At 57.8% G+C, this 57,671-nt stretch carries 48 protein-coding genes (1 of these 48 running past the window's edge); 24 read left to right on the plus strand and 24 right to left on the minus strand.

Annotated elements, in window-relative coordinates:
* Positions 1-735: 735 nt before the first annotated feature.
* From Q1A00_RS01660 to Q1A00_RS01670, 3 genes are all read left to right on the plus strand, one after another.
* The gene (locus Q1A00_RS01660; protein WP_298490482.1) at positions 736-1,605 is read left to right on the plus strand and encodes a phosphate regulon sensor protein PhoR; all 870 of its coding nucleotides are present in this window, start codon (positions 736-738) and stop codon (positions 1,603-1,605) included.
* A gap of 108 nt (positions 1,606-1,713) precedes the next feature.
* Complete coding sequence (gene rpsA / locus Q1A00_RS01665) at positions 1,714-2,919, plus strand: 30S ribosomal protein S1 (RefSeq protein ID WP_298404250.1); 1,206 nt, start codon at positions 1,714-1,716, stop codon at positions 2,917-2,919.
* Positions 2,920-3,046: 127 nt separating this feature from the next.
* Positions 3,047-5,554 (plus strand): ATP-dependent Clp protease ATP-binding subunit, encoded by a 2,508-nt coding sequence (locus Q1A00_RS01670; protein ID WP_298404248.1) that lies wholly within the window; start codon positions 3,047-3,049, stop codon positions 5,552-5,554.
* Positions 5,555-5,600: 46 nt separating this feature from the next.
* On the opposite strand, the gene Q1A00_RS01675 is transcribed toward Q1A00_RS01670, so the two are convergent.
* The 6 genes from Q1A00_RS01675 to Q1A00_RS01700 all read right to left on the minus strand — a co-directional run bounded on the left by Q1A00_RS01675 (position 5,601) and on the right by Q1A00_RS01700 (position 11,479).
* The gene (locus Q1A00_RS01675) at positions 5,601-6,884 is read right to left on the minus strand and encodes a DUF190 domain-containing protein (protein WP_298404246.1); all 1,284 of its coding nucleotides are present in this window, start codon (positions 6,882-6,884) and stop codon (positions 5,601-5,603) included.
* Between the two features lie 72 nt (positions 6,885-6,956).
* Positions 6,957-7,337 carry a fluoride efflux transporter CrcB gene (gene crcB / locus Q1A00_RS01680; protein ID WP_298404245.1) on the minus strand — a complete coding sequence of 127 codons (381 nt, stop codon included), beginning with the start codon at positions 7,335-7,337 and terminating at the stop codon, positions 6,957-6,959.
* 148 nt (positions 7,338-7,485) lie between these two features.
* Positions 7,486-8,472, minus strand: a complete 987-nt coding sequence (locus Q1A00_RS01685) for an ABC transporter permease (protein WP_298404243.1) — start codon at positions 8,470-8,472, stop codon at positions 7,486-7,488.
* Positions 8,456-9,403, minus strand: a complete 948-nt coding sequence (locus Q1A00_RS01690) for an ABC transporter ATP-binding protein (protein ID WP_298404241.1) — start codon at positions 9,401-9,403, stop codon at positions 8,456-8,458. The genes Q1A00_RS01685 and Q1A00_RS01690 overlap by 17 nt, the downstream gene beginning before the upstream one ends.
* A 50-nt stretch (positions 9,404-9,453) precedes the next feature.
* A complete protein-coding gene (locus Q1A00_RS01695) occupies positions 9,454-10,626 on the minus strand; it encodes an NEW3 domain-containing protein (protein WP_299754954.1) in 1,173 nt (390 codons plus the stop codon).
* Between the two features lie 124 nt (positions 10,627-10,750).
* Entirely contained in the window at positions 10,751-11,479 is a 729-nt protein-coding gene (locus Q1A00_RS01700; protein WP_299754957.1) for a class I SAM-dependent methyltransferase, read from the minus strand.
* Between the two features lie 307 nt (positions 11,480-11,786).
* On the opposite strand from Q1A00_RS01700, the gene Q1A00_RS01705 reads away from it, so the two are divergent.
* From Q1A00_RS01705 to Q1A00_RS01730, 6 genes are all read left to right on the plus strand, one after another.
* Positions 11,787-12,278 (plus strand): NUDIX domain-containing protein, encoded by a 492-nt coding sequence (locus Q1A00_RS01705; protein WP_298404236.1) that lies wholly within the window; start codon positions 11,787-11,789, stop codon positions 12,276-12,278.
* A gap of 177 nt (positions 12,279-12,455) precedes the next feature.
* Positions 12,456-12,950, plus strand: coding sequence for an 8-oxo-dGTP diphosphatase (locus tag Q1A00_RS01710; protein ID WP_298404234.1), 495 nt, complete (start codon positions 12,456-12,458; stop codon positions 12,948-12,950).
* A gap of 108 nt (positions 12,951-13,058) precedes the next feature.
* Positions 13,059-14,330 (plus strand): serine--tRNA ligase, encoded by a 1,272-nt coding sequence (serS, locus tag Q1A00_RS01715; RefSeq protein ID WP_298404233.1) that lies wholly within the window; start codon positions 13,059-13,061, stop codon positions 14,328-14,330.
* 18 nt (positions 14,331-14,348) lie between these two features.
* Complete coding sequence (locus tag Q1A00_RS01720) at positions 14,349-14,705, plus strand: hypothetical protein (protein WP_298404231.1); 357 nt, start codon at positions 14,349-14,351, stop codon at positions 14,703-14,705.
* 164 nt (positions 14,706-14,869) lie between these two features.
* The gene (locus tag Q1A00_RS01725) at positions 14,870-15,664 is read left to right on the plus strand and encodes an alpha/beta hydrolase (RefSeq protein ID WP_299754962.1); all 795 of its coding nucleotides are present in this window, start codon (positions 14,870-14,872) and stop codon (positions 15,662-15,664) included.
* Between the two features lie 815 nt (positions 15,665-16,479).
* Positions 16,480-18,876 (plus strand): transglycosylase domain-containing protein, encoded by a 2,397-nt coding sequence (locus Q1A00_RS01730; RefSeq protein ID WP_298482521.1) that lies wholly within the window; start codon positions 16,480-16,482, stop codon positions 18,874-18,876.
* Here the strand turns inward: Q1A00_RS01730 and coaE are convergent.
* On the minus strand, positions 18,864-19,520 hold the full coding sequence (gene coaE, locus Q1A00_RS01735; RefSeq protein WP_298404225.1) for a dephospho-CoA kinase: 657 nt from the start codon (positions 19,518-19,520) through the stop codon (positions 18,864-18,866). The two genes, Q1A00_RS01730 and coaE, sit on opposite strands and share 13 nt — an antisense overlap.
* Positions 19,517-21,487 carry an amidohydrolase family protein gene (locus tag Q1A00_RS01740; protein ID WP_298404222.1) on the minus strand — a complete coding sequence of 657 codons (1,971 nt, stop codon included), beginning with the start codon at positions 21,485-21,487 and terminating at the stop codon, positions 19,517-19,519. Before Q1A00_RS01740 ends, coaE begins: the two co-directional genes overlap by 4 nt.
* Before the next feature lie 694 nt (positions 21,488-22,181).
* Between Q1A00_RS01740 and Q1A00_RS01745 the strand changes: the two genes are divergently transcribed.
* The 4 genes from Q1A00_RS01745 to Q1A00_RS01760 all read left to right on the plus strand — a co-directional run bounded on the left by Q1A00_RS01745 (position 22,182) and on the right by Q1A00_RS01760 (position 27,971).
* The gene (locus tag Q1A00_RS01745; RefSeq protein WP_298404220.1) at positions 22,182-23,627 is read left to right on the plus strand and encodes an MATE family efflux transporter; all 1,446 of its coding nucleotides are present in this window, start codon (positions 22,182-22,184) and stop codon (positions 23,625-23,627) included.
* 139 nt (positions 23,628-23,766) lie between these two features.
* Complete coding sequence (locus Q1A00_RS01750) at positions 23,767-24,507, plus strand: SIMPL domain-containing protein (protein WP_299754967.1); 741 nt, start codon at positions 23,767-23,769, stop codon at positions 24,505-24,507.
* A gap of 197 nt (positions 24,508-24,704) precedes the next feature.
* Complete coding sequence (gene uvrB, locus Q1A00_RS01755; protein WP_298404216.1) at positions 24,705-26,699, plus strand: excinuclease ABC subunit UvrB; 1,995 nt, start codon at positions 24,705-24,707, stop codon at positions 26,697-26,699.
* A 3-nt stretch (positions 26,700-26,702) separates the two neighbouring features.
* Positions 26,703-27,971 (plus strand): nuclease-related domain-containing protein, encoded by a 1,269-nt coding sequence (locus Q1A00_RS01760; protein WP_298404213.1) that lies wholly within the window; start codon positions 26,703-26,705, stop codon positions 27,969-27,971.
* Positions 27,972-28,172: 201 nt separating this feature from the next.
* Here the strand turns inward: Q1A00_RS01760 and Q1A00_RS01765 are convergent, their stop codons facing one another.
* The 7 genes from Q1A00_RS01765 to Q1A00_RS01795 form a co-directional block, all read right to left on the minus strand.
* On the minus strand, positions 28,173-29,345 hold the full coding sequence (locus tag Q1A00_RS01765) for a phospholipase D-like domain-containing protein (protein WP_299754971.1): 1,173 nt from the start codon (positions 29,343-29,345) through the stop codon (positions 28,173-28,175).
* Between the two features lie 371 nt (positions 29,346-29,716).
* Complete coding sequence (locus Q1A00_RS01770) at positions 29,717-30,202, minus strand: hypothetical protein (protein ID WP_298404209.1); 486 nt, start codon at positions 30,200-30,202, stop codon at positions 29,717-29,719.
* Positions 30,203-30,251: 49 nt separating this feature from the next.
* Positions 30,252-31,280: an ABC transporter permease gene (locus Q1A00_RS01775; RefSeq protein WP_298404207.1), complete on the minus strand. Its 1,029-nt coding sequence runs from the start codon at positions 31,278-31,280 to the stop codon at positions 30,252-30,254.
* A 51-nt stretch (positions 31,281-31,331) separates the two neighbouring features.
* The gene (locus Q1A00_RS01780) at positions 31,332-32,291 is read right to left on the minus strand and encodes an ABC transporter permease (RefSeq protein WP_298404205.1); all 960 of its coding nucleotides are present in this window, start codon (positions 32,289-32,291) and stop codon (positions 31,332-31,334) included.
* Between the two features lie 106 nt (positions 32,292-32,397).
* Positions 32,398-34,203: a peptide ABC transporter substrate-binding protein gene (locus Q1A00_RS01785; RefSeq protein WP_298404257.1), complete on the minus strand. Its 1,806-nt coding sequence runs from the start codon at positions 34,201-34,203 to the stop codon at positions 32,398-32,400.
* 527 nt (positions 34,204-34,730) lie between these two features.
* Complete coding sequence (locus Q1A00_RS01790; RefSeq protein WP_298404203.1) at positions 34,731-35,222, minus strand: hypothetical protein; 492 nt, start codon at positions 35,220-35,222, stop codon at positions 34,731-34,733.
* Positions 35,223-35,391: 169 nt separating this feature from the next.
* Positions 35,392-36,840 carry a peptidoglycan-binding protein gene (locus tag Q1A00_RS01795; protein ID WP_298404201.1) on the minus strand — a complete coding sequence of 483 codons (1,449 nt, stop codon included), beginning with the start codon at positions 36,838-36,840 and terminating at the stop codon, positions 35,392-35,394.
* A gap of 122 nt (positions 36,841-36,962) precedes the next feature.
* Here Q1A00_RS01795 and nth point away from each other — a divergent pair, with 122 nt between their 5' ends.
* Complete coding sequence (nth, locus tag Q1A00_RS01800; RefSeq protein WP_298404199.1) at positions 36,963-37,625, plus strand: endonuclease III; 663 nt, start codon at positions 36,963-36,965, stop codon at positions 37,623-37,625.
* Positions 37,626-37,888: 263 nt separating this feature from the next.
* Here nth and Q1A00_RS01805 read toward each other — a convergent pair whose 3' ends face one another.
* Positions 37,889-39,307 (minus strand): MFS transporter, encoded by a 1,419-nt coding sequence (locus Q1A00_RS01805; RefSeq protein WP_298404197.1) that lies wholly within the window; start codon positions 39,305-39,307, stop codon positions 37,889-37,891.
* A 241-nt stretch (positions 39,308-39,548) separates the two neighbouring features.
* On the opposite strand from Q1A00_RS01805, the gene Q1A00_RS01810 reads away from it, so the two are divergent.
* Entirely contained in the window at positions 39,549-40,523 is a 975-nt protein-coding gene (locus Q1A00_RS01810; protein ID WP_298404195.1) for a sodium-dependent bicarbonate transport family permease, read from the plus strand.
* A gap of 16 nt (positions 40,524-40,539) precedes the next feature.
* The gene (locus tag Q1A00_RS01815; RefSeq protein ID WP_298404193.1) at positions 40,540-40,848 is read left to right on the plus strand and encodes a transcriptional regulator; all 309 of its coding nucleotides are present in this window, start codon (positions 40,540-40,542) and stop codon (positions 40,846-40,848) included.
* Positions 40,849-40,875: 27 nt separating this feature from the next.
* Here Q1A00_RS01815 and Q1A00_RS01820 read toward each other — a convergent pair whose 3' ends face one another.
* Entirely contained in the window at positions 40,876-41,901 is a 1,026-nt protein-coding gene (locus Q1A00_RS01820) for a gluconeogenesis factor YvcK family protein (RefSeq protein WP_298404190.1), read from the minus strand.
* 90 nt (positions 41,902-41,991) lie between these two features.
* Here Q1A00_RS01820 and dcm point away from each other — a divergent pair, with 90 nt between their 5' ends.
* The 3 genes from dcm to Q1A00_RS01835 all read left to right on the plus strand — a co-directional run bounded on the left by dcm (position 41,992) and on the right by Q1A00_RS01835 (position 44,725).
* The gene (gene dcm / locus Q1A00_RS01825; protein WP_298404187.1) at positions 41,992-42,996 is read left to right on the plus strand and encodes a DNA (cytosine-5-)-methyltransferase; all 1,005 of its coding nucleotides are present in this window, start codon (positions 41,992-41,994) and stop codon (positions 42,994-42,996) included.
* Between the two features lie 30 nt (positions 42,997-43,026).
* Positions 43,027-43,956: a hypothetical protein gene (locus Q1A00_RS01830; protein ID WP_299754979.1), complete on the plus strand. Its 930-nt coding sequence runs from the start codon at positions 43,027-43,029 to the stop codon at positions 43,954-43,956.
* 217 nt (positions 43,957-44,173) lie between these two features.
* The gene (locus tag Q1A00_RS01835) at positions 44,174-44,725 is read left to right on the plus strand and encodes a DUF3267 domain-containing protein (RefSeq protein ID WP_298404184.1); all 552 of its coding nucleotides are present in this window, start codon (positions 44,174-44,176) and stop codon (positions 44,723-44,725) included.
* Here the strand turns inward: Q1A00_RS01835 and Q1A00_RS01840 are convergent.
* The 3 genes from Q1A00_RS01840 to Q1A00_RS01850 form a co-directional block, all read right to left on the minus strand.
* Positions 44,674-45,954: a glycosyltransferase family 4 protein gene (locus Q1A00_RS01840; RefSeq protein WP_298404182.1), complete on the minus strand. Its 1,281-nt coding sequence runs from the start codon at positions 45,952-45,954 to the stop codon at positions 44,674-44,676. The two genes, Q1A00_RS01835 and Q1A00_RS01840, sit on opposite strands and share 52 nt — an antisense overlap.
* 224 nt (positions 45,955-46,178) lie before the next feature.
* On the minus strand, positions 46,179-47,696 hold the full coding sequence (locus Q1A00_RS01845) for a tetratricopeptide repeat protein (RefSeq protein WP_298404180.1): 1,518 nt from the start codon (positions 47,694-47,696) through the stop codon (positions 46,179-46,181).
* A 3-nt stretch (positions 47,697-47,699) separates the two neighbouring features.
* Positions 47,700-48,698, minus strand: a complete 999-nt coding sequence (locus tag Q1A00_RS01850; protein ID WP_298404178.1) for a molybdopterin-binding protein — start codon at positions 48,696-48,698, stop codon at positions 47,700-47,702.
* A gap of 112 nt (positions 48,699-48,810) precedes the next feature.
* Here Q1A00_RS01850 and Q1A00_RS01855 point away from each other — a divergent pair, with 112 nt between their 5' ends.
* Positions 48,811-49,635: a DUF3352 domain-containing protein gene (locus tag Q1A00_RS01855; protein ID WP_298490490.1), complete on the plus strand. Its 825-nt coding sequence runs from the start codon at positions 48,811-48,813 to the stop codon at positions 49,633-49,635.
* Here the strand turns inward: Q1A00_RS01855 and Q1A00_RS01860 are convergent.
* Positions 49,613-50,005 carry a hypothetical protein gene (locus Q1A00_RS01860; RefSeq protein WP_298404172.1) on the minus strand — a complete coding sequence of 131 codons (393 nt, stop codon included), beginning with the start codon at positions 50,003-50,005 and terminating at the stop codon, positions 49,613-49,615. The genes Q1A00_RS01855 and Q1A00_RS01860 overlap by 23 nt on opposite strands.
* Positions 50,006-50,132: 127 nt before the next feature.
* Between Q1A00_RS01860 and Q1A00_RS01865 the strand changes: the two genes are divergently transcribed.
* Entirely contained in the window at positions 50,133-51,338 is a 1,206-nt protein-coding gene (locus Q1A00_RS01865) for a methionine aminotransferase (protein WP_298482513.1), read from the plus strand.
* Between the two features lie 62 nt (positions 51,339-51,400).
* Positions 51,401-52,912, plus strand: a complete 1,512-nt coding sequence (locus Q1A00_RS01870; protein WP_298404166.1) for a carboxypeptidase M32 — start codon at positions 51,401-51,403, stop codon at positions 52,910-52,912.
* 386 nt (positions 52,913-53,298) lie between these two features.
* Here the strand turns inward: Q1A00_RS01870 and Q1A00_RS01875 are convergent, their stop codons facing one another.
* The 3 genes from Q1A00_RS01875 to Q1A00_RS01885 all read right to left on the minus strand — a co-directional run bounded on the left by Q1A00_RS01875 (position 53,299) and on the right by Q1A00_RS01885 (position 56,138).
* The gene (locus tag Q1A00_RS01875; protein WP_298404164.1) at positions 53,299-54,363 is read right to left on the minus strand and encodes a hypothetical protein; all 1,065 of its coding nucleotides are present in this window, start codon (positions 54,361-54,363) and stop codon (positions 53,299-53,301) included.
* A gap of 141 nt (positions 54,364-54,504) precedes the next feature.
* Complete coding sequence (locus Q1A00_RS01880) at positions 54,505-55,737, minus strand: glycosyl hydrolase family 18 protein (protein WP_298404161.1); 1,233 nt, start codon at positions 55,735-55,737, stop codon at positions 54,505-54,507.
* 47 nt (positions 55,738-55,784) lie between these two features.
* Positions 55,785-56,138: a metallopeptidase family protein gene (locus Q1A00_RS01885; RefSeq protein WP_299643603.1), complete on the minus strand. Its 354-nt coding sequence runs from the start codon at positions 56,136-56,138 to the stop codon at positions 55,785-55,787.
* A gap of 209 nt (positions 56,139-56,347) precedes the next feature.
* Between Q1A00_RS01885 and Q1A00_RS01890 the strand changes: the two genes are divergently transcribed.
* Entirely contained in the window at positions 56,348-57,412 is a 1,065-nt protein-coding gene (locus Q1A00_RS01890) for a M42 family metallopeptidase (RefSeq protein WP_298404155.1), read from the plus strand.
* Positions 57,413-57,522: 110 nt separating this feature from the next.
* Positions 57,523-57,671, plus strand: partial view of a Glu/Leu/Phe/Val dehydrogenase gene (locus Q1A00_RS01895; RefSeq protein WP_298404152.1) — the beginning only. The gene runs 1,135 nt beyond the window's last position; the window shows 149 of its 1,284 coding nt (coding positions 1-149); its start codon is at positions 57,523-57,525; its stop codon lies off the right edge, out of view.

The raw sequence follows: 57,671 nt of genomic DNA on the forward strand, positions 1-57,671 counted from the left end.
ATCGCTGGCGCGCGCGCCGCATTCTAGGGTCGATGGCATCGTGCGCGCGGCACCGGCGCGCGCCCTGCGATGGCGCGCACCGGCGCGTGTAGGTTATGGCCGAGCGGCGCACCGACCCCGGCCTTCAGTAGAGACGGTGCAATGCACCGTCTCTACTGCGAGATGGTGGAGCACGGCGGCAGATCGGTGAGTTGGAGAGACGTTGCAATGCAACGTCTCTCCTCCCGTGCGGACGATCCAGCGCCATCCGTTCACGACCTCGCGCAGCGCGTGGTTGCGCTACGGGGCGTCGTTGGTCTGCTGGTCAGGGAGAGAGCGACGAGGGCCCACTCCTCATCGCTCCCATCGCGTGGAGAGGGGTTACGTGTCATGCTGAACGCATCCCACGTTTATCTCTGAAGTGCATAACAGGCTCTAGCCTGTCAGCTTCCTCGTCGCTTCACGCTCCGCCGAACATTGCGCCGGCGCATGCCAATGTCATGGCGAGAAAGTGGCGCTACCCAGCGCAGCAGGGTGGTGCCCGACCGAAGCAATCTTCCGCTTCAGCGGCACCTGTGCCTGAGCGAGCAGCTTCCGTACTCGCCGGGGATTGCGTCGCCGCGCTCCGCCCGGCTCGCTATGCCACGTTAGGAACGAGCAAGCATTCGCCAATCTGTAATCTACGCACAATCTGCATACTTCAGCCTCTATGGTACCCTGCACCCAACGCTAGTCAAGGCGGGGAAAACGGGGTAAATGATGGGCCGCTGGATGTATGCGCCAACTACATCGCTGATCGTGATACTCGGCATATGTGCGTTAACCAGTGCGTTTGTTGCGCCTGCGCTTGCACTCATCGCCTTAGCCGGCTGCGTGCTCGCGCTACTCTGGGAACGCTACCGGCTCGCGCGCGCGATGCGCGCCCTAGCCCATCGTCTCCACCACACACCCCTTGACACCAAACTCGAAGTTGGAACTGGCGCATGGGGTGAAGTTTGCCATGCGGTCAACCGGCTTTTGCAACAATCGCGCACTGAGCATCACCTGCAACGCCTCCAGCCGGCCCAACCGGCGCTGCGCCAGATCAATCCACTCGACCTGCACCCGCCAGTCAGTGGACGCGACGCGGCCATCGCCGTCTTGGCAGTCGGCCAGCTTTATATTGCCGACGAACTTGACGAACTGCGAGCACGGACCCATCTGATCAGCGAGCCGGTCGAGCGCCAACAGGCCTTACTCCAGTGGTGCGACAGCTATGTTCTGCTTATCTTCGGTGCTCTTACTATCGAAGCCGATCCGTTACGGAACGCCGTTACAGCGGCAACCAGCATCATTGCCCGCGCTGAAGCCGCCGGCTTGCCTGTACCGCCGATGGCCCTGAGCAGTGGTCGTGGGCGGGTAGCAGTGGTGCCGCTAATCGGGCTGCACACGATCGGCGAACCGCTTGAACAAGCCGCGATCCTCATCCATCAAACCACGCCCGGCACCCTCATTTGTGCCGAAGAGGCCTATTTTTCCCTCCGCAGCGCCGGCCTACTCCCGCTTAGCGCGGTGCGCTTCACCACGCCAGCGCGCAGTTACGCCCTCACACTCGACGATACCTACCTGCATCAGAAAGCGGAATAGTATCATGATCCTTGCGTTTTAAATCTGCCCGGCGTATAATATTGCTACGTATCGCTCCGACCAAGCCCCGTCGAATGGCGCGCCGCCGCTTCTGCGCAGGGATCTTTCATGGAAGAGTTGAATCATGTCGGCAATAATTCAAACGATCACGACGAAGCTCGCCAACCTGATCTAAACGATCTGCTCGATCGCGGCGATCAGGCGCTTATGGAGGAGATTCTGCGCGATCCCGCTCATTCTTATCGCAACCTCAAACACGGCGATACAGTTGATGGGCGGATTATGCGGATCGACCGCGACGAAATCCTCGTCGATATTGGCGCCAAAGCCGAAGGCGTCATCCCTAGCCGCGAGATGCAGACGCTCAGTGAAGAGGATCGCGCTGCGCTGAAGGTGGGTGATCCGGTCCTTGTCTTCGTCGTCCAATCGGAAGACAAAGAAGGCCGCGCGATCCTGTCGATCGACAAAGCTCGGCAAGAGAAGAGCTGGCGCGCGTTGCAAGAATGTTACGAGCGGGGTGAGATCATATACGCCCGCGTCAAGAACTACAACAAGGGCGGCCTGCTGGTCGATCTCGACGGCGTGCGCGGGTTTGTGCCTGCGTCACAAGTGTCGAGCATCAGCCGCAGCTCGGAAACGCAGAAGCAATCCGAAATGGCCCGGCTGGTTAATGTCGAATTGCCGCTGAAGGTCATCGAGATTAATCGTAACCGCAACCGCCTGATCTTGTCGGAACGGCAGGCGCTCGCTGAAACCCGCGAGTCGAAGAAGGATGAGTTGCTGTCGTCACTGCGCGAGGGCGATGTACGCGAAGGCATCGTCTCGTCGGTGTGCGATTTTGGTGCCTTCGTTGATATTGGCGGCGCCGATGGCCTCGTTCACCTCTCCGAGATTTCGTGGTCGCGGGTGAAACACCCCGCCGAGGTGCTTAAGGTCGGCAGCAAGGTGAAGGTGTCGATCCTGAGCATCGATCACGAGCGCAAGCGGATCGCGTTGTCGATCAAGCGCACGCAGAGCGAGCCATGGACGAAGGTAGCCGAGCGGTATCAGTTAGGCCAGATCGTCGAAGGGACGATCACTCAACTCACCTCGTTCGGTGCTTTTGCCCGCATCGAGGATGGGGTGGAGGGTCTCATCCACATTTCGGAGATGGGTGACGAGCGGATCCAACACCCTCGCGAGGTGTTGAGTGAAGGGCAAGTGGTGCAGGCCCGGATTATCCGGATCGATCCGGCGCGGAAGCGGATGGGATTGAGTCTGCGGCTCCAACACGAGCCGTCCGAGAGCGGCGCAGAAGCGGAGGATGATGGCTAGCTCCTGCCGTTGCTTGGTCGAGATGGCGCTCTCAACCAGCAACAATGGCAAGAGAGGGCAATATTCGTATTCCCCGGTCTGTCAGGCCCAATAGTCGTTTCCTCCAGTCTAGCAGGTGGAGAAGAGTATGTCTGATCTGTACAGCAAATTTACCAAGCGTGCCAAGCAGGTGCTGCAATTAGCCGCCGAAGAGGCGCGCGCGTTTAACCATCCATACATCGGCACCGAGCATATTTTGCTAGGGCTGATCCGCGAGAGCGAAGGAATCGCGGCCCGCGTGCTTGATGAGCTGGGAGTGAAGCTGCCACAGGCGCGCAGCGCAGTTGAATTTATTGTTGGCCCCGGCGAGAGCACGATGGTCACTGACCAAGAGCTGACGGCCCGCGCCCAGAAGGTGATTAAGTACGCGATTGAAGAGGCTAATCGCCTCAACCATCACTATATTGGAACTGAGCATTTGTTGCTAGGGTTGGTGCGCAATGGCGAAGGCGTCGCCACCGGCGTGCTCGATATTCTGGGTGTGTCGCTCGAGCAGGTGCGCAATCAGGTGATGCGCACGCTGCGCCACGGCACCGCCGGCGCCAGCAGTGAAACGCGCGCTGCGGCTGCGCCCGGCACGCCGCCGGCTCAGCGCCAGTCGAAGACGCCATACCTCGATGCACTCGGCACCGATCTGACCGAGATGGCCGAACAGGGCCGGCTCGATCCAATTATTGGCCGCCAGCACGAGATCGAGCGCGTGATCCAGATTCTCTCGCGCCGAACCAAGAATAATCCGGCCCTGATCGGTGAACCCGGTGTCGGTAAGACGGCAATCGTCGAGGGGTTGGCGCAGCGGATTGTCCAAGGCGATGTGCCCGATAGTATCAAGGGCAAGCGGGTGGTAACCCTCGATATGGGTGCTTTGGTTGCCGGCACAAAATACCGCGGCCAGTTTGAAGAGCGGCTAAAGAGGGTGATCGACGAGATCAAAGAGTCGCGCTGCATCCTCTTTATCGATGAGTTCCATACCATTATCGGCGCCGGCGGCGCCGAAGGGACGCTCGACGCGGCTAATATTCTCAAGCCGGCCCTTTCGCGCGGCGAGTTGCAGACAATCGGCGCCACCACGCTCGATGAGTATCGCAAGTATATCGAGCGCGACGCCGCCCTCGAACGGCGCTTCCAGCCGGTCATGGTCGATGAGCCGTCGATTGAGGATACGATCCAGATTTTGCGCGGGATCAAGTCGCGCTATGAGGATTTTCACCAGTTGCAAATCAGCGACGAGGCGATCCGTGCTGCGGCGGTGTTGTCGGCCCGGTACGTACCTGATCGGCAATTGCCCGATAAGGCCATTGACTTGATTGACGAGGCGGCTTCACGCGTGCGTATGTATCGCTCGGCGACCCCGCCGCGCCTACGTGATGCGCTGCGCGGCCTTGAAGCCCTGCGCAAAGAGCGCGAGGCGGCACTAGAGGATCAGCAGCTTGAGCTGGCCGACAATCTGCGCGAGCGCGAAGAGCGTATGCTCCAGCGCATCCAAGAGATTGAAGCCGAACTTGGCACCCGCAGCGATGAACGCTACGACCGACCTTACGTGACCGAAGAGGACATCGCAGAAGTGGTCGGGATGTGGACGGGTGTACCGGTGACGCGCTTGACCGGCAACGAAACCCAGCGCCTCATGCATATGGAGGAGTTTCTCCATAGCCGGATCGTTGGCCAGCACGAGGCGATTGTCACCATCTCGAAGGCGGTGCGCCGCGCGCGCGCCGGTCTCAAAGACCCCAAGCGCCCGATTGGGAGCTTTATCTTCCTTGGCCCCACCGGCGTCGGCAAGACCGAGCTGGCCAAGGCGCTGGCCGAGTTTATGTTCGGCACCGAAGAGGCGCTCATCAAGATCGATATGTCCGAGTTCCAAGAGCGCCACACCACCTCACGGCTGGTCGGCTCGCCGCCCGGCTATATCGGCTATGGCGAAGGTGGCCAACTGACCGACGCTGTCCGCCGCAAGCCGTACAGTGTGGTGCTGTTTGACGAGATCGAGAAGGCGCACCCCGATGCCTTCAACCTCTTGCTACAAGTGCTCGAAGACGGCCACCTGACCGATGGCAAGGGCCGACGGGTTGACTTCCGCAACACGATCATCATCATGACCAGCAACGTCGGCACCGAGCACATCCGCCGTGCGTCACGGATTGGCTTCGGCGGCAATGCTAACGAGATCGACCAGATGGATATGCGGCGTAAGGTTGATGAGGCGCTCAGAATGCTTTTCCGGCCTGAGTTCCTCAACCGCATCGACGCGACGATCATCTTCCATCCGCTGACCAGCGAGGAGATTCAGTCGATCACCCAACTGATGCTCAAGCGCGTGCAGACGCAGCTCGATGAGCACCAGATCAAGCTAGTCGTGCAGCCTGACGCGCTTGAGTTCCTTGCCCGCCGCGGCTACGACCCAGCCTTCGGCGCGCGACCGCTCCGGCGGGTGATCACTAGTCTGATCGAAGACCCGTTGGCCGAGGGGTTGCTCTCTGGGCAGTTCCAAGATGGCGATACCGTGATCGTCGATACGTGCGAGGATCAACTGCGGTTGCGCTCACAGCGCGAAATCGATCAAGAGAAGGTTGAAGAAAGCCCCGCATTGGCATAGAGAACACCAAGAGGGGTGCAGCAATGCTGCACCCCTCCCGTTTCCCTTACTGGCTGCTGCCTAATAATGCCCCCAACAATGCAGCTCGCCCAACCATCCCTACCAACCGGCCTTCATTATCAACCACCGGCAAGCGTTTGATCCGGTGCGTGATCGTCTGCTCAACCGCAGTTGTAATTGGGGTATCTGGTGTCACTGTTATCACAGGGCTTGTCATCACATCAGCCGCGGTGTGATTCTTGAGCGCCAGCTCTAACTCAGGCGGGCGAGCGCCGCCTCCGATCCAGATGGCGAAGCGTTGCAACAAGCCCGGCGCCACCGGTCGCATTGCCCGGCGCAGAATGTCGCCATCGCTGATGATGCCAATGACGCGCCGTTCATTGTCGATCACCACTGCGCGTCGGCGCGGCGTCGATAAAACCCGATCGAGCGTCTCGATCAACGATGTTTCAGGAGTAACGGTTGGCACGTCACGCACCATCACTTCACCAACCGTCTTGGCGGCATTCAAGCCGGTAGGTGCCGTTTCAGGACTCACCGCAAAGTTATTCGCTACTGTCTGCAAGATGTCTGACCTACTGACAATCCCTACCAACTGCCCCTCGCCATTAACGACCGGCAACCGTTTGTGATCATGCTCGGCCATGAGCAATGCCGCTTGTGTTAACGAAGCAGTCGCCGCGATAGTACGGGGGTTCGGCGTCATCACGTCGACCGCCCGTTCAGGACGGGTTGCAATTGCGGCCAATTGCGCCGCTCGTTCATCACCCGGCAGCAACTGCTGCAAGTGCAGCGGCAACTGGCTCACCCCGCGTTGCAACAAATCGGCATCGGTAACAATCCCTACTACCTTGCGCTGCCCATCCACGACTGGCATCGCTCGCAAGCCGCGTTCGAGCAGCAGCCGCACCAACTCGCCGACCGGCGTATCAACCGTCACTGAGACCACATCGTGATTCATCACATCGGCGACAGTCAGGTGAGAAGGAAAAATCCCGCCGGCGCGCCGGCCCACTTTCACAACGAGCACCGGCGAGAGCACGATCAACCCCTCTTGCACCAACTCGCTCAGCTTAGGCAATACTCGTTGCAAGCGATCGCTGCGGTCGATGCAGGTGATGATCAGCGGCAGCCGGCTAGGAATATCGACCAGCAAGTCGCTATGGAAAACGCCATGGGTGCCATAACCTCCTACACCGCGTAAGACCGTCACTCCCGGCGCACCAGCGGCCCGCAGCGTATCGACAATCCGTGAGGCGATCGTGCGACCTTGCTGACTATCGCCTTCATCAATATAGATCCAGAGCTGCTGCGTCACGGCCTGCTCCATTGGAGACCTCCTCTCAAGGAGGCAAGGGCGACACTAGGCGTTGCCCTCACCGACTATCCTACACCAAACCATTTACCCGCCGATCCATCGCCCAAGCCCGACTCCAACGACCACGGCGATCAGACCGCCCACCACACTCCCGCCGACATACCCCAATGCCGCCAGCCAATTGCCGGCATTGAATAGCGTAAAGCTCTCGTAGCCAAACGTCGAGAAGGTAGTGAACCCGCCAAGCAAACCCGTCACCAACATCAATCGTACCGGTTCGCTGAGGGTCAGCCGGTTAGCGGTGAGGGTCAGCAACACGCCAATCAGCAGACAACCGAGCAGGTTGATGATGAGGGTGCCGTATGGCCACGCCGTGCCGAAGCGTTGGGCTGCCCACAACCCAATGCCGTAGCGGAGGTTGGCGCCAATCGCCGCCCCCAGCGCAATCGCCAATACATTGTTCATCGCTGCCTATCTCTCCTTGTGCAAGGCAGAACCCGACAATAGCTATCTGTATTGTACGACGATTGGGGAAATTGTGGGGAATATCAGTGTGGGGAGAGTAGGGGGCGAAGGATGGGAGGGGCGAATAATAATTCGCCCCTACCGGCAATTACGCCCGCACCTCTTGGCGTTGAAAGAGGATATAGCCGATAGCGAACAGCACGATTGTCGCCGCGATCAGGCCGGTGGCGTGCGGCCACGTCAGCAAGATGCTCTGCCCAGCCGGCAATGGTGTGCCGGGGATGGCGTTGTGCAACTGGATGGGCAGAACAATCCCCAAGGCGCGCACTGCCGGGTTGAGCATCGCCAGCGCCACCTCCGAGAAGAGAGTATTTGGCGATAGCCGAGTGAGCAGCAGTTCCAGTTGAATTTGGTTGATCAACGCTTGAGTATCACCCGGTGGCACCGGTTGCAAGGTACGAGCCAACAGGCTGGCGATAATGCCCCAGAAGACGGTAAAGAAGAGCCAGACGGCAATCGCGGCTAGCGCCGCCGTGGCCGGCTGGCGAAAGATGATCGAGAAGAGCATCGCCAGTGCCAACCAAATTCCGCCGTAGAAGATGGTGATCAGCAAGAACCACAGCATGCGCACCGTCTCTTCGCTGCTCGGCGGCACCCCCAGTTGCAGCAAGCCCATGCCGATGATCAGGAGCCAGATCGCGGTCAGGGCCAAAGCCAGCGTGCCCAAACCGGCCAAGAATTTACCCAACAGCAGGGCATCGCGGTAGATCGGCTGCGCCAGCACCTTCGAGAGCGTGCGCTGGTTGAACTCGCCATTGATCGAGTCGAACGCCAGCGCAATCGCTAGCAACGGTACCAGCAAGCCAAGGAAACCGACAAAGGCCGGCAGCGGCTCGCGGGCCGTGGTAAAAAGGCGCAAGAAGAGGAAATCATCGCTAGTGCCAGCGCCAGCGCGCAGATTCTGTGACGCGGCATAGACGGTGCCAAAAGCGGTGAGCAAGATCAGCGCTTCAAGGATCATCATGCGGGCGCTGGTCAGATAATCGGCCATCTCTTTGGCCACCACCGCCCACAACCCCGTCCACGGCGAACCTTCGCGCTGGCGCGCGGGTGCTATGCTACGCGCGTGCTGCATAGGCCGCTCCTTTCTGGAAGTAGCGCGCGTACACCTCATCGAGGCTGGGCGTGTCTACGCTCAGACCCAGCAACTTACCACCTGCCTCGATCACCTTGCGGGCAATCTCGGCGCGCAGATCGGCACGCGCTTCGACGTTGTATTGGGAGCCGTTCGCTGACACTTTTACCACATCGGGCAAGGCGTGCAACGCCGCCGCCACCGCATCGCCACCCTCAGCCTCAACGTGGATGCGGTAGGCGCCACCAAGCACGCGCTGGGCCAACTCGCCGACTGTGCCTTCCAGCACCATGCGCCCTTGGTGGAAGAGACCGACCCGATCGCAAACCGCCTGCACCTGTTGTAATAGGTGCGACGAGAGCAAGATGGTAATGCCGCTCGCCTTGAGCTGGCGGATGAGATCGAGAAATTCGCGCACCGCTTCCGGGTCAAGCGCCAGCGTCGGCTCGTCCATGATGATTAGCTGCGGCTGCTTGATCAAAATCTCGGCCACCCCCAACCGCTGGCGCATACCGCGCGAGAAGGTCTTAACCCGCCGATCGGCCACGTTGCTCAACCCAACCTGAGCAAGCGCCTCGTTGATGCGCTTGCTCATCTCTGGCTCGCGCATACCATTAAGCTTGGCGATGTAATTGAGATTCTCGCGCGCGGTCAAGTTGTCGTAGAAACCGACTTGGTCGGGCAGATAACCAACCCGCGCCTTGACGCTAAGCGGCTGGCGGGCCGGGTCAAGGCCTAACACCCGCACACTCCCGCCGGTCGGCTCGGTCAAGCCCAGCAGCATCAGAATGGTAGTGGTCTTGCCAGCGCCATTCGGCCCCAACAGGCCGAAAATTTCGCCCTTGCGCACGGTCAGGTTGAGGTGATCGACGGCGATAAACGTGCCGTATTGTTTGGTCAAATCACGGCATTCAATCACCACGTCGGTCATAATCGTTTCCCCTGTTATCGTGGTAGAAACACACGACGTGCGGCTTTACATTACCGGCGGCCAAACCGCATCACCGCCACGCCAACGCCAACCACCGCCACCGCAATCAGGGCAATCCCAACTAACCCCCAAATCGTTGAGGTCAACACCGTAAACCGGAATTCGCTGGTGGCAACCGCTGCATCAGCCGGGCGGGCCGTGAAGGTAACGAGGTAATCACCGGCAATTGCCTGATTCGACGGCTGTACCTTCGCAGTGACTTCGACCAGTTGGCCATTGGCTAGCTCAGGGATCTGCTTCGGCTCAAATTCGACCGTCCAGCCAATCGGTGGTGAGGCGCTCAGTTCGATATTACGCGCCGGTGCAGAGCCGGTGTTGCGTATCACCAACTTCACATCAGTCTTTTCGCCAATACGTGCTTCACCAGAAAGCCGGCCATCGGGGGTTGTCAGCACCAATTGCGGTTGACCGGTAATATCGGCCACGAGACGGGTCGTCGCTTGCACATCACCGCCACGCGCCAGAATACCGATTTCGTAGGTGCCAGCGGGTACGTCAGGATTCAACGCACGCACTTCCACACTAAGGCTCTTTGACTCGTTGGGGCCAAACGGCACGCTGGTAATGCTTTGGCCCGACAACTTGAAATCAACTTGGAAACCGCGCGGCACTTCAGCCAGCAAGCTTACTGGCACCTCTTCACTGCTCTCGTTCTTAAGTGTAACGTTGTAGCGGAAGGTGGTTGAAGGCGAACCGCGCAATGTCGGTAGATCGACCTTGAAGGTAAGACCAGCGGGGTTCACCGTCTTGGCCTTCAGCGTCAACTCGATCGGCAACGTCACCTCTTGGTTCACCCCAGTCGCTACCGCCACCATCCGATACGAACCGGCCTTCACATCTGATGGCGGCTCGATGCGCAGATCAAAAGTCGCGTTGTTATTCGGCTCAATGTAGGCTGACTGGATCACACGCCCGTCGCCGCGGAAGGTGATATTCCAACCGCTCGGTGCTTCACGCATGCCGAGGCGCACAATCTGCGGTGTCGTATCGGTGCCGAGCGTGAGTTTGAAAGTGACAACATCGCCAACGGTGGCTTCTTGGGCGGGGTAACGAGTGTAAAAGAAGAGATCACGCTGGTTCTCTTGGGCCAGCGCTGGCGCTGCGCCCACGAGGGCGATCAGCGCTAACATCACGAGCAAGCTGATGTTGCGAAATGCGCGCATCGTCTACCTCCCCTTGTGATGGCAACTGTAGAATCTGCCGCGGAGATCCGCTCACTTTCGGGAAGATAGACGGTAATGATTAGAAAAAGATTAGTTGTGTATTAGTGTTCTCTATGAAATCTCTTCACTTGGTTAGCGCATATTCCCATAACTGGTGCGGCGCATCGAGCGCTGACTGCGGGCGCATCACGCGCACTTGCAAGGGGAGCGTTTGCAAATGCCCATACCAAAGGCGAAGCGGAATTGCGTGAACCGATTGCGGGTACAGCTTTAAGCGGTAATAGAGCGCGTGATCAGGAAAACCTAAGCGCTTCAGAATTGTGTAGGCGCGACGCCGTAGTTGCAAGCGGTATAACCAGTGTATGTGGTGGCAAACGTTCGTAAAGATTAACCCACCCGGCGCTAAAACCCGCGCAAATTCGCTTAACAAGTTCAGAATCGCTTGCCGATCGGGAATGTGTTGGAAGACGCCGAAAGAAAAGATCAAATCGATGCTATTGTCTGGCAGTTCGAGCCAGCTGGTCGTATTGACCAGAAACTGAGCATTGGCCAAATCGCGGTGCAGCTCGCGCGCTTTGCAAATAAGGCTCTCGGCGACATCAAGACCGATATACTCAGCGAAATGCTCGCACAGGGCCGGCGCCACTCGCCCGATCCCGCAACCGAAATCGAGTACACGCTGAAACCGACGCGGATAACCGAGACGTTGCATCTCTTCATGCAACTGTGCTATCTGATGCCGGCCAGTTTGAAAGAAGTCGGCTAATTCCCAACCGGATATGCCGGTCATTGCCCAGAACGGATCAAGCTGGCCTAAGGCATTCCATTGCTGTTGGTTGTAGGCAAAGGTCATAGTTCCTCCTGCCGAGACGAAGGAAGATTAACAGCTTCACTCATCAAACCACAGCAACCCTCCATTTGTCTTGTGTATTTTGGCAGAGATACGGATGGGGATATTTTCCTCATTGCAGCGGCATATCTCCATGGGACCCTTGCCTAAAGGAATATATCCGAACATGCGCAGGCCGGGTATTGCCCTCACTGCTCACGCCACAACAGCCCTCACGACGCCGATTTGCGGCCAAGATATGCCCGTGCTATGATGCGTTTGCGATCGGTGGAACGATCCAGCGGCTGAAGCGACAGGGTTAACAGCGGCCATGATCCACCCCTTGCGCGAAATCATCCTCACCGGAGCATATAATCTCTTCATCCGCTTGCGGTTGGCGCAAGGTATTATCTTCCGCCCACGCGCAATTGGGGTGCGGGTGATCGTGCAGCGCGGCGATGAATTTTTGCTGGTACGTCACCGGGGTGGGGCGAAACCGTGGGGTCTGCCCGGCGGCGCGATCGATCGCGGTGAAGCGCCGGCGGAAGCGGCCCGCCGCGAGGCGCTCGAAGAGAGCGGCTGCCCGGTGACGGTGACTGGTCTCCATGGTGTGTTCCACTATCTCGCCAATGGTCTCAGCGATTACGTGATCGTCTTCACCGCAGTGGCTGATGGCCCGCCGGCGCCGCCCCGCGGTGACATCGAGATCTGTGATGCCCAATTTTTTCACCCCGACCGTTTGCCCGCCGGGGTTGACACCGGCAGCGCGCGCCGAATCGCCGAAGTGCAACGCGGTGAGCGTCATCTCTATCGAGCATGGTAACGCAGTAGAGCCGGACGACTGTCTGGCTCCGCAGCGCTCGAAACGCAAAGGGCGCAGAGGTTTTGCGGGGTGGGGGGTACATGTGCGGTGAGGAAACAACCCTCACACAAATCTTTATCGCGCTTTTGCATGTGAATAACGTTGCGTCTTCGTATTCACTTGCTATCGAGGTTAACGATGCCGTATACACCAATTCTCGCTACGCTTGGCTACGTCCTCTCACCTGACGGTCAATCGGTGCTGATGGTACATCGCAACGCGCGTGCCGGCGATCAGCACCTAGGCAAATATAACGGGCTCGGCGGCAAACTCGAACGTGACGAAGAGATTGTCGCCGGGATGCAGCGCGAACTGCGTGAAGAGGCTGGCATTACCGCCCTCGAACTTACGCTGCGCGGTACGGTGAGTTGGCCGGGGTTTGGTAAAAACGGCGAAGACTGGTTTGCGTTTATCTTCCTCATCACCCGCTTCAGTGGCGAACCACCAACAGCGAATGTTGAAGGAACGCTCGAATGGGTACCACTTGTACGCATCATGGACTTGCCACTCTGGCCCGGCGACCGCTTCTTTCTGCCGCTCGTCTTCGATCATGACCCACGCCCATTTCACGGCGTGATGCCTTACACCAACGGCCAGCCGGTTGATTGGCGCTATAGCCGGATTGGGGTATAACGGGATTGGTGAGGTGGGGCGTAGGGCTACAGCGGGTTACACTGTGGTATAATTGCCACGACAGCACCAACCGCCGCGCACGTGCGCATTGCATACCGGCAAAAAACCATGCTTGACATGAAACTCATCCGCGAGCAGCCCGACGAAGTGAAACGTCAATTAGCTCGTTGTGGCGTCGATGGCGCTCTTGTTGATCAGGTTCTCGCGTTCGACGAACAGCGTCGCCGCTTGATCTACGAGGTGGAGACACGCAAAGCTGAACGCAATGCGGTCTCGAAGCAGATCGGTGCGATGAACGACGCTGCCGAGCGACAGGCCAAGATCGAAGCGATGCGCCAATTGGGTGATGAAATCGCTGCCCTCGATCGTCAATTGGCCGAGGTCGAAGAGCAACAGCGGGCCGCAATGCTGGAAATCCGCAATCTGCCGCACCCTGATGTACCCGATGGGGTTGATGAAAACGATAACGTGATCGTCTATCAAGAGGGTGAAGCGCGACCGTTGCCTTTCCCTGCTCGCCCGCACTGGGAACTGGGTGAGGCGCTGGGCATCCTCGACTTCGAGCGCGGTGTCAAGCTCGCCGGTTCGCGCTTTTATGTTATGCGCGGAGCCGGCGCGCGCCTGCAACGGGCCGTCATCCAGTGGCTGCTCGATCTCCACCTGCAACAAGGCTACCAAGAGGTGTATACGCCGTTTGTGGTCAAAGAGTCGGTATTGTGGGCCTCTGGTCAGTTACCTAAATTCCGTGACAATCTCTACCGCGACGAGGAGTCGGGCTTGTGGCTGGTGCCGACGGCAGAAGTGCCGCTGACCAGCCTCTACGCCGACGAGATTCTCGAAGCGAGCCAGTTGCCAATTTACCACGCCGCCTACACACCCTGTTTCCGCAAGGAACAGCTGAGCGCCGGGCGTGACGTGCGCGGGATCAAGCGCGGCCACCAGTTCGATAAGGTCGAGATGTACATGTTCGTCAAGCCCGAAGAGAGCTATCAGGCGCTCGAGAAGCTGCGGCGCGATGCCGAAGCGTGTGCTCGCCTCCTAGGTTTGCCATTCCGCACCAAACTGCTCTGCACCGGTGATCTCGGCTTCAGTTCAACCAAGACCTATGACATCGAAGTATGGGCACCGGGAGTGGGTGAATGGTTAGAGGTCAGCTCATGCTCGAATGTCGAGGCGTTTCAAGCCCGCCGCGCCAATCTGCGCTACCGCCCTGAGCCGGGCGCCAAGCCAGAGTTCCTCCATACCCTGAACGGATCGGGCCTCGGCTTGCCGCGCACGATTATCGCGATTATGGAAAACTACCAGCAGGAAGACGGCAGTATTGTCATCCCCGAAGTGCTGCGCCCGTACATGGGCGGCATGGAGCGAATCAGGCCGTAAGGATGACTGCAAGACGCTATGCCAGTCGTTATTAATCTCACCAGCGCACTTCACGGTGGCACGAACCCTCGTTGCGGCACCGGCGACCACAGCAGTTGCGGGCCGGATTGCGGCTGCGGTTGCCCCTACACCGGTATGGTCGAGCGCGGCAACGTGCAACCGGTAGCACTCATCGAACAACGCTACCCCAACCAATGGCTCGCGCTCGTCATTCCGCCCGGTGAAGATGAAGAGCGACCCGAACAAGCTATGCTCGTCGCCTACAGCAGCGACCCCGACGAGGTGTGGGACGCGGTGAGCCGGATTACCTTTAATCAGGTGGTACACGTTTACTACAACGGCTCGCTTGACAGCTTTCTGGAGCAGTTTTCGTAAGCAAAGCTGCACTGGGATTTGGGGCAGTGACTGTAGCTCGTTGGATAACCAAACTAATCATCGTGTCTGGAACGTTACAACCTTAGAAATTTGCGTTTTCTATTACCAGTCCTTTCGCTTCTTTACACCCTGTGCATCGTGGCGTTATTCACGACGTAGCAACTATGCTTACCGTTACTGACTACCTTGCCCAACCTGCCGTGCCGCCTGATGCACGTATCCCCTACGGCAGCCATCCTGATCAGTTTGGCGATCTGTATTTGCCAAATAGCCCGAAACCAGCACCACTGATAGTGCTCATCCACGGTGGTTGTTGGCAAGCAGCGTATGATCTTACACCACTTGGTGAATGGTGTGCCGCGCTGCGTGCCATCGGATATGCTGTGTGGAGCATTGAGTACCGTCGATTGGGCAACGGCGGTGGCTGGCCGCAGACGTTTCACGATGTCGCTGCCGGCCTCGACCATCTGCGAGTTTTGGCCGACGATTACCCCTTGAACCTTGCGCGGGTGATTGCGGTCGGCCATTCCGCAGGCGGTCACCTCGCACTGTGGCTAGCCGCACGACCTGCGTTACCGGCTACCAGTCCCCTCGCCACCGCCAATCCGCTCCCGATCCACGGCGTGGTTGCGCTTGCCGCCGTCGCCGATCTCGCCCAAGGCGTAACTGCCACCGCTTGCGGCCCGGCCTGCGCCGAACTGGTCGATCACAACCCGCACCGCTACGCCGAGGCGTCGCCGCACATGCTCTTGCCGCTCGGCGTACCTCACTACCACCTCGTAGGCGGCGACGATCCGATCGTACCGGCGGCCTATGTCGCCGCCTTCGTTACTGCGGCCCGGCAAGCCGGCGATACAGCGCATCTGACCATTCTACCGCAATGCGGCCATTTTGAGCTGACGACACCGCATAGCACAGCATGGCCAGCGGTGGTGGCAGCAATGAGAGAGATGGGGTAAGGGGGCTAACATCATGTTCGTCAATTGCAAAATTGCCCAAAACCACCTTCCATCTTTTGCGCTGGTCAAACGGTTTGATCGATAGAGGACTCGTTGTTGATCGAACCACAACGATGCCAGCGCAAACGAACCCTCGGTACCAAAACAGGTACCGCATTCCATCAGCCCACGCCGTGGTGGAACCACGATGCCAAACCACATCCACGCGATTGTACAGACCATGACCGTGGGTCTTTACCATGCAATCGCCGCAATTCTCCTTCCATCCGCCAACCTATTCATCACTCGTGGCTGGTTTCAAATCTGCTGCGACCAAACGCATTAACGAATACCGTCAACCCCCGGCACCGCCGTCTGGCAACCCCGACGATTCCACAATCGTAATTATTCGCACTGATGCAGCGTAGCAACGAAATATGACATCCATTTGCAACAATCCGGCCCGCCGGGAACACGACCGACTTCGCAGTCAACGGTAATATACGGATATTAGTAAATTCCCGGCAACTCACCTCGCCTCGCAGAGACGCACGACCGTGCACCTCTGCGGAGATCCGACCGCCATCATCGCCGCCATTGCTGCCCCACAAATACCAACCGTTTTATCACAATTTTGCCCTACTCATCCGGCGCTAAAACGCGCTATATTACTCATAACAAATAACACATTTGGACCAAATCTTTGGTGTCTGGCATGGTTCTCGTCTATGTCTAATCGCCCGCGCCCACCATTACCTCGGTTTCATCGCTCCTCAGCATTGTCATCACGCCGCCCGTCAGCATTATGGCGTTGGTTGAACCGATTTGTGTTTGGGATGCTTGTACTCATCGTGTTCGGTCTGTTTGCAATCATCGGACTCTACGTTTACTACGGCCGCGATCTACCGCCGCCTGAGTTGCTCGACCAACACCGCAGTTTCGAAAACACCCGCATCTACGCCCGTGACGGCACTACCCTGCTGTACGAAGTGATTGGCCCCGGGGTGCGCGTACCGGTGGCGCTCGACCGCATCCCCAAGCTATTGCGTGACGCCACAGTGGCGGTGGAAGATGCCAATTTTTACACCAATTCGGGCGTGGATCTCCCTAGCATTGCGCGCGCTTTCTGGCAAAACGTCACCGCCGGCCAGACCGTTTCTGGGGCAAGCACGATCACGATGCAGTTGGTGCGGACCATATTGCTCACCCCCGAAGAGGCGCAGCAGCAGTCGATCGAACGCAAGATCCGCGAGGCGATTTTGGCGATCCGGGTTGGGCAGGTGTATAGCAAAGATCAAATTCTGAAGCTCTATCTTAATGAGGTCTACTACGGTGCGCAGGCGTATGGGGTGGAAGCGGCGGCGCAGCGATATTTCGGCAAGCATGTCTGGCAATTGACCCGCGGCGAGGCAACGTTGTTGGCCGGCTTGCCCCAATCGCCCTCCAACTACAATCCGTTCGAGAATTTGCCGTTAGCCCGCGCCCGCCAACGCATTGTACTCAACCAGATGGTGGCCGCCGGTTTTATCAGCGCTGCCGAAGCCGATTCGATCTTCGCGGAGCCGATCCGGTTGGTGCCGCCGATGACGACCATTCAAGCGCCGCATTTTACCTTTTATGTCTATGACTTATTGGTGCAGCGGTTCGGCGAGGAGATGGTCAACCGGGGTGGGTTGCGCGTGATTACCACCCTCGATCCGAACTGGCAGGCCCAAGCCGAGGAGGTAGTCCGCACCAAGATTGCCGAGCTGCGCGCGCGTGATGCCAGCAACGCCGGCGTGGTGATGCTGTCGCCTGATGGCCGGATTTTGGCGATGGTGGGGAGTGTTGATTTCAACGGGCCTGATGGTCAAGTTAACGTCACCATGGCGCCCCGCCAGCCCGGATCGGCGCTGAAGCCGTTTGTCTACGCTGCGGCGTTGCAGCGTGGATGGACGCCGGCGACTATTCTGTGGGATGTACCATCAAGCTGGATAGAGAATGGCGTGATTTACCAGCCGCGCAATTACGATGGCCGTTTTCGGGGGTCGGTGCGGCTGCGTTTGGCACTGGCCAATTCGCTCAATATTCCGGCGGTAAAGGCGCTGGAGTTTGTCGGGGTTGAGAACTTCGTCAATTTGATGAGTGAGTTTGGCATTACGACGTTTACCGACCCCAACCGCTATGGCTTAGCAATGGCATTGGGTAGCAACGAGGTGCGGCTACTCGAATTGACTGGCGCGTATGCCGGCTTGCGCGCCGGCGGCAGGCAGGTGCGACCAGTGGCGATCTTGCGCGTCACTAATAGTCGCGGCGAGATGCTCGAGTCGTGGCAACCCCAGCGCGGCAAGCCGTTGCTCGGCCCGCAGAGCGAGCAGATCGCCTTTCTCATTACTGACATCCTCAGTGATAACGCTGCCCGGTGGCTGGTGTTCGGGCGCAACAATGTGATGGAGCTGCCCAATATTCCGGCAGCGGTAAAGACCGGCACCAGCAATGATTACCGCGATTCGTGGGCGGTTGGCTATTCCGATGCGGTGGTCATCGGCGTCTGGGTCGGTAATAACGATAGCCGCCCGATGGCCGAAGTCGCTGGCGCGAATGGAGCCGGCCTCATTTGGCGCGAATTGATGTTGCGCTACCATGCCAACCGTCCGGCCCAACCCTTCACCCCACCCGAGGGAATCGTTGAGTTGCCGGTCTGCGTTGAGACGGGGGGGCCGCCGGTTCCTAATTGCCCGCAGGTGATTAGCGAACGCTTTGTGGTTGGTAGCGGGCCAGTGAGCGCGATTACATACCAAACGTATCGCGTTGGCGGCGATGGTTCGTGTCTAGCCGCACCCTACACGCCGCCGGAAGAGGTGCGGACGATGACCTTTCCACTTTACCCGACCGAGATGGCTGAATGGGCGAAGTACAATGGCCGCGCCGCGCCTACCGAGTATTGCCCGCCGCCACGCGAGCCAGATCGCGCGATGGCCCTGCTCGATCTCGCCGAGAGCAGTGTCGTCACCAACACCTTGCTCTTTGTCAAGGGCACCGCGCGCGGCCCGTTCATTCTTGACATCGGCCAAGGAACTGATCCGACCATCTGGCAGGTGTTCGGCCAGAGCAACCAGCCGGTCGAGGATGGCTTGTTGGGGGTGTGGAAGGCCAGCAATTGGCCGGCGGGTGATTACACGATTCGCTTGCGGGTGACCATGGCTGACGGCGGCGTGATCGAAGAGCGGCGCCGGATTCGCTATGCGCCGTGACTGGCAATCAGCGCCCGTTGCCACGCCGCTTCGACCTGTGCCCGCGTCTGCGCTTGCGAACCGCCGTTGTCGATAATCACGTGCGCCCGGCTAAACCGGCTCTCTTGCGGCGGCTGGGCCGCCACGCGGGCTTGGGCTTCGGCCAGCGACATGCCCCGTGTCGTCATCAACCGCTCAATCTGTTGTTCGGGCGGGCACGTCACTACCCACACCTGATCGCACTCGTCGGCCCACCCCGACTCGATCAGCTTGATCGCGTCAATCACCACAATCGGTCGCTCCACCGGACGCAGACGGGTGGCATATTTGCCCGCACTGGCCACTTCGTCGAGAAACTGGCGGATCTCGGCCCGCACTGCCGGATGGACGATCGCTTCGAGCCGTTTGAGCGCCGCCGGATCGTTGAAGACGATCGCGCCAAGTTTGCGCCGGTCGATAGGGCCGCCGGGGGTTGTCACGATTTGCGGGCCGAATGCGTTCACAATCGCCTGATAAACCGGCGTACCCGGCTGTTGCAGCCGATGGGTGACGCGATCAGCGTCAATCGTGCGCGCACCCAGCGCCGCGAGCATCGCCAGCACCGTGCTCTTGCCACAAGCAATGCCGCCGGTCAACCCGATCAAGTAGATACCGGGATGTTTCATGCCGCCAGCTCCACATACTCTTGCAACACCAGCGCCTCATCGGTGATACCGACCAATTCGAGCAATTCGCTGATCAACTCGGCGCGTCGCTCGGCATCGCGCCGGCTCCACGTCCGGCTCTTAATTTCGAGGAAGGGGCCGGGATCGGGCTGGCCAGCCAGTGTATCGAGGTTGATCGCGAAATCGTGGTCTTGGTAGAGAATGCGCCAGCGCCGCCGCCGTTTTTCGATCTCCTCGATCCGGTCAGGTTGGAAGTATTCGCGGTAGAAGCGCACGGTATGGTCGGCGGGAGCAGTGTAGCGCGCCCGCGAGAGCATCATCGCCTTGGGATGATCGACTCGGCGCGCTTCAGCCATCAGCGTGAGCGTATACTTTGGTTGCGGGCGCGCGCCCGGATCGGTGCGGTGATCTTCGCGAATGCGGATCCGTTCGCCGTTGGCGAAGATGAAATAGGTGTCGTACTGGGTGCGTTCACTAGTCTTAGTGATGGTGATGGCCGGATTGCGCAAGAGGGCCAGCACCCGTTCGACATCAGCCGGTTGCAGGCGGGCCTTGACCTGAATCTCGAAAATCTCGGCCTGTTGCACACCTCCCAGCGCCAGAATCTTGGCTAGCAGATTGCGCTCACGGGTGGCGAGAAACTCGTTGATGCGAGCGGCAATCGCCTGCGCGTGGGCAATGATTGCCTCTTCATCGAGCGTCTGCAAGTGCCGATTGCGCAGCAGGAGTTTGCCGTCAACCAGCACATCACGCACATCGGCGGCCCGGCTGCTATAGACAAGGTGCGAATAGATTGCGTCGGCAGCGTAAGTGTAACGCGGCGCGCTGTGCAAGCGGCGCAGCTCGACCACGACGATGTCGGCCCGTTTACCCACGGCCAGCGAGCCGATCAGGTGATCGAGGTGGATGGCGCGCGCGCCCCAGCAGGTCGCCAGCGCAAAGGCTTCGCGGGCCGGTACCGCCGTCGGGTCGCCGCTTAAGCCTTTTGGCAACAGCGCTGCCAACTGAATCTCGGTGAACATATCTTGATCGTCGTTGCTGGCCGGGCCATCGGTGCCTAGCCCTACCCGCACCCCGGTCTCGATCATCCGGCGGAAGGGTGCCACACCGCTGGCTAGCTTGAGGTTGCTGGTCGGGCAGGGGACTGCGCCAGCGCGGGCTTCACGTAAGAGCCGCATGTCGTCTTCGGTGGCATGGACGCAGTGGGCAGCGATACAGGGCACATCGAACGCGCCGACCCGCTTGGCGTAGCGAATCGGCGTCACTTCGCGGTCACGGATGCTCTCTTCCACCTCACGTGCCGTCTCAGACAAGTGCGTGATCAGCGGCGCGCCAAACTCTGCGCAGAGCGCAGCAGCTTGGCGATAGATGTCGTCGGTGCAAGTGTACGGCGCATGGGGCGCCACCGTGGCGATAATCCGCGGATGGCCGCGCCATTCAGCCATAAACCGGCGCGCTCGCTCGATGCCAGCATCGAACGAATCGGCGTCGGGTGTCGGCAAACGCATCACCGTCTGCCCGCAGATTGCTCGCATCCCGGCTTCATCGGCAGCGCGCGCCACCTCTTCTTCAAAATAGTACATATCAACGAAGGTTGTCGTACCGCCGCGGATCATCTCGGCGCAACTGAGCAGCGTGCCGGTATAGCTGAATTCGGGATCGACAAACTGGCTTTCGACCGGAAACATATAGCCAAACAGCCAAACATCGAGCTGCTGGTCGGCCACTAACCCGCGCAAGAGACTCATCGGCACATGGGCATGACCGTTGATCAGGCCGGGAATAATCGCGCAATCGTGACAATCAATCGTTTCTTTGGCAGTGTAGCGCGCAGTAAGCTCAGCACTCGGCCCTACTGCCACGATTACGCCATCGCGAATCGCCACGGCGCCTTCAGTAAAGATGCGCCACGCTTCATCCATCGTTACAACGGTGCCGCCAGTAAGCAGGGTGTCAACATACTCCATGCAATCCTCCTCAACACGTTTGGCGTCTTCTTGACATTGTACGGGAAAGTGACCAAATCTGCGATCCGCCAGAATGCTGAATTGAGGAAGGCTATGCATAGGGCGAGACGTTCGCCCGCGCCAAGCGCAGAGAGATGTGATAGAAGAAATGATCGTGTGCTTCATCTGCGCCTTTGTGTCATTGCGAGGGTGCGTAGGCCCACGGCAATGCTGTATTGCCTCGCACCCAAAGCAATCTCCGCGGCAAGCGAGAGCAATACCTGTTACTCAAACCAATCCGCTTTGCACAAGCAAATAAGACCTAGCGCTAGACTGCCATACCAAGGCTTTTCGCAGCGTTACTCTACGCGCATTGTATACAGCTCGCTCGTAGATCTTCCGGTAAGAAAACCGCTGATCAATCTGTCAACGGATTTTCGCACAACCGTTATCGGGCGATGAGACGATCGGTCACGGTCTCTGAACCATCGCTCACGAAGGCGCGGGGGATTGTTTCGGGCGGTATGCATACACGCCCTCGTAATAACAAAAGGGTTGGTGAGATTATCATTGCAGAAATTGATGAATTCCCGACAAGGCTTACCCTATCTGCCAACAGAAATGATGTTTCAGCTCCGCCACACCTCCCCCAACTTCGGTTAGAATACACCCTATCAACACCCATCAGCGCGACGCATGCGTCGCTTCATGACTTATGCGCTCAGACACCCTCACTGCTGAAACGATCACCCCGCCGCCTTCGCGTGCTCAGCTTGAAAAGCGCGTGTTGCGGCTAGCATGGCCGGTGATCGGCGAGAACTTGCTGCAAACCATGCTCGGTGTGGTTGACACCATCCTCGTCGCGTCGCTCGGCGCAGTCGCGCTGGCCGGGGTTGGCGCTGCCTTACAGGTCATCTTCGTCACCACCGCCGCCCTCAGTGCATTATCGGTCGGGGTGGCCGTACTAGTCGCCCAAGCCTACGGCGGCGGGAAGCTCGCTGAGGCTAGCGCCGTCGCCCGCCAAGGGTTACTCTGGAGCATCTTGATCGGCCTGCCGCTTACCGCTATTGGGCTACCGCTCACCCCAACGTTGATCAACCTGTTCGGACTTGCGCCCGATGTGAGCCAAGTCGGAATCGACTATCTGGCAGTGACGATGAGCACCATCACCACCCTGACCATGATGTATCTGATCGGCGGCGTCTTGCGCGGGGTGGGTGATTCGCGCACGCCGATGTTAGTCACTGCTTTCGCCAATGTAGTCAATGTGATTGCCAGCGCAGCCCTGATCTTTGGCTGGCTCGGCCTGCCGGCGCTCGGCGCGGTGGGCAGTGCGTGGGGATCGGTGATCGCGCGCGTGATCGGCGCGGCGCTGCTGGTTTGGGTACTTTGGTTTGGGCGCAACGGTGTGCGCGCTAGCGGCGGCGGTAGGTGGTGGCCGCGTATCGGCGTCTTGCGTGATGTATTGCGCATCGGGATGCCGGCGGCAGTCGAAGAGGTATTGGTGATCGGCGCAATCGCTTCGCTGACGCCGGTGGTGGCAACGCTGGGCACGGTGCCACTGGCCGCCCACCGAGTCGCGATCAATGTCCTCTCGCTCTCGTTTTTGCCCGGTATCGGCTTTGGGTTGGCGGCAACGGCGCTGGTTGGTCAAGCCATCGGCGCGCAGCGCCCGGCTGAAGCCAATGCGGTGACGATGATCGCGTTGCGTTGGACAATCCTCTGGATGAGCGGCCTCGGTGTGTTGTTCCTCATTTTTGCCGAAGGGCTGGTCGGCATCTTCAACCGTGATCCGCAGTTGGTCGCCAACGGCGCGGCGGCAGTGCGCGTGGTGGCCCTCACCCAACCCGCGTGGGCTTTGACCTTCGCTCTCGGCGGCGCGCTGCGCGGCTTGGGTGACACCCTTTCGCCGCTCGCCATTAGCGGCACTGCGATCTGGGTCTGCGTCGCGCTGGCGCTGGTGATTGTGACGTGGTGGGCGCCGACGTTGTGGGGCGTGTGGCTGGCCTTCCTCATCGTTGGCCCATTTGAGGCAGCTATGTTCTGGCGGGTGTGGCGCCGGCGAATCGTGGAGCGAGCACGCGCAGAAGAGGCAACGACGCAGAGGAGAGTAAACGCGAAGGACGCGAAGCCGGATGTAGGTGGGGGTGAAGCACGCTGATAGCCCCCTATCCAATACCTTTGCGTCTTTGCGTTCAACTTCTTTGCGTCTTCGCCTCCTCTGCGTCGTTGGGAACTAAGTTCGCGGTGTCTCCGTCTTTACATTGAGCTACATAACAGACACTCAAGGAGATACCACTATGGAAAACCGTCTTCTCACAACTATTCTTGGCCTAACTGCACTCATCGCTGTCCTTGCGCTAACCGCCGTTAGTCTCTTTCGCCCTGCCCAAACCGTCACAGCCCAACCCGGCGTGAGTAATATGCCGCAGATTGTGGTCATTGGCACCGGTGAAATAAAGGTAGAACCGGACATCGCGACCATCACGATTGGCGTTGAAACCAAAGCGCCGACCACCCAAGAGGCGCTGGCTCAGAATAGTACGCAGGCGCAGGCGATGATCGATCAGATTAAACAGTTAGGAGTCGATGCGAAAGACATTCAGACTTCCGGTATTAGTATTTATCCGAACTACGATGAAAAAGGTGAGACGATTGTCAGCTATACCGTCAACAACATGGTCACCGTGACCATTCGCAACCTTGCCCAAGCCGGTGACCTCATCGATCGAGTGGTGCAGGTAGGAGCCAACCGACTGTACGGCATCAGTTTTGGCGTCAGTGATATGGAAGCTGTATTAGCCCAAGCACGCGAGGCGGCAGTGGTCAACGCCCGAGCACGGGCCGAACAGATGGCACGGGCTGCCGGCACATCGCTCGGTCGGGTGCTGTTCATCACCGAAAACTTTGGCGCCAGCCCTATCCCGGTACCGATGATGGCCGATGCCTACGGCGCGCCAGCCGCCCGTTCGGCCCCGCCGGTGCAGCCCGGCCAGCAAACCTACAGCGCCACCGTTCAAATCACCTTCGAGTTGCGGTAAACGTCTCACGTAGCCACACAGCGCGCTGTGCCCCCATCGCAGGGAACACAGTGCGCTGTCCCCCTCTCCCGCCGCCATTCTGGTATAATACCTCTAGCCCAACCAGCAGCGCGGCGTTGTTGCCCCTCCCGCCTCGACGCGGACGGCGCAACCCGCGCTGTTGCTATCTCTTCAGTGCCAGAACTCGCGAGCACCGTATGCCATTCCGGATCGAAGCGCCGTATCAGCCAACTGGCGATCAACCACAAGCCATCGAGAAATTGGTGGCCGGTTTGCGCGCCGGCTACCGCCATCAGACCTTGCTCGGCGCGACTGGCACCGGCAAGACCTTCGTGATGGCGCACATCTTCGCCCAGACTCAACGCCCCACCCTCGTCCTCGCCCACAACAAGACCCTCGTCTCGCAGTTGTGGGCCGAGTTCCGCGAGTTTTTGCCCGACGCGGCGGTTGAGATGTTTATCTCGTATTACGATGAGTATACGCCGGAAGCCTACGTTCCCTCGAAAGACCTCTATATCGAGAAAGAAGCCAGCATCAACGAGGAGATTGACCGGCTGCGCCACGCCGCAACGCAGGCGCTCTTCACCCGCCGCGATGTGCTGATCGTGGCGTCGGTCTCGGCGATTTACGGCCTCGGCTCGCCGCACGATTACGGCCAAGAGAAGATTCTGCTCCGCGTCGGCGAGGTGCGTAACCGCGACAAACTCATGCGTCAATTGATCGATTTACAGTTCGAGCGTAAAGATATGGACTTCCAACGCGGCACGTTCCGCGTTCGCGGCGATACGCTCGATATTATTCCCGCCAACGCTGAAACCGCTATTCGAGTCGAGTTCTGGGGCGATGAAATCGAGCGGATCGTCGAGCTTGACCCACTCACTGGCGAGGTGTTGCTTAAGCATACCGCAATCGAGATCTATCCCGCTAAGCACTTCGTTACCACCAAAGAGAAGTTGCAGCAGGCGATCATCGCGATTCAAGAAGAGCTGAACGAACGGGTACGCGAGCTTGAAGCCGCCGGTAAGCTGCTCGAAGCACAGCGGCTGAAGCAACGCACGCTCTACGACCTCGAAATGCTAAGCGAGGTCGGCTATTGTAGCGGGATCGAGAACTATTCGCGCCATCTTGACGGGCGCGCTGCCGGCCAGACGCCGTGGACATTGCTTGACTATTTTCCCGATGATTTGCTGATCTTTATCGATGAGAGTCACATCACCTTGCCTCAGTTGCGCGGCATGTACAATGGCGACCGCCAGCGCAAACAAACACTGGTGGATTACGGCTTTCGCTTGCCGTCGGCCCTCGACAACCGCCCGCTCAAGTTTGAAGAGTTTGAGCAGCACGTCTATCAGGTGATCTACGTCTCGGCCACCCCCGGCCCTTACGAGCGGGAAAAGAGCGAGCAGATCGTCGAGCAGATTATCCGTCCCACCGGCCTACTCGATCCCGAAATCGAGGTGCGCCCGACCAGAGGGCAGATCGACGACCTACTCGGTGAAATTCGGCAACGGGTTGCACGCAAACAGCGGGTGCTTGTGACTACCCTCACCAAACGCATGGCCGAGGATTTGGCCGACTATCTGAAAGAGATGGGGGTACGCACGATGTACCTCCACGCCGACATCGACACCATTGAGCGGGTTGAAATTCTGCGCGATCTGCGTCTCGGTGTGTATGATGTGGTAGTAGGGATCAATCTGTTGCGCGAAGGGCTTGATCTCCCTGAAGTCAGTCTGGTCGCGATCCTCGATGCTGACAAAGAGGGCTATCTGCGCTCGGAAACGTCACTCATCCAGATCATTGGGCGAGCAGCACGCCACATTGAGGGCAAAGTGATTATGTACGCCGACACTATCACTCGCTCGATGGAGGCCGCCATCCGCGAGACCCAGCGCCGCCGCGATATTCAGATGGCCCACAACCTACGCCACGGCATTACCCCGCAAGGAATTGCCAAAGGCGTGCGCGACCTGACCGACCGTATTCGCAAGTTGGCTGAAGAGCGCGGCGAATATGTGACGACACCTACTGCTGCTGTACCGGTTGATCTGCCACGTGACGAGGTGCTGAAACTGATCAAAGACCTTGAGAAGCAGATGAAGCAGGCTGCCAAGGATCTTGCCTTTGAGAAAGCGGCGGCGCTGCGCGACCAGATTGTCGAACTACGCAAGACGTTGACATTGAGCGAGTGAATTATGGCCGTTCAAGTCTGGATTGGCGAGAAACCAGAACACCCGCAAGAGCGCCGCGCCATTCTCGCGCTGGCCCAAACTCTTGAAAAACTTGAGGGCTTGTTCCTGATTCTCTCCAATTTCAGCGTCGGCGGGCGCAGTATCGACCTCGTTATCATCAAACATGACGCGATTGTCATTATCGAGCTGAAACATTGCGATGGTCGTGTCATCGGTAGCGTTAACGGGCCGTGGATTGTCGAGGGGCGCAACGGTGAGCAGAAACGACTGAACCCCGGTCGCAAAAATCCTTACAATCAGGTTATTTCATACTTTCATGCGCTGACCAATTTCCTCAACGAACACCGGCGCGAATTCCTTTCCGAGCAGAAAGCCAATTCCATCGATTTTCGCACCTGCAAGCGTCTAATTGTAATCGCGCCCCGCATTGAAGAAGGGTCACAGCTCGATTTGGACTGGAAGGTAGAGGTGCGTGGGCTTGATGAATTGCCCGCATATATGATTACCGAACGCTCGTCAGAGATCGAGCTGAGCGAAGAGGAGATGCTTGCTATCCCAAAACTGCTCCACTGTACCCCATGGACTGAACTGAACGAAGTGGTGCAGGAAGAAAAACCACCGGCACCGTCGTCACCGGCACTGCCGTGGCGCGAACGAGCTTGGCGGGCGTTGCAGACCACTACTGGCCGGCTAGCAGTAGCTTTTGCTGCGTTAGCCTTTGTCTTACTGCTCGCTCTTTTCTTCCGTCCGCCAGCGCCTGTCCCGCGTGCTGATGCACCAATGACGATCCTTTCAGCCGGCACGCCCGCTGACGGCGCAATGATCGGCTTCAACATTATGACAAGCCAATGCCGTTGGGATGGCTACCAATTGATTAGTAAATACTGGGATGCACGTAATCAGACGTGGCAGAATGTCGCTGCCGGCGAAATCACTACCGGTACTTCGCCTGACATCATTGTCGCCCTTGAGCAAATTGACGCTTGCAGCGACCGTATCGAGTTGAGGTGGAGTGTGCAAAACAACACTTCCCGGACGGTGCGTTTGCCGTTGCGCCACGATAACATCAAGATCAGTGACGGCTTAGGGAACGACTATCCGATCTCGAATGATGACGCACGACCGGCAACGATTACCGTCCCACCGGGTAGCCGGCAGAGTGGCGTGGCCGTGGTACGTCGTCAATTGGCAGCCAACGCGAGTACGCTGCGCATCACCTTGCTTGAACAGCCGTTCGGCGAAGCGAGCTTTATCGTTGCGTTGCAGCCGTAGCACAGCGATGCCGGTACAAATTGCTCCCCCGCTGTCATTGCGAGCTGCAAAGGACAGAGCAGCGCTCTGTCCCGCAGCGAAGCAATCTCCTCCGAGCACGACAGCCAGCTCGCCCAAGCAGGAAATTGCTGCGGGTACTGCGCGCCCTCGCAATGACATACGGGAACACCCTTTCGCCCTGACCGAGGAAAAGGATACGCCTCACGATTGGCACCGAGTCGGGTTGCGCGCCTGCTCAAACACGCGCTCAAACTCGGCCAGATATTCAGCCGCCAGCTTCGGATCATCGATGATCAGCAGATTTTCGTCATTGGTGCGTTCGGCCCGGGTTGTGAAATTGTACGAACCGGTGATCACGATGCGCTCATCGATGATGATGACCTTGTGATGCATGGTGTAACAGTTTCCATCTTCCAGCACCTCGACGCCGCCATCGCGCAGCATGCCGAAATCTGAACCAACCCCACCGGCATTACGCCGCTCAAACACACCCCGAACCGGTACGCCTGCCTGTTGACGAGCAATCATTGCACGAGCAATCTCGTCGTTCGTGAATGAGAAGGCCATAAACAACACCGAACGACGGGCACCGTTGATCATCTCGACAATCCGCGCCGCCGGTCGCTCACGCGGGGTAAAGTAGTTCTCGATGGTTGCTTGGGCAGTGGTGATACGCGAAAATGGCGTTGTCGCCTGCTTGCTATTCCCAAACCGACCGGCTGCCAGTTCTTCAAATTCGACCCGATAATTCTCGACCAGCGCCGGAATGGTGATGCGCAACAGGTTGTTGTTATTGCGATAGGTGTCATTGATCGTCGCATTCCACGAGCCAGTCCACACAATCTTGGCATCAATGATGATAAACTTGCTATGGAGAAACGCTGTCGTATCCTCCCAGCTGATTGGAATGCCAGCAGCTTCAATCATGCCGGCGAATTTAGCATCAACTGGATCCTCGAGACTCTCGCGGTCAAGCGCCAACCGTACCGCTACACCCCGTTGGTGGGCAGTAACCAGCGCTTCGGCAAGCGGCTGCAACGTATACTCGAATGTCGCGAGATCAATACTCTGTCGAGCATTCGCAATGTCGTTCAACATATCACGCAGGTACGGCGGCGTCACCCGGTTGCGCGGAATATCGGGGTACACCAACGAGGGTGTGGTGAAGTAGACCGTCATCCCCCCTGTGTACCCACTGACGGTGGGGGTTGGCGGCGTTTCGATCCCAAAGAGTGATGGATCAAGCCCAAACCGCCGTAGATCGATAATCCCGGCGGTGATCAGGAAACCGAGCGCGAGAGTCAGAAAGAGCAAGATAACTTGGGTGCGATTGAGGCGCTGCGACGAACGTGGCGAAGCCGGTTTTCGCGCCATAGGATCCTCACAATCTTGCAAAGGCTCTGAGAAGGTGAGCAATACTATCGCTCTAACATATTATGTCATTACGAGGGGGCACAGCCGCTGACGTAATCTCCTGCTCGAGCGCGAGCCATACGCTCAGGTATCCCTCCAACCCACGCAGGAGATTGCTGCACCGCCTCCGGCGGTGCACAATAACACGGGCCACTTGTCATTACGAGGGGCGCAGCCGCCGAAGGAATCTCCTGCTCGAGCGCGAGCCATACGCTCAGGCATCCCTCCAACCTACACAGGAGATTGCTGCACCGCCTCCGGCGGCGCGCCATAGCAAGCGGAAAGTGGCAGCCCGCTCTGCCACCAACTACCCAGCTTTTCTGTCCGCCATCTTACCGCCGGCCAAGGTGCGCCAACAGGCTGAGCGGCAACACCTCCGGCCACCGGCGCGGCAACCGAGGCGGACGGGAGAGAGATGGCGAAGCTGCTGACGCATCGTAAGAGAGATCTGATGAGGTGTCAGGTACGCTTTCCGCACCAGTGATGAGCGAGACCGCCGCCAGCTCAGCCCCGCCAAGCGTGCGTGAGGTGGGTAGAGAGGAGGCTACTCCTGTCGGCAACGCTTGCGCCAACGCTCGCTCAGCCGTCGCTACCGCGCCATCGGCCCGCACCGCCGCCCGCACGGCGGTGCGGATCGCTTGCGCAACCGCTTCCGCAGCTACTTCATCAGCCGCATCGCAGGTAAGCTCGGCAGCTCGCGCCGTGGCCCAACGCAGCAATACCCCGGCTTGTGCATCATCTAACCCGGCGGTCAGCCGTTCATCCTCTTGGATAGCCTCAACCGCCAACCGTTGCAATGGCGTCAGGTGATGGTTCATATTCGGGTTCCGGTGACAAAAAACGCCTGTATGCCGGCATCATTGTACCTCACAACCGCGATCGCGGATCGAGCGCATCGCGCAACCCGTCACCGACAAAATTGATACTCAGCACTGTCAAAAAGATCAACCCGCCGGGGAACAGCGCCAACCACGGCGCCGCTTGCAGATACTGGCTGCCATCGGTCACCAGCCGGCCCCACGTTGGCGTGTCAGGGGGAAAGCCAACGCCAAGAAAGGAGAGAGTCGACTCAGTAATAATCGCGCTACCGACTTCGAGCGTGGCGGCGACGATGATCGGGCCAATCGCATTCGGCAGAATATGGCGGAACATAATTGCTGGCCGGCTCACCCCTAGCGCCGTCGCCGCCTCGACAAACTCCTTCTCTTTCAACGAGAGGAACGACGCGCGCACAATGCGGGCCGTGCTCATCCATGCCAAACAACCGATCACTGTCACCACAATCGTAAAGATGCCGGCTTCAGGCGATCCCATTGCCTTAATCACCGGATCGCGAAACAAATAGACCACCAGCAAGGTGAGTGGAATCGCCGGTAATGAAAGGAAAAGATCGGTGATTCGCATCAAAATCTGGTCAATAATCCCCCCGAAAAAGCCTGCTGTCGCGCCGATAATCGTGCCCAGCGAAATCGCAATTGCCATCGCCGTCAGGCCAACCATCAGCGACACCCGCCCGCCATAGAGCGCACGCGCCAACAGATCACGGCCCAGATCATCGGTGCCAAAGGGATGAATTGCGCTTGGCCCTGACAAGATATTGAGAAAATCCAGATGATCAATCGCCGTTTGCAGATCAACCCGATCCTGCAAGAATGGCGAGCCAATTGACTCAAGCTCGGCAGCCAAGCGCGGAACGTAGAAATATGGCCCGACGAATGATACCAAGGCTAGCGTCAACAATACAAAGACCCCTAGCATCGCAAGCCGGTGCTTGCGAAACCGTCGCCACGCATCACTAAGCAACGTGCGTGGTTTCGCTGGCATACGGCTGGTCATCTGCTGGGCGCGGGCGCTGGGAGAGAGACCGACAGCGCCATTGAGTTCTATTTCAGACATCGAACGCTCACCCTTTCCGATGATGACCCTAAACGATGGCAGTGTTGCGCATTACGAATAACGTACCCGTGGATCAAGCACCCCATAAAGAATATCAGCGATTAAGTTGAACACAACGGTCAGAATCGCAAAAATAAACGTTAACGCCATCACTACGGGAGTGTCAGAATTATTGATCGAGGTAATCAGCAAGGCGCCTAAACCATTCACCCGAAACAGATTCTCGGTAATAATCGCACCAGCGAATATAGTAGGAATACCGAGCGCAATCAGCGTCACCACCGGTATCAGACTATTCACTAGCACATGGCGCAACACTACCATCCGGTCGCTGAGACCCTTTGCCCGCGCCGTGCGCACATAATCAAGGTTCAGGTTATCAAGCATCGACGAGCGCATAAAGCGAGTCAGCGCCGCTGTCTGCTGCACAACCAACACCGTCACCGGCAAGGCCATTTGCCGAACTTGCTGCACGAAGGTATCCCAGTCCACAACTTGCAAGGTCGTATTGTAAACAATTGGAAACCACTTAAGATTAATCGCAAACACCAGCATCAAGACAAGGCCAGTGAAAAAAGAAGGAACTGAGAACCCAACAAATGCAAAAAACGTAGCCACATTATCAAAAATCGAATATTGTTTCACAGCAGAGATGATCCCAATCGGAATTGCTAGCAAGACTGCAATCAGATATGCTGTTCCGACTACTATTAACGTCTGCGGCAAGCGCTGCCAAATCAAGTCAAGCACCGGCCCGCGCGTACCGAACGAAAAACCCCAATCACCGCGTAGCAATGAGGTAATCCAACGCACATAGCGCACCGGCCATGGCTGATCAAGCCCAAACTGAATCCGGATCAATTCACGGGTCGACTCAGGAATCGCCGGATTAAGCGCAAACTGCGCCAAAGGATCGCCGGGGGCAAGCGCAAGTACGGCAAAGATCACAAAGCTGATAATCAAGAGGGTAGGAATCGCAATCAATATGCGTCGAATAATGTATTGCAACATGTGTATCGCCCCCAGACCGCGCACAATGCCTACCTAACCAACTATCGAACATAGCAGAGACGCACGCTGATGTGCGTCTCTGCCATCTCACTGCCCATATCACCGCTTAGGGCACACGCCGCCACATTGCGATATTCCAAATGCTGCTGTCAAACGTATTGAAGGTCGGGCCTTCGAGGTTCTTCAGCTTGGCATTGGGCGTGCGGCGATTGATCAGCGGGATCACCGCGCCATCATTCACCAGCAGATCATTCATTTGGATGGCTAGTTGCGCGCGGCGTTCTGGATCGAGTTCGGTCTTCAACTGCTCGAAGAGCGCGTCATATTCGGGGTTGCAGTAGCGGCCATCGTTGCTACCATTCCACTGATTGGCCGACGACGACACTTCAGCGCAGATCCAGCCTTGCAGGTACTGCTGCGGATCAGCCGAGTTCGGGCCGTTGGTATACATTTGCAGGTCGGCGTAGAACTTGTTCAGCGTATCGGGATTACCTGCATCGCCGCCAAAGAAGACCGCTGCATCAATTGCCTTGACGTTGACCTGAATCCCAATCTCAGCAAGGTTCGACTTGATGATCGCCTGCTCGCCTTGGCGCAGCGTGTTAATGCTGGTCTGGAAGCTGACGATCAGCTTGACGCCATTCTTTTCGCGCACTGGGCCGTTCAACTTCCACCCTGCCTCTTCGAGAATACGCTTTGCCTCTTCAACATTACGCTCACAAGTGGTATTGGGTGAATTGAAGGCTGCCGGTACCACTAGAATGTTGCAAGTCGGCTCGCCGGTCGGGCCATAGAGCTGCTCGGCAATCGCCTTGCGATCAATTGCCAGCGAGATCGCACGTCGCACCGCCGGATCGGTCAGGAACGGATGCGGCTGATCAGGCTCGCTGCGCTTGTCGCCCAATGCCGGATCGGGATTGGCGAAGTTGACCACAATGCGCTCGACACCGAACGAACCACCGGCAATCGCATCACACTTGCCGCTATTCAAGATCGGCTCGAGCACCGCCTTCGGGATCTGCAAGTTCCACGCGAAATCGACTTCACCCGTCTCGCAGACGGCGCGCGCCGCCGAAGTTGCGTCGCCACCACCCTTGATCTCGACTTCGTCGAAGAAGACCTTATCAGCATCGCGGAAGAAGGGGTTGCGCTCGTACAGCACCGTGTCACCGGGGCGCAGTTCGCGCAGCTTCCACGCGTTGGTGCCGATCGGGGCCAGATTCGCCGCTTGGCATTCGGCGCTGGTGCTGGCCGCCGCGCCAATGCAGTTACCAAACTGCTTCTGTTGCAAAATCATACCGAAGGGGCCAACGAACGCAATGTACGGATCGGCAGTCGGTTCCTTCCACGTAATCTTTAGCGTGGTGTCATCGATCTTTTCGATGTTCGCGATCGGATCGAACGCTGCCTTCGTAGTGCAAGCCGTTGCTGGATCGGCGCAGTACTTCCACGTGAAGATGATATCTTCAATCGTAAAGTCTGTACCATCCGACCATTTGAGGCCCGGTTTGATCTTCCAAGTTACGCTGGTGCCATCAGGTGCAACACCACCGTTCTCAACGGTTGGAATCTCAGCGGCAAGGAAAGGCACCAGTTCATCGTTCTGGTCGTAGCGCGCTAGCGGCTCAAGGATGACAGTTGCGCCGTCGAAGTCTTTCGTACCGGTCGCCAAATGCGGGTTGAGCGTCGTTACCGCCTGCCAGTAGAGAATAGTCAATTTGCCACCCGGTTGCGCAGCCGGCGGCGTGGTCGGAGCCGGCTCAGCCGTTGGTTGCGCCGGGGCAGCCGTGGGTTGCTCGGCTGGGGCAGCCGTTAGCTGTGGCACAGCCGTGGGTTGCTCGGCTGGGGCAGCCGTTGGCTGCGCCTGCTGCTGCTGGCCACACGCTGCTAACATGATCGCTGCCACTGCCATTAGGGTGATCCATACCCAAAGACGTTTGTACGACACAGAAACCTCCTCGCTCCTAAGATGAACACCCGGCTATGATGACTCAGAGTTGGCAGCAGCCACGATTTGCGCGCCCCCGATGCGACGCTACCCAACGCCGCAGAGTATCTGATGGTTCACTCCCGTGCTGCTCCCACCTCGCCATCCGTAAGTAGATCGCGCCAAGATGACGCGCAGAAAAAGGTATGTCAAATAAGCGGTCGATCAACCGTTGATGCCTCCCGCTCGCGTTGCTCAGCACAACTTTGTGTGGCGCACTTTGTTCATTATGCGCTGATTTGGAGACGTGCAGAATGTCTGAACAGTACCATAGGGCGGGCAAATTGTCAAGAAATTGAGTCATGTTGCACCGGAATGCGCTATTCTTCACGAAGTCGCGGCGGTTAAGAGCAGATGAGGTGTAAATAGAAAACAGAGTGAGGAGACCGGTTGCCAAGCTGCACGGTTACACGGCACTATATTGCCGGCCAGCGCCGCATGGCTACGCGGCTTTACGATGGGATACCACATGCGCGGGCGATTTCATCGATCAGCCAGCGGCTGATCAGAATTTCTTGATCAATTCGCTGCTGGTTGGCGCGGGCCAGCGCGAGATGGCCGGTCTCGATGCCAGTGGCGGTGTGGATGGCGAGAAAGGCTTGATCAGCGCCGCGCCGTTCGCGGTCGGTGATGATCGCCGCCGTGAGGCCAACCCCCAGCAGCGGCCATTCGCCGTCACTCAACGCTTGCGCCCGCCGATAGGCCCATATTGCCATCGCTTGCGCCGTTTCGGCGCTGACTGCCGGGGCATTGATGGCGCCGGTGATCGCGATCCGCGACCGCGTTGAGTAAGCGTCAAGCGCTTCCAGCACCGTGCGCGACGATCCTGCAATCGCATGCAGCCACGCCAATCCTACGCTGCCCGCGCCGGCAAACGCCAGCACCAGCCGGTGCGACGCAGCGTGAATGGCGGTAATCCGTTCGGCGAGATCAGGCGGGATCATGATCATCGGTGTTGTGAATCTTCAGTGCTTTATGGCGTGCAACAGCTAAGATACCGCATGGTTTCGCTACTGGCATTATGCTCGCCGGCAATGAAGATTGCTGCGGACAACCGGCCCATAGCTAAGCGATGTGACTGCACCTCCTCGCAATGCCGGCAGGTTGGCCCTCTTACAACGCAATGCTGCGGGCTAATAACGCTTGCCACGTCGCGCAATCAATGCTATCCCCCGCTGGGAGACCAGCAGTGGCACGGAAGGCGCGAACCGCAACGGCGGTCGTCGGGCCGAACAGACCATCAACCGGGCCGGGATCGAAGCCGAGCGCCGCCAGCCGGCCTTGCACATCAGCGACCGCCGGATCGTAACGGCGTTCCGGCGCCGCTTGCGGGGACAGCGGGGAAAAGAGCGCGCAATCGTGCGCCGCCAGATCCGCCGCCGGCGTCCACGTTAAGGCAAATCCGGCAGCGGCAGTAATGAGCGGCGGTAAGGCCGGATCAGCCGGCAACCAGACGAACGACTCGCTGTCGGCAAAGCGCACCAGCGCGCCTTGCCCTTGCCGATCCCACAAGACCAGCACCGGTTCATCAAATTGTTCTGGGCGCAGCGGTGTGAGCACGCCATTATCGCTAACCTGTACCATTTGCGGGCGAAAGGGATAGTCCCAGCTATACTCACTGGCTGGTGCCATTTCTACAAACGCGTAGATCACACCATCGGCCAGCCGTTGCGGCGCGCGCACCAACGGGATCGCTGTTTCGCGGCTCTCAAGAACTGCGAATTCCTCGCCGCTAATAGAGTCGATCCGGTAGAGGCCAAACCGAATATCAGGTCCGGGACCGCCGCCCGCCACCGTTATCTCACGGCTATCAACGCTCCACAGCTCCTCTTCGCAACAACTAAAGGCGCGCACCGGCTCGTCTTCCGGCCCGATAATCATCACTTCACCACCGGGTATGCCCATTTCCGGGAGCATCACCGCGAAAAGCAAGATCTGCACGCCGTTCGGCGACCACGCAACTGGTATATAACGCCACGCCGGATTGGCGACATCTGGTTCAGCCGGCTCAGGATCATCGGCACGCCCCAAGCTAGGCCACCCGCCAGTGATGTAACTGAGGTACACACCGCTCGGCGAATCTTCACGCCCGACGATCAAGCCGGGGGCCGGATCGGTGAGATGGTAAACGACCTTCTGGCCATCAGGCGAAATGCGAGGATAGCTGATGGACTGCTCGCGAACCAAAGCTCGCCGGCCCACGCCATCGAGAACGACCAGTTCATCGCCGGTAAGATAGACCAACGTCCCGTTTTCAGCTACACTCAGCTCGCGCACCGGCTGCGGTTCGTAGGTGATCTGGACGAGGCGGTTACCATCGGGTTCGAGACGCATGACCTGACCGTTGTGGATCAAATAGACTGGGGCGGGTAGGGTAGCAGCAGGGACAAGCGTCGGTGATGCTACTGCTGCCGTTGCTGTGGCCGGCAACAGCGTGGGGACAGCGGTTGGCGCCTCTGCGACAGGCGTGGCCGTGGGGGATGGCAGGGGCGCGGGCGGCGCAGTAGCGCAGGACGCGAGCAGAAGTGCGACCATCCACCAGATGAACCAGCGTTTATTCACGAACACGCTCCTAGAGTGAATTGAACTTGCGCCCAACGCAGCACGAGTTGCCTTGCGCCAATGGTTTCGAGTATCATCATACGGCATGCCAGCGCAGTTTGCTAGGAGGAAGAGGAGGTTTTGTGACTGCGACGCAGTTCCCGATCGAGCAGGTGTTAGATACATTGGAACGCGAATTGGCTAAGTTTACGCTTCCACTAATCGACCAGATGGGGGAAGTGAGCCAGACGCCATTCCGCATTTTGATTGCCACCATCCTCAGCCTGCGCACGAAAGACACTCTGACCGCCGTAGTGGCGCCACGCCTGTTTGCCATTGCCGATACGCCGGCAGCGATGCTGGAACTGGGTGAAGAGCGGATTGCCGAGCTGATCTATCCGGTTGGCTTTTATCGGGTCAAAGCACGCCAGATTGTCGCTATCTGCCGGATTCTGCTTGAAAAGTACAACGGTGCAGTGCCGTCTGACCTTGATGAACTGCTCACATTGCCCGGCGTGGGCCGCAAGACGGCCAATCTGGTGGTCACTGCCGGCTTTGGCTTACCCGGCATCTGCGTTGATATTCACGTCCACCGCATCTGTAACCGCTGGGGTTATGTGCAAACCCGCACCCCCGAAGAGACCGAAATGGCACTGCGGGCTAAGCTGCCGCAACGCTATTGGATTCCGATCAACCGATTGTTGGTTACATTGGGACAAAACATCTGCCACCCTACGTCGCCGCGGTGCAGCATCTGTCCAATCCGCAACGTGTGCCCGCGGATTGGGGTCACGCGCAGCCGGTGACACAAAGGCGTAGAGAACTCTTAACGCAAAGGCGCGTAGGATGCTAAGGACACAGAGAGTATTAACGCAAAGGCGCAGAGTGCGCAAAGAACGCAAAGGGATGATAAGGGACGGGGTTGTTGTATGGGGGTCTATACTGAGATGGCTAGTATGCCAGCATCTATACACGCCGCCAGAAAATTACGAGAAAACCACCAACCTCCACATTTCCCCCCTTAAAACCTCTGCGCCCTTCGCGTCTTTGCATTAAAAACATTCGCGCCTTAACCGCGATTATGGCGCGCCGCCAGCCGCGCCAGCGTCTCGGTGTGGCTAGCTTTGGTGATCGGATAGAAAGCGGTCAAGATCATCCCGCAGATCAAGATTACCGTTGGCAGCGGGCCAATCAGCAGTCGGATCGCTAACAGCGCACTTTCCGGCTGCTGGCCGGGCAGCAGATTCTCGTTGAAGCCGGCAAATTGCAGCGCCAAACCAACCAAAAATAGGCCGAGTGCCAAACCTATCTTTTGCAGCAGTACCATAAACCCGTAGAACATCCCCTCGCGGCGCTGGCCGGTCTCTAACTCATCCAGCTCGATCACATCGGGCATCATACTCCACGGGATGAGATATGCGGTCGCTACACCGGCTCCTGCAATGACGCCGAGCACGATCGCTAGTGTAATTTGTTCGGGCTGAAGAAAAAAGAGAAATGCTTGTACGCCAATCCAAATTAGACTACCAATCATATACACTGCCTTCTTACCGATTCGACGGCTAATCGCGCTCCATACAAACAGAAAGACCAGCGCCGAACCCTGTACGGCAAAAAGCATAATTGGAATAATATCGTTGGCGCTAGCAAAGGTCAGCCCAAACGCAGTCGCCGGAAATTGAGGCACACTGCCTAGCCAAAAGACGATAAAGAAGGTCAACACACTGGATGTCACCTGCACTGCCAGCCACGAGAACATATAGATGCCGACAACAAAGAGAAAAGGTCGATTTTTGAACACATACCGAATCTGATCAAGTAAACTCAGTTCTTCCACGCCGGGCTCAGGTTCGTAACGTTCGCGCGTGCCAAAAAAGCACCAGAGAAAGGGTACCGCAATCAACACACCGATCACCGCACCAGACACGAGATAACCGGTCTGCTGATCGGCAAATTGACCAACAATGATCTGATGCAGAATGCCACCGAGTAGACTACCACCGATACTGAAGGCGAAACGGTAGGAATTGAGTGCTGTACGCTCGTCGTAGTCGCGGGTAAGTTCAGGTGTTAGCGCAGTGTACGGTACATTTACTACTGTAAACGCAGTATCAAAAAGCAGCGCAATGACTAGGTAGTAGATAAACTTACCGGTCACATCTAAAGGCGGCACGATCCATTGCAAGAAAAAAAGCAGACCAAACGGCGCTGCGCCGAACAGCAACCATGGCCGTCGCCGTCCCCAACGGGTTTGAGTTTTGTCAGTGAGCCAACCGACAATCGGATCATTCACTGCATCCCAGATTTTGACAATGAGTAGAACGGTACCCGCGAGACCGGGCGGCAAGCCGGCAATGGTGGTAAGAAAATAGAGCTGAAAGAACGACGCAACAATCGTGGCAATCGCCGGACCGAGATCACCAGCTCCGAAGGCGAGGCGAGTTGCCAACGGCAGACGCTCAGAGTGTGCCGACGTCGTGGCGGCCATAGGGTGCAGCTCCTTAGGATGCAGAACGGCGAACAATGGCTACATTGTAGCACTGCTAGCTATGTTACGCGAGGTGGTAGGATAGAATAGACTGCTTGGTGGTAATCATAGCTGGGGATTATCACGAGAGGCTGCCGTTGGTGAAGCTATGTCCTAAACCACGGGAATCGCCGGCCAGCCTCTGCCTACTACAGCATATGGGGATCGACGCGCGCTGAAACACCTGCAACGAAGGAACGATATGCCGATTCTTGAACTGATGCAGATCAATCTTCTCTCACCAATGGTACTGGCGTTTGGGTTGGGGATCATTGCTACACTGATGCACAGCGACCTGAAATTACCCGATGAGCTGTACACGACCCTATCGATCTACCTGTTGTTGGCAATTGGCTTGAAAGGCGGGGTGGCACTGGCCGAAACGAGTTTGGCGGTGTTTTGGGCGCCGGCCCTTGCAACGTTGTTGTTAGGGTTGATTATTCCGTTGATTGCATACACCGTCGCCCGTCGCCTAGGAAAGCTCAGCGTTGCCGACTCAGCAGCATTAGCCGCCCATTACGGTTCAGTGTCGGCAGTAACGTTTGCTGCAGCGCAGACATTTCTTGATACGATTGGCATACGGTATGAAGGATTTATGCCGGCGCTCGTTGCTATTCTGGAAGTGCCGGCCATTGTGATCGCGTTGCTGATCGCGCAAATGGCTGGTGGGCACCAAGGTGGCGACTGGCGTGCAGCGGTGCGTGAATTACTCACCAGTAAAAGCATTTTGCTGTTAGTCGGTGGGATGGTGATTGGTTGGCTCGCCGGCCCGCGCGGTGGTAAAGAGGTAGCACCACTGTTTGTCGATCTGTTCAAAGGTGCGCTTACCTTCTTCTTGCTCGAATTGGGCATGGTGGCAGCACGACGCTTCCGCGATCTGCCGAGCGCCGGTTGGTTTCTCCTCGGTTTTGCAATTATCATCCCGATTATCAATGGGACACTCGGCGTTTGGTTTGGTAGCATCGCCGGTCTGTCATTCGGTGGTAGTATGATACTGGGTGTCTTAGCGGCAAGCGCCTCGTACATTGCTGCACCGGCTGCAGTGCGTATTGCGTTGCCGCAAGCTAACCCCAGCTTTTATCTGACCGCCGCACTCGGTATTACCTTCCCGTTTAACCTTGCTATTGGGCTACCCATTTACTACACGCTGGCTACGTGGATTGCCGGTGGATCATAAGGAAGGATGAGACAGCATGGAGTTAACCACGGTTAAACTGGTCACTATCATCGCCGAAGCGGTGCTTGAAGAGCGTATGTTGCACGACCTGCGCCAACTCGGCGCCCGCGGCTACACTGTCGGCTCGGTGCGCGGCGAGGGTACCCGCGGCGTGCATGCCAGCGAGTGGGAAGGGCATAGTCTGCGCATCGAAACCCTCGTCGCCCCTCCTGTGGCCGAACGTATCTTGCAGCATCTGGCGAGTACTTATTTCCCGCATTTTGCCGTGATTGCGTACACGACCGATGTGCAGGTCGTGCGGGGTGAGAAGTTTCGCGGGATATAGCGAGGCGCTAACTGGAATAGATGATGGCTACATGTTTGCCCGATCAAGTGCAATCTTCCACAGCGCTAACCCTAGCGTCTGAGGATCGTGGCGGATGGTGTCGGCCTTATTCCACAACTCGCGCGGACCGGGGTCAGGCTCGGCCAACTCGCGCACGAGCGGTTCAACACCGAGTGCGCGGATCGCTTGTCGGTCGGCATCAGTCACGATCAGCGGGTGTAGGCCGGCAGCACTGTAGCGCGCCGCTACCGCCGGGTGTAGCGCATTGGCATCGTTAAGTAGCGCTACATCGAGCACACCGGGGCCGAGCACCTCAACCAACCGCGCCACGTGATCAGCAATCGCCATGCCATCAGTCTGGCCGGGCTGGATGGTGGTGTTGCAGACAAAAACTATCGTCGCCGACGTTGCCCGCAACGCTTCGACGAGGCCCTCGAAGCAGAGCGTGGCGAGGAGCGAGGTATAGAAGCTGCCCGGTCCGATGACCACCAAATCGGCAGCAGCAATCGCTGCCAGCGCAGGTTCGTAGGCAGCAGCCGGCGGATCGAGAAATACGCGGCGGATGGGCGGCTTACCCAGCGCACGCACCGCCGCCTCTTCGACCACGATCCGACCATTGATCAACTCGGCACACAGACGGGTATTGGCCGTCGAAACGGGCAGCACCTGTTCGGGACAGCCCAACATCTGACGTGCCGTTGCTACTGCCACCGCAAAATCGCCTTCCATCTGCGCCAACCCACCTAGGAGCAGGTTACCTACTGCCATCCCATCAAGCAACGGCAACGCTGAACTGCGCAGCCGGTACTGCATGAGCCGGGCCAGCGGGCCGTTCGGATCAGCCGCCAGCGTCGCCAGCAGATTGCGCAGATCGCCGGGTGCAGGAATATTCGCGATCAGACGAGCCGCGCCGGTGCTCCGACCCGAATCGGTGACGGCAATGACCGCCGTGCGTTCGGCAAAAAACGGTCGTGCGCCGAGCAATACCTGCGCACTGCCGCCGCCACCGCCAATGGCAACGAGGCGGAGGGGAGGAAGATGGGATTGGGACATGACAGACTCCTTCCAATGAACTTGACAGCCATCAAGCCATACTGTATACATCAACTATGTTCAAACGCAACGAATTCGGACACGTTCCTTATGGATCAGCGAATCACCTTCATCGACCTCTTTGCTGGAATTGGCGGTATCAGACTAGCCTTTGAACGCGCAGGCGCAACGTGCATCTTCGCTTCTGAATGGGACAAGATGGCCTGCCGTACCTACGAAGCGAATTTTGGCGACAAACCGGCTGGTGACATTACACAAATACCGGCAGATGACATTCCTGATCACGATATTTTGACTGCTGGTTTTCCTTGCCAACCCTTTAGCATTGCCGGCGTTACAAAGCATAATGCGCTCGGTAATGCTCACGGATTTGCCCACATCACCCAAGGAACCCTCTTTTTCGATGTAGCGCGCATTATTGATCGCAAAAGACCACGCGCATTTTTGTTAGAAAATGTTAAACATCTTGTTAGTCATGATCGAGGAAAAACGTTCCGAATTATTTACGAGACACTTACCGAAGAACTCGGGTACTTCGTCTACCACAAGGTGATCGATGCGCGCCTTCTTGTCCCACAACACCGTGAGCGGATTTATATTGTCGGCTTCTCGGATCCGATTGCGTTTGAATTTCCAACGATTCCTGATCGAAAACCAAAATTACGGGATATTCTCGAATCTGATGTTGATCCAAAATACACGCTTACCGATCACTTATGGAAGTACCTCCAGCAGTACGCTGACAAGCATCGTGCGAAGGGAAATGGCTTCGGGTTTGGATTAGCTGATCTTGATCAAGTTACTCGTACATTAAGCGCTCGGTATTATAAAGACGGTTCTGAGATCTTGATCCCACAGGAAGGGAAAAATCCACGTCGCCTCACTCCACGCGAATGCGCCCGCCTGATGGGTTTTCCAGAGAGTTTTAAGATTGTCTGTAGCGATACAAGCGCATATCGACAATTTGGCAATTCTGTGGTTGTACCGATCGTTGAACATATTGCCAACGAGATAATGAAGGCTTTGCGTAATCCCATCCTAAAGCGTGAACAAGCTTATAATTTGCGCTTGTTTGAATTATGTGAAACAAGATAGCTTGATAACATTAGCAAGGATGCCGACCACATGCCAATCTATTTTTCCACTGACGAAGCGATAGCGTATTTGCAAAGCGTAATAGTAAACAATAAAGCGCGCGGTATGATTGCCGAGATTGAATTAGAAAACTTCGTACATCCATCACAACAATTTCTTTCAGGAGCTTGGATCATCTCACCCAAAACACCGCAGTTTTACCAGTATCGCTATGCAGTTTTTGTTCTACCTGAACTTTATCTCAATGATCAAGAAATAACTCAAGCAATTGATAGTTGGAATAAAAACGGGAGGTTTCAAGCCATAGCTACATTTCTTAACGCTAACGGAATCGGAGTGATCGTTGCGGGAGCGATAAGCTCATCGCCAAACATTGACCAACTATCTTGGAAAAACTACGTGTACGCCGATCAACAGTTCACCCCTTCCAATCATCTGTTTACCCGTTGGCCGGAGCGTGGGCGCAATGCGCGCGGCAACTGTTGGCATGAAGATATCAAAAACCGTTTTTTGCAGGCAAGCGAAACCCAACTCACCGCTCTCACGTTACGGCAGGCATTTTACTATAGTTACCTCAAACAGCGGTTACACAAATCGCTAGCCGATCCGTATGATGTAGACCTGTTCATTGTTGGTTCTGACAGTACAGTGCTACCAGTTGAAGTCAAGGAGAAGAGTCCAACCCGTCGAGGTGATTTCGGCTTAGATGCCGGTCGCATTTTGATGATGCTGAGACTGTGTCTTACTACCCAAAGTAATGGTGTTTACTTGATCCGTCAAGTTAACACTGACGAACAGAGAGGTTTTGTTGCATGGCGCTATACTCTTTTATCTGATATCGTGATGGGTTGTAGCTGGAACTTACAGGCTGGTGGGAGAGGTATGCTTGGCGGGATGACCCAAACGGTGATGTTATCAGACGACCTTTTCAAACCTTATTCAGCCAGATATGCTTACTGAAGATTGGCTACGCCGTCACAGCAATGTAACCTCTTCAATTCGCGAGTTAGCCGACGAGTTTGCTAAGAAATTATCAGACTTTCTGCCGTAGCGAATGAGCTTTGGTATTTGCTCCTTATTCAGCACAAACAGCTTATTATCCAGTTCAACCCTATCTCGCTAGATGCAAGGAAATGAACCCAGATGGGCGTCCATGTTACATCATGAGGTGCTACCGATGGACACCTCACAAACCGCTTACCAACACCTTGATCGCTCGGTTTCGTTTACGCAGGCCAATCTGGGCGCGCTGCTGTTTGGTCTGCCGCTTGCCCTGCTGCTCATCTTCGCACATATCCTCATTCATCAATCGTTCTTACTCATAGCATCGTGGGAACTATTGGGAGCCTTCGTGATTGGCGTTGTCGTCCACGAAGGGTTGCATGCCGCGGGGTGGATGATTGCCGGACACCTGCCGCTGAGCGCGATCACATTCGGCTTCAGCATCAAAGGGCTGGCACCGTATGCCCATGCCAAACAGCCGTTGCCGATCAATGCCTACCGTTTTGGCACGGCTCTGCCGTGCGTGACGCTCGGCATCATCCCCGGCCTGATCGGCATTATCGGCAATTGGCCGATGGTCACCGGCTTTGGCGCGATCATGACCCTTGCTGCCGGGGGTGATCTGCTAATCTTGTGGATGCTACGACGTGATCCGGCCACAGCGTTGGTGGTTGATCACCCCGATCGGGCGGGGTGTGAGGTGTGGTTGCCGGCCAGTAACTCGTGATAGAGGGCCAGCGTTTGCCGTGCTACGACCGGCCAATCGAAGGTTGAGCGCACGATCCGTTCGCCTTCTGCTCCCCACGCTGGCCAACGGTCACGGGCGGCTAATGCAGCGCGCAGTTGAGCGGTAAGATCATCAACGTCACCCGGCTGCACTAATAGGCCGTTGCGGCCCGGAAAGACCTTGTCGGGAATCCCGCCGATTGCGCTGGCGACCACCGGCCGACGATGGATCATCGCTTCGAGCGTGACGAGTGAACTGCCTTCGTAGCGGGTGGGATGCACGAACAGGTCAATCTCTTCGTAGAGACTGTGTAACTCCTCATCGTTAAGCCGCCCGACAAAGAGGGTGTGATCGGCAATACCGGCCTCCTGCGCCTGCTGCTCGAGCGCCTCGCGCGCCGAGCCGCTACCGACCAGCAACCAGCGCCAATTGGCTGGCAATTCATTGTGCAAGCGGGCAAGCGCCGCGATCAAGACATCAAAACCCTTGTTGGGTTCGAGCCGGCCCACGCTGAGCAAAATCGGGCCGCCACTCGTCAACCCCAACCGGAACCGCAGCGCCATGCGCAGATCGCTGCGCACCTGTGCTAAACACTCTTCGACGTCTATCGCCGAAGGGATAACCACGACCTTCACCGGATCAACGCCAAGATAGCGCGGAAGATCATCTTTGGTGCAAGCGTCGGTTGCAATCACGCGATCGGCTTGGCGATGGCCGTAGGCGTAGAGCAGTCGGAATGGGGCGTAGGCTAGCCATTTCAGCCGGTCAGGAGTGCGAAACTCTTCCATGCCGTGCGGGTTAGCGACAAACGGCGTGCTAAGCAAGCGTGGGTCACGCTGGCGGGCCACCGCGTAACCAAAGACACACAACCCCTGTGTATGCACCACATCGAACGCACCGGCTAGCACGCGCTGCGCAGCAAGGCGCCCGATCCGCCAACTGTACAGTGGAAAATTGATCTGACGACCAATAACCCCATTTGGTGGCAGCAACGGAGTTGTATAATCGTAACGAAGAGTCTCGATCGCATAGGGACGGAGATCGCCTTGCTCGGCGTTGTCCGGCGGGGTTTGTACGTAGAGCGTCACTTCTACTCCCAAACGGGTCAGATATTTGGTGAGATGGTAGACGTGGCGCTCGATACCGCCAAAACCGTGCAGTGGGAAGACCGCGCGCGCCAACATCGCCACCCGGATCGGGCGGGGATGAAGCGGATGGGTGGCGTCCATGGCTGCGCAATCCTCCCTCGATGCGATATCACCAAGCTGCCGCGATGATACCACAAAACCAGCAAGGCGCGATACAGCGGCGTAAAGCGTCATCGTACAGGCGTAACGCCAGTTCTAGGGTGAGGTCAACGTATGGTGATAACACACCTACCACGCTTCACGTCTTTATGGAACGTTAATCACAACTGCGGAACCCCATGCCCAAGAACGTCGTATTCACTCCCTCACATTTGGCGGAAGAGCGAACCGCGCTGCGCCCATGCCCACGCATTGTTGGGGTCAATTTCGACAGCACGGGTCAGATCGATAAACGCTTCTTCGTAAATCTTGAGCGCCTGATAGGTTGCGCCGCGCCGGCTCAGCACCCACGAGTCATCGGGGTTGAGTTCAAGCGCGCGATTGAAATCTTCGATCGCCTCATTGTAATGGCGCATAAGGCGATAGGTTTCGCCCCGCTCAGCGAGCACCCATACCACATCGGGTTTCAGTTCAAGCGCACGGTTAAAATCGGCCAACGCCTCTTCGTAACGGCTCAACACCCGATACACCTGCCCACGGCTGCCCAACGCCCACGCATGATCGGGTTGCAATTCGATCGCGCGGCTAAAATCGGCCAACGCTTCGTTGTAACGGCGGCGCAGGCGACAAATCTCGCCCCGTTCGGCAAATGCGCCCACGTGGTTGGGTTCAAGCTCGATCACGCGGCTGAAATCGGCCAGCGCCTCATCAATCCGATCGGCGGCGCGATGCAAGAGGCCACGCTGCATATAGACCCATGCATAATCGGGATCGAGTTCAAGCGCGCGGTTGAAATCGGCTAAGGCCGCTTCAGTATCACCAAGCGCGCGGAAGGTAGCGCCGCGACTGCCTAACGCCCATGCATAATCGGGATCAAGCTCGATCGCACGACTAAGATCGATCAATGCGCCATCGTAGTCGTCAGCCAAACGACGCGATTCACCGCGCTCGGCATAGAGCCATGCCAGATCGTCTTGCAAGGCAATGGCGGCGTCAAAATCGGCAATGGCCGCCGGATAATCGCGCAATTCGCGGTAAGCAATGCCGCGATGCCCCAGCGCCCACGGATAATGAGGATCTATCGCCAAAGCCTGCGTAAATGCCTCGATCGCTTCCGGGTGCCGACGCAGCGCCCGCAGCGCCTCGCCCCGCTCGGCGTGAACCCATGCCAGTGTCGGATTCAGCGCCAGCGCCGCGTCAAAGTCGGCTATTGCCTCATGATGGCGGCGCATCGCTCGCCATACTTGGCCACGGCTACCTAGCGCCCATGGATAGGCAGGACGCAACTCGATTGCGCGCGAAAAGGCCGCAATGGCCTCTTCATAGCGGCGCAACATGCGCAGCGTCTCGCCGCACTCGGCGTGATACGCGGCATCTTCAGGATCAAGTTCACACGCTCGCGTCAGATCAGCCAACGACTCTTCCATCCTTCCCAATTCACGCAGCACTTGCCCGCGCTGAAAGTAGGCCCACGCATAGTCTCTATCAAGTTCGATAGCACGATTGAAATCGGCCAGCGCCGCTTCGCGCCGGTCGTGGTACAAACTTTCAAGGCTCATCACTCCCCCTTTCAGCGTGTTCAGGCGTGCTGGCAGATATATTACCATTACGCAAGCGGCTGCGGCGAAGTTGCACCGGCGATCGAGATTGCGAAGAGCATCACGGCTACCGCGCTCGCGGATACGGCAGTCAAACAGCCGTGCTCCGTAGCCGGGCTGGTTCATACCTCATCCGCGCCGGGAGGCGCCAAGCAGCCCGCCAAGGCCCAGCGCAGCAATCTCGCGCCGACCGAGCCGCTCATTTGCCATTAGTCGCGGCAAGATCAGATCAACAATATTCTGGTCGCGTGAACGCACACAACCGGGCGCGCCAATCAGGGGGATGGTATCAACGGCGTGATGAAGATAGGCTAGCAACAACAGATTCCCCGGCTCAACCGGCGCGCCGTAATGCGCGATCTCGCCACCTAGTCGCCGCACTGCTCGCGGAATGACATCATCGCGATCAACGACCGACGTCTCACCGGCAGTGATGATAATATTCGATCCGGCAGCCATGAGGTCAGCTAGACCGACAGCAACTTCATACTCATCTAACGGCAAATCTCGGCAGGCAACTATCGTTGCACCAAGATCGGTGATCCGACCGGCAATGGCCGGCAATATGCCTCGTTCCACCCTTGCTCGTGCCGCCGGGCTACTTACCAATGCCACACCAAACTGCTGCCGAACCAACGGAGCAACCCGCAACACGCCTGCTCCACCGGCTATGGCGGCTGCTTGCAGCAGATCGGTCACGGGGACGGCAAACGGAATGATCTTGATCGTTGCGATCATCTGTCCGGCAGTAACCAAGGTGTAAGGAGGAAGGGTCGCAATCGTAAGACCATCGATCAGGTTGATCGAGAATAACGCTTCAGCATTAATCATCAGTGGGCCATCACTGACTGCATATAGGTTGACCCGACCGGCGTGCGGTTCGCCAATTGCTACCCCCGACCCAGCGACGATCTGCGCTACCCGAATAGCCGCTTCGTCTTCGTGGACATCATCAGGCGCTAATATCGCTACCCGTACTGCCGATAGCCCTAGCTCAACCAGACGCGGCACATCTTCAACACGCAGGCGCCGTCCTTTATGAAACGCTTTTCGCCCTTGCGCATCGGCTACATTGTGGCAGAGAATATGACCAACCGCCGCTGCCGGCGGTAAGGTTTCGATCCGCATATATGCCTGCCTCTGGGTAGGGTGAGAACGAAGAGTTGCAGGGATTACGAAATTCAGTCTATACCTATGGTACCATATCAAGAGAGCATTGGACTGCCTCTGTGACAAGACTATGATCAAAACATCAACCATTCCCCGTGAACGAGGTCTTGGTTACGCCTTCGCCGGCGGACTGGCGATCACCTTGATTGCTACTCTGATCGGCGCTATGTTCGTCTACTGGTTTACCACCGTCCAACGCGGCCCAGCGCCGGCAGAACTCTTACCGGCTGATGTCCAACTGTACGCTAGCCTGTCACCGACCCTTAGCGACGTGCCTGAACAACCGCGGATCGAACGGGCGCTCAGCGAAGTGTTTGGCCTCACGATGCCAGCAGATGCAGCTGCCAACGTTGCCGCTGTGCTTGGCGTGAAGCTCGATAGCGATGTGATAACGTGGATCGGCAGCGATATTGCAGTCGTGGTACGTGACTTTACCCCGGTTACGAATGATGTGGCCACCGATTTGGTTGAAAATGGCGAGGTATTGGTCTTTCTGGCTTCGCGCAACGATCCGCTAGCCAAGATCTTTCTAGACAAATATCTGGAAGTGCGCCGGAACCGGGGTGAAACGTTTACCGAGCAACGGGCCGGCAATGCGACGATCTACATCGGCGAGATTGCCAGTCCGCTGCGGGCAGTAGGCTTGATCGAGCACTATATCGTCTTTTCTAACCGGCCAGAAGCGCTGCTTGATCTGGCAGCCGGCCCAGATCGACCAAACCGACTGGCCAGCCTGCCTACATTTCAGCAATTCCGCGAGACGATAGCGACCGTGCGTTCCGGCACGCTCTACACTGATGGTTCGCCCGCTGCCGAAGCGGCGCGGGCGGCGGTGCGAGCATGGTTGGTGAAGGTGTTGGGGGAAGGATCGGCTATTCACCGTCCTTCTCAATAATCTGTACTTTATTGCTCGCCGGCGGCGAGGTGGGGCGACGGTTCCAATTCAGCACCTGCCCGAGCAATGCCCACATTCGCTGCTCGACGGCATCCTCGCGGCCAATCAGCAGCAGGCTCACGCCACCGAGCACCAAAATGCCCGGCCACACCAAATTGATCAGCGAAAGCAGCGCCAAGCCCACGCCCCACAACAAGGCCTGCACCGCTTCGTTAGTGCGGCCAAGGCTGCGTTGGCGGCGGTAGATGACGATACCGCCGCCAGCCAGCAACGCGATCGGCACCAGCCACCACAACTTAAAGATCGCGACAATACCCATCGTCACTAAGAGCAGACCGATTAATCGCATCTGATCGCGCTGGAATGACATATTCTTCCTCCTTCAACGTTCGTACTCTGGTACTGCCGGTATGACGCCGATGCAGTCGCAAAAGTTGCACCGGTCTGTGGTACCATACAGAAAGCCGGTTCTTCTGCCATCCATCAGAGGTTCACTGATGACCACAGCACCCAGCGCCGAGCGCGTTCGCCAGTTTGGCACCACGATTTTTGCCGAAATCAGCGCCCTTGCCGTGCAGTGCGGCGCGGTCAATCTTGGGCAAGGCTTTCCTGATTTCGCCGGGCCGGAATGGATCAAGCAAGCAGCCGCTGAGGCAATTGCCGCCGATGCTAATCAGTATGCCCCTTATATTGGCATTCCTCGGTTACGAGAGGCGATTGCTGCCACGTGGCAGGCCCACGGCTGGCGTGCGATCGATCCGCAGAACGAAGTGACCGTCACCAGCGGCGCGACTGAGGCACTCTTCGCGGCAGTGCAGGCGTTGGTTAACCCCGGCGATGAGGTCATTCTGTTCGAGCCGTTTTACGATGCGTATCTGCCTGATGTGACTATGGCCGGCGGCGTGCCGCGCTTCGTCCGCCTCCATCCGCCGGTAGAAGGCCAAACAGGGTGGTGGTTTGATCCGGCGGAATTGCGCGCCGCCTTTTCAGCGCGCACGCGTTTGGTGATGCTGAACACGCCCCACAACCCGACTGGCAAGGTCTTTCGACGGGCCGAACTCGAGCAGATCGCCGAGCTGTGCCAGACTTACGATGTGGTAGTGGTATCGGATGAGGTCTATGATCAGTTGGTCTTCGCTGGCGCTGAACACATTCCTATCGCGACCCTGTCGGGAATGTGGGAGCGCACCTTGACGATTAACAGTATCGGCAAGACGTTTAGTCTCACCGGCTGGAAGATCGGGTACGCAGTTGGCCCGGCCCACCTCAACGCCGCGCTGCGCGCGGCTCACCAATGGATCACCTTCGCCACCGCCACCCCGTTGCAATTTGCGGCGGCGGCGGCGCTTGAAGAGGCGCTGCGCAACGGCTATTACGCCCAGTTTCGCGCTGAGTATACCGCTCGTTACCGGCTCTTGGCTGAAATACTAGCAAGTGTTGATTTGCCGGTATTGCCAACCGAAGGCAGTTACTTCTTAATGGCCGATATCTCATCAACCGGCTTTGATCATGATGTCGCCTTCTGCCGCTTTCTTACCCAAGAAGTCGGCGTCGCCGCTATCCCGCCCTCGGCCTTCTATGCCCGCCAGCACGATTTGCCGTTGCTAGCCCGGTTTTGCTTCGCCAAACGCGACGAGACTCTCCGCGCTGCTCAGCAACGGCTACTGGCGTGGCGACAACGCCAAACCACAAAGAATGGGTAACTCCTTAGTAGTTTGAGGATCACGCTCCATACTTGGCGCTCACGAGAAAGCGAGTCATAACCATGGAAACCCGTTTGCACGAACTCCGCACCCGTTTGCAGGAAATTGACGATATCAACAGCGCAGCCGCCGTGCTCAATTGGGATCAGAGCACCTATATGCCGCCCGGCGGCGCTGCCGCGCGCGCCCGCCAACTGGCCACCCTCTCACGGTTGGCCCACGTGCGCAGCACCGATCCTGAATTGGGCCGGTTGTTGGCTGACCTGATGCCCTACAGCGAACAGTTGCCCTATGACCATCCCGATGCGGCGCTGATCCGGGTGGCGCAACGCAATTACGAGCGCATGACCCGGATTCCGGTTGATCTTGCGAGCGACATTGCAGCACATACAGCGGCTAGCTACCATGCATGGACGCAAGCCCGTCCGGCGAATGATTTCACCACCATGTTACCGTATCTCGAACGCACGCTCGAACTAAGCCGGCGAGTGGCCGACTGCTTCCCCGGCTACGACCATCCCGCCGATCCACTGATTGACGTTAGCGACTATGGCATGCGCACCGCCGTGATTCGCGACCTCTTTGCCCGCCTACGCGCCGGCCTCACCCCGATCATCCGGGCAATTGTCGCCCAACCGCCAATTGACGACTCATGCCTGCGCAAATACTACCCGCGCAATGATCAACTGGCCTTTGGTGAGCAGATCATTCGCCAATTCGGGTATGACTTCGAGCGCGGACGGCAAGACCTCACCCACCATCCGTTTGCGACCAAGTTTTCGGTCGGCGATGTGCGCATCACGACCCGCATTAATGAGCATGATTTAGGCGATGGTTTGTTCAGTACCCTGCACGAATCAGGCCACGCTATGTACGAACAAGGTGTTGATCCGGCGTTCGAGGGCACGCCTCTCTGCGGTGGCGTGTCAGCGGGAGTGCATGAAAGCCAATCGCGGCTGTGGGAAAATCTGATCGGCCGCTCACGGCCATTCTGGGAGCATTTCTACCCCGAATTACAACAGACGTTTCCCCAGCAACTGGGCAACGTCCCGCTCGACGAATTCTATCGCGCAATCAACCGGGTACAACCGTCGCTTATCCGCACCGATGCTGATGAAGTGACGTATAACCTGCACGTGATGATCCGGTTTGATCTGGAATTGGCCCTGCTAGAGGGCAACCTGAAGCTGCGCGACCTACCGGAAGCATGGAATGCGCGCTACGCCGAGGATTTAGGGGTGACGGTGCCCGACTATCGCGATGGCGTGCTGCAAGACGTGCATTGGTTTGGCGGTCTGATCGGCGGCGCGTTCCAAGGTTATACGCTAGGGAATATCCTTAGTGCGCAGTTCCTTGCTGCCGCTCGTGCAGCCCATCCCGAAATTGATGATGAGATTGGGCGGGGTGAATTCGCTAGCCTACACGGCTGGCTGCGCGAGCATATCTATCGCCACGGCAGCGTGTATACGCCCAATGAACTGATCGAGCGCGCGACCGGTAAGCCGATGGAGATTGAGCCGTATCTGACCTATCTGCGCCAGAAGTACGCGGCGATCTACGGAATCGCGTTGTAGGGGTGACGCTAATGATGCCCTCTCCCCCCGCACGACAGGAGAGGGTGTACCGCTCCCTCTCGGAGTGATGGAATCGCACCTTTGTGCAAGATTGCTTCACCTCGCTCCGCTCGTAATGACGGGCGACCGCTGCGCCCTGCGCGCCTTGACGTGAAAACCTCTGCGTCTTTCCTCACATGGTGGCTTGGCGTTGATTCCCTCTCCCCCTCCGCACGACAGGAGAGGGGACACCGCTAGATGGCGGGCAAGGCAGGGCAGAAGGGGAACGCCCTCGCCTCCCGCGCGGAGTGATGGAGTTGCGCCTTTGTACGAGACTGCTTCGCCTCGCTCCGCTCGGCTCGCAATGACAGCAGGGCCGGGCATTACGAGGCGCGGGGGGATGCCAATCAACGAATAGTATACGCGCTTATGAGGCTCATCTCGCCGAGACGTTGGCGCTGCGATTGAAAACCGGCTTGGGCACGCTCGATAAACGCGCGTGCCTCTTGGAAGCGAAGCGCGGCACGATTGGCGTTCGCCACATCGTAAGTGCTGTAGAAGTCGAGGATGGCATCGAGACCGGCCAACTCTAGCTCAAGCCCCTGCCGATAATCTTCGTGAGCCGGCATCAGCACTCCCGGCGCACGCAGTTCACCAAGATTAGCCAGCGCCTGCGCTACTGTCGCTCGCAGCCGTTGGGTCGCCGCCACATGGTTGATCGACGCGCCACCGGGCTGGCTCGTCTCTTGCCGATAGGCAGCCGAAGCAGTGCGCAGATCGGTGCGGATCGCATCAATCGCGGTAAGATACGAAACGGTGAGGCTCTCGACGACGGCGAGCGGCTCGGCTTCAAGCGCCGGAATGGGGGTCGGAGTCGCAAGTGGCGCTGCCAGAGCAGTTTCGACGGTAAAGGCTGGTTCTTGCTCGGCAGCCAGCGCCGCAAGCGCGCGCTCGCGGGCAACGCTCACACTCTGATGCAAGATGAGCGCCACCGCCAACAACACAATCGGCAACACCCACAACACTATCCGCACCCGCGACGTTTCGCGGCGCTGCCAACGCCAATGAACCCACCAATCGCGGCTTTGCGCAGTTGGTGTGGGTGGAGAAGCAGGTGCGGCATCGGCGGCTGGTTCCGGCGTCGATGCCGGCGGCGCGAGGTCGGCAATTGGACGCGCAGTCGTCGTGCCTTGCCGTTCGAGATAGGCCAGACCACGACGAGCGTGGGGATTATTGGGGTTAATGCGCAAGACGGCTCGCAAACAAAAAGCGCGCTGCGCTGGATCGTCAACCACGCCGCTCAACCACAGCCATGCCCGTTCATCGCGGGGATCGAGCTTGAGCGCACGCGCTAGCAAGCCGGCAGCAACCCGGCGCTGCCCGCCGCGCGCCGCCGCAATGCCACGCTCGACCAAATCACGCGCCTCGGTTGGATTGGCTCGGACACCGGGTTCGCCTGCGGTGGTGGTCATGATGTAGTCCAATGTATCTAATTTGGAACGCACGGATGTGCGCCGCTACGATTGACGGTTACGCTGATCACCAGAGGGCGTACCGCCGGGGGAGGCGCACTGCCGAGATGCACTGCTGGGGCGCACTACCGTGCGCCCCTACTAGTGTTCCGGTAATAAGGCGTTTAATGCCCGTTGAATCAACGTTGAATCCTGCACTAAACTAGCGCGTACCGTCTGCCAATATTCTGGCCGTTCGTACCCCAACTGCCAAATCGCAATACCCGCCAAATCAAGCTTCTGCACCGTCGCGATCTTATCGGCGAGACCGGTATCAGTCATAAACCAAACGGTGCGCGTACCGGCGCTAGTGCGATAAGTAAAAGTGCTCTCACCGACCCGTCCGCGAGCGTTGCGTTCGATAAAGCTCACTGTCGGTTGATACTCGTTGATGATCTCTTCGATAATCTTCCAAGGCCGAGCGGTAGCATTGCCGTCTGGCGGCCAATCGTAGCCGTAGAAGTGAACGCCGATCAGTACCTTAGCCGGATCAACGACCTCACGAGCATAATTGGCGACGGCTTCAATCCAGTACGCTGGAGCAACCGGCCCCGGTCCTGACCCACGCCAGTGGTAATCGTACGTCATAATCCGCAATTGATCAACATGCGGCCCGATCGCACGCCAATCTTGAAACGCACCTAAACCGCCATCATCACGATCTTTGGCATGGACAGCGACAGTCAAGAGCCTGTCGTGAGCGTGCAATGCCGCAGCAAGATCAACGATAAACGCGGTAAAATCGTCGCGCAGCGAAGGCGCGAGCGATTCATAATCAATATCAATTCCATCGTAACCGCGTGCCAAGACCTCATCGACAATATTTTGGATGTGGCGCGCGCGTAATTGCGGATTGGTCAACACTGGCACCACCGCGCCGGGGTTGCCAACATTATGAATTGAGGGGATGATACGCACGTTGTTTCCATGTGCAATCCCCACCAGATCATCATCGCGCCGGCCATAGAGCCGTCCGCTCGCATCGGTGGTATACCAAAAGGGACTAATGTCATCGATAATATCGACATTGGCGAAAAACGACTCGCGTGCATCGCCGGCAAAATTCGGCGGCAGCCAGACCGCGATATATCGCCCGCTCTTGGGATGATACCCAACCGTCTCTGGTTGGGGCGGAGCGGTAGTTGGCAGCGGCGTCGGCGGCACCGGCGTCGGCAACACCAGCAATGGCGCAGCGGTGGCAGTAGGAATCACCGCAACGGTTGGCGTTGGAGCATTCGCCGAGAGCGCAATGAGCGCGCTTGACATCTGCACGGTCTGCCAGAGTAAGAAACCAGCAATCGCCAACGCGCCAACATACATCATTCCGGTGATCATCGTACTGATCCGCACGCGCTACCTCTTGAACGACAACCGATACTCGCTTAATACGCGCCCAACTCGCGTAACCGCTCATCGCTAATCCCGAAATGGTGGGCGATTTCGTGCAAGACAGTGCGCCGCACCTGCTCGCGCAGTGCCGCTGTGGTGCGAAAATCGCGTTCGAGCGGCTCTTGGAAGATGGTAATCATCGCTGACGCATTATACTCATCGGTGAGCGGTACCCCTTCGTAGAGGCCATAAATCGTCTGCCATGGCTTCAACCCAAGTGCGCGCCGTTGGTCACGGCTTGGACGTGGCGCAATCACCACTTCGACCGTTTCGAGATGGCGCGCAAAAGCAGGGGGTAAACTCGCGATGACTTCAGCAACCAAATTAGCAAAGTCAGGCTTTTCCATTGCGTTTGCTATCAAGTATAATGTAGAGCCACAGCTTCATTATACTGGCCGCAGTTAAATGGCGTCAAGCATTTTGCCGGTTTTCACAAAGCCAAAAACGCATCTTAGTCTGATCGAGCGAGCGAAAAATCGGCAACACTTATCATGAGAGTTACTCTAACAGCTCGTTTTTACACATTCCCGCAACAGAAGAGGTAAGGATCATCCTCATGCAAGACATGCAAATCGCATTTCTCAAGCGCCTCCTAAGCGCGCCGGGGCCATCGGGCGACGAAGATCGGGCGGCACGAGTGTGGCGGGCTGAGGCACGCACTTTCGCCGATCAAGTGTACAGTGATGTGCTCGGCAACAGCTTTGCCGTCCTTGAAGGCAGCGGGCCGCGCATTCTGCTGGCTGGCCACATTGACGAAATTGGCGTCATGATCAGCCATATTGATGAGAATGGCTTTCTCTACTTCAGCCCCATTGGCGGTTGGGATGCACAGGTGCTGATCGGGCAACGCGTGCGCTTGCTAGGCCGACGCGGCGAAGTGCTCGGCGTCGTCGGCAAAAAGCCAATTCATTTGCTGAAACCAGAGGAGCGCACTCAAGTAACCAAGATCGAGCAGATGTGGATTGATATTGGCGCGTCGAGCCGCGCCGAAGCGACCGAATTGGTGCAGGTCGGCGACGTGGGCGTAATTGATGCACCAGTGTACGAATTGCGCGGCGGGCGAATTGTGAGCCGCTCGATCGACAACCGGATCGGGGCGTTTACTGTGCTCGAAGCATTGCGCTTGCTCAGCCAAAACCGCCCGGCAGCCTGCGTCGCCGCCGTGGCGACCACGCAGGAAGAGATTACCTTCGGCGGCGCAACCACTGCCGCGTTCAGCTTTGACCCGCAAGTCGCGCTTGTGGTTGATGTCACCTTCGCTACCGACCATCCCGACGCCGATCAGCGCCAGTGGAATACGGTGAAGCTTGGCGGCGGGCCGGTGCTTTCGCGCGGTTCGGCCAACAGTGGCCGCGTCTTCCGCCGGCTGGTCGAATTGGCCGAACGCGAGTCGATCCCGTACACCGTCCAAATTGCGCCACGCTACACCGGCACTGACGCTGACGCGATCCATCACGTGCGCGGCGGCATCGCCAGCGCAGTGATCTCGATCCCTAATCGCTATATGCACTCACCCAACGAGATGATCGAGATCAGCGATGTGGCGCATGCAGTCAAATTGATCGCCGCGTTTGTTCATTCGGTGGCGAGCGTCACAGAATTCATTCCCACCGATGAATAATCTTATTCCGCAACCACCATCGCATCGTGGTACAATAGGCATTGTCGCGCCGCCGCTGTCGCGACCGGCCAGTGCTGGCCGCCCTTACTCATCGGAGAGGGGTCAACATCATGGTGATGACTGACGTAGCACATACTGCTGCGCCCTCTGAGGGCGCCGATCTGCTGAGCACCGTCCAGCAACAATTTGACGAAGCCGCCGATCTGCTCGATCTGCCGGCCCGCCTCCGTGGTATCTTGCGCGCCCCTCAGCGCGAACT

Origin of the sequence: uncultured Chloroflexus sp., assembly GCF_938091255.1 — a bacterium.
In the GTDB taxonomy this organism is placed as follows: domain Bacteria; phylum Chloroflexota; class Chloroflexia; order Chloroflexales; family Chloroflexaceae; genus Chloroflexus.

Excerpts from the sequence above, each read along its gene's own strand:
- Q1A00_RS01835 (WP_298404184.1), top strand. The coding sequence starts at position 44,174 with ATGGACACCTCACAAACCGCTTACCAACACCTTGATCGCTCGGTTTCG.
- Q1A00_RS01675 (WP_298404246.1), bottom strand. The coding sequence starts at position 6,884 with ATGGAGCAGGCCGTGACGCAGCAGCTCTGGATCTATATTGATGAAGGC.
- Q1A00_RS01710 (WP_298404234.1), top strand. The coding sequence starts at position 12,456 with ATGCCGTATACACCAATTCTCGCTACGCTTGGCTACGTCCTCTCACCT.
- uvrB (WP_298404216.1), top strand. The coding sequence starts at position 24,705 with ATGCCATTCCGGATCGAAGCGCCGTATCAGCCAACTGGCGATCAACCA.
- Q1A00_RS01810 (WP_298404195.1), top strand. The coding sequence starts at position 39,549 with ATGCCGATTCTTGAACTGATGCAGATCAATCTTCTCTCACCAATGGTA.
- Q1A00_RS01820 (WP_298404190.1), bottom strand. The coding sequence starts at position 41,901 with ATGTCCCAATCCCATCTTCCTCCCCTCCGCCTCGTTGCCATTGGCGGT.
- Q1A00_RS01775 (WP_298404207.1), bottom strand. The coding sequence starts at position 31,280 with ATGTCTGAAATAGAACTCAATGGCGCTGTCGGTCTCTCTCCCAGCGCC.
- crcB (WP_298404245.1), bottom strand. The coding sequence starts at position 7,337 with ATGAACAATGTATTGGCGATTGCGCTGGGGGCGGCGATTGGCGCCAAC.
- Q1A00_RS01785 (WP_298404257.1), bottom strand. The coding sequence starts at position 34,203 with ATGGCAGTGGCAGCGATCATGTTAGCAGCGTGTGGCCAGCAGCAGCAG.
- Q1A00_RS01730 (WP_298482521.1), top strand. The coding sequence starts at position 16,480 with ATGCTTGTACTCATCGTGTTCGGTCTGTTTGCAATCATCGGACTCTAC.
- Q1A00_RS01660 (WP_298490482.1), top strand. The coding sequence starts at position 736 with ATGATGGGCCGCTGGATGTATGCGCCAACTACATCGCTGATCGTGATA.
- Q1A00_RS01745 (WP_298404220.1), top strand. The coding sequence starts at position 22,182 with ATGCGCTCAGACACCCTCACTGCTGAAACGATCACCCCGCCGCCTTCG.
- coaE (WP_298404225.1), bottom strand. The coding sequence starts at position 19,520 with ATGAAACATCCCGGTATCTACTTGATCGGGTTGACCGGCGGCATTGCT.
- Q1A00_RS01805 (WP_298404197.1), bottom strand. The coding sequence starts at position 39,307 with ATGGCCGCCACGACGTCGGCACACTCTGAGCGTCTGCCGTTGGCAACT.
- Q1A00_RS01870 (WP_298404166.1), top strand. The coding sequence starts at position 51,401 with ATGGAAACCCGTTTGCACGAACTCCGCACCCGTTTGCAGGAAATTGAC.
- Q1A00_RS01690 (WP_298404241.1), bottom strand. The coding sequence starts at position 9,403 with ATGACCGACGTGGTGATTGAATGCCGTGATTTGACCAAACAATACGGC.
- Q1A00_RS01865 (WP_298482513.1), top strand. The coding sequence starts at position 50,133 with ATGACCACAGCACCCAGCGCCGAGCGCGTTCGCCAGTTTGGCACCACG.
- Q1A00_RS01780 (WP_298404205.1), bottom strand. The coding sequence starts at position 32,291 with ATGTTGCAATACATTATTCGACGCATATTGATTGCGATTCCTACCCTC.
- Q1A00_RS01885 (WP_299643603.1), bottom strand. The coding sequence starts at position 56,138 with ATGGAAAAGCCTGACTTTGCTAATTTGGTTGCTGAAGTCATCGCGAGT.
- dcm (WP_298404187.1), top strand. The coding sequence starts at position 41,992 with ATGGATCAGCGAATCACCTTCATCGACCTCTTTGCTGGAATTGGCGGT.
- Q1A00_RS01875 (WP_298404164.1), bottom strand. The coding sequence starts at position 54,363 with ATGACCACCACCGCAGGCGAACCCGGTGTCCGAGCCAATCCAACCGAG.
- Q1A00_RS01685 (WP_298404243.1), bottom strand. The coding sequence starts at position 8,472 with ATGCAGCACGCGCGTAGCATAGCACCCGCGCGCCAGCGCGAAGGTTCG.
- Q1A00_RS01770 (WP_298404209.1), bottom strand. The coding sequence starts at position 30,202 with ATGAACCATCACCTGACGCCATTGCAACGGTTGGCGGTTGAGGCTATC.
- Q1A00_RS01845 (WP_298404180.1), bottom strand. The coding sequence starts at position 47,696 with ATGAACCAGCCCGGCTACGGAGCACGGCTGTTTGACTGCCGTATCCGC.
- Q1A00_RS01750 (WP_299754967.1), top strand. The coding sequence starts at position 23,767 with ATGGAAAACCGTCTTCTCACAACTATTCTTGGCCTAACTGCACTCATC.
- Q1A00_RS01860 (WP_298404172.1), bottom strand. The coding sequence starts at position 50,005 with ATGTCATTCCAGCGCGATCAGATGCGATTAATCGGTCTGCTCTTAGTG.
- Q1A00_RS01880 (WP_298404161.1), bottom strand. The coding sequence starts at position 55,737 with ATGATCACCGGAATGATGTATGTTGGCGCGTTGGCGATTGCTGGTTTC.
- Q1A00_RS01720 (WP_298404231.1), top strand. The coding sequence starts at position 14,349 with ATGCCAGTCGTTATTAATCTCACCAGCGCACTTCACGGTGGCACGAAC.
- Q1A00_RS01695 (WP_299754954.1), bottom strand. The coding sequence starts at position 10,626 with ATGCGCGCATTTCGCAACATCAGCTTGCTCGTGATGTTAGCGCTGATC.
- rpsA (WP_298404250.1), top strand. The coding sequence starts at position 1,714 with ATGGAAGAGTTGAATCATGTCGGCAATAATTCAAACGATCACGACGAA.
- Q1A00_RS01765 (WP_299754971.1), bottom strand. The coding sequence starts at position 29,345 with ATGGCGCGAAAACCGGCTTCGCCACGTTCGTCGCAGCGCCTCAATCGC.
- Q1A00_RS01830 (WP_299754979.1), top strand. The coding sequence starts at position 43,027 with ATGCCAATCTATTTTTCCACTGACGAAGCGATAGCGTATTTGCAAAGC.
- Q1A00_RS01790 (WP_298404203.1), bottom strand. The coding sequence starts at position 35,222 with ATGATCCCGCCTGATCTCGCCGAACGGATTACCGCCATTCACGCTGCG.
- Q1A00_RS01890 (WP_298404155.1), top strand. The coding sequence starts at position 56,348 with ATGCAAGACATGCAAATCGCATTTCTCAAGCGCCTCCTAAGCGCGCCG.
- serS (WP_298404233.1), top strand. The coding sequence starts at position 13,059 with ATGCTTGACATGAAACTCATCCGCGAGCAGCCCGACGAAGTGAAACGT.
- Q1A00_RS01700 (WP_299754957.1), bottom strand. The coding sequence starts at position 11,479 with ATGACCTTTGCCTACAACCAACAGCAATGGAATGCCTTAGGCCAGCTT.
- Q1A00_RS01760 (WP_298404213.1), top strand. The coding sequence starts at position 26,703 with ATGGCCGTTCAAGTCTGGATTGGCGAGAAACCAGAACACCCGCAAGAG.
- Q1A00_RS01855 (WP_298490490.1), top strand. The coding sequence starts at position 48,811 with ATGATCAAAACATCAACCATTCCCCGTGAACGAGGTCTTGGTTACGCC.
- Q1A00_RS01815 (WP_298404193.1), top strand. The coding sequence starts at position 40,540 with ATGGAGTTAACCACGGTTAAACTGGTCACTATCATCGCCGAAGCGGTG.
- Q1A00_RS01740 (WP_298404222.1), bottom strand. The coding sequence starts at position 21,487 with ATGGAGTATGTTGACACCCTGCTTACTGGCGGCACCGTTGTAACGATG.
- Q1A00_RS01705 (WP_298404236.1), top strand. The coding sequence starts at position 11,787 with ATGATCCACCCCTTGCGCGAAATCATCCTCACCGGAGCATATAATCTC.
- Q1A00_RS01840 (WP_298404182.1), bottom strand. The coding sequence starts at position 45,954 with ATGGACGCCACCCATCCGCTTCATCCCCGCCCGATCCGGGTGGCGATG.
- Q1A00_RS01725 (WP_299754962.1), top strand. The coding sequence starts at position 14,870 with ATGCTTACCGTTACTGACTACCTTGCCCAACCTGCCGTGCCGCCTGAT.
- Q1A00_RS01850 (WP_298404178.1), bottom strand. The coding sequence starts at position 48,698 with ATGCGGATCGAAACCTTACCGCCGGCAGCGGCGGTTGGTCATATTCTC.
- Q1A00_RS01670 (WP_298404248.1), top strand. The coding sequence starts at position 3,047 with ATGTCTGATCTGTACAGCAAATTTACCAAGCGTGCCAAGCAGGTGCTG.